Consider the following 49,860-nt stretch of genomic DNA (forward strand, 5'->3'; position numbering starts at 1 on the left):
GAGCTCGAAAAAGTCCGACGATACCAAACCCGGCGCGGTGACCGTGGCCTCCAACCTGCCTTCGGGTGATGCGGCCAATGGCGGCAAATCGCAAAGCCAGGCGGCCGATTCGCGCGAACGCACCAATTACGAAGTGTCGGAAACCACCCGTGAAGTGGTGCGTGCGCCCGGAGACATCAAGCGCCTGACAGTTGCCGTGCTGGTCGATGGAGTGGAGGGGACCGATGCCAATGGCGTGGCCACCACCGTGCCGCGCTCCGACGAGGAACTGGCCGCGCTGAAGGAACTTGTCGCCTCCGCCGTGGGCTTCGACGAGCAACGCGGCGACGTGATCACGATCCGGTCGATGGCCTTCGAGCCGATCTCCGATATGGGCACGAGCGCCGATGCGAGCCTCTTTGCGTCTTCGCCGCTTGATGCGATGCAGCTGATCAAGCTGGCGGTCTTCGCCCTCGTGGTGCTGGTGCTTGGCCTTTTCGTGATGCGTCCGCTGCTGGCGCAACGGGCCGCCGCACGGGAAGCCGAACTGGGCGATCTGCCCGGCGGTCTGATCGGCGCGGAAGGGATCCCCTCTTCCGACGGCTCGCCTGCGCTCACTGGCGAGATCTCCGATGGCGATCTGCCGATCGGCCAGATGGCCGTGGTCTCCGACTTCGATCTGGGCGACATGCCGATGGCGATGGGAATGGGCTCCTTCGGCATGGAGGACGACAGCAACGAGGATCCGGTGAAACGCCTCAAGCGTCTGATCGAGGAACGTCAGGCCGAATCGGTCGAGATCCTGCGCTCCTGGATGGATGAGACGGAGGAAAGCGTATGAGCCTGCGCAGCATTCAGCTCGAATCCTTCGAACCGGAGCCAGCGCCCCCGCAGCCCCAGATCGAGATCGACCCGCATGCCTTCGAAGAAGAACGGCTCGCCGCTTTCGAGAAGGGCTATACCGCGGGGTGGGATGATGCGGTCGCGGCACAAGAGCGCGAAGGCACGAAGCTGCGCGCCGAGCTTGCGCAGAACCTGCAGGAGCTCTCCTTCACTTATCACGAGGCCCATCAGCAGGTTCTGGGCGCGCTGCGTCCACTCCTCGTCGATGTCGCGGCGAAGCTCCTGCCGGCAATGGCGCGCGAGACGCTCGCGCATATGGTGGCCGAGCAGCTCGAGCCCATGGCAAAACGCGCCACTTCGGTGCCGATCGCCGTGGTCGCTCATCCTGCCAGCATGCCCTATATCGAAGCGGTGATGACCGATCGCGCCAGCCTGCCGCTGGTGTTCCAGGCCGAACCCTCGCTGGGCGAAGGGCAGGTCTATCTCAAATTCGCCGATACCGAGACGCGGATCGACCTCGACGGGGTGATCGCGGCGATCGCAGCGGCCATCAACACCTATTTCAGCGCCAACCAGGACCAGGAGGAGGCAGCTCATGGATGACATGCCCCAGACCGCGAACCCGTTTTCGCAAGTGCCGATCGAGATCACCATTTCCGTCGGCAAGGCGCGCCCGCTCGTGCGCGACCTGCTGCGGATGAAGCGCGATTCGATCCTGCCGCTTGATCGCCGAGTGGAAGACCCGGTGGAGCTTTATGTCGGCGACAAGCTGATCGCGCGCGGCGAGTTGACCGAGATGGAAGGCGATTCGAACGGCCAGCTTGCGGTACGGTTGACCGAAGTGGTCGATCTGCAGAACGGGCTGTGAGAATGGCCCGTCACTACGGATTATTAACGTTAATCATCGGTATCTTTCTGGCCGGTGCTCTCCCCGCCAGCGCACAGGCGATCAATATCGATCTGGGCGGCAACGGCTCGCTCACCAATTCCTCGGTCCTTCTGATCGCGGGGATCACGCTGCTGAGCCTCGCGCCCGGGATCGCGATCATGGTGACCTGTTTTCCCTTCATCGTCACCGTGCTCTCGATCCTGCGGCAGGCGATGGGTTTGCAGCAATCGCCGCCGAACATGCTGATCGTCTCGCTCGCGCTGTTCCTGACCTGGTTCATCATGGAACCCACTTTCACCGCGAGCTATCAGGCGGGGATCGAGCCGCTGGTGGCGGGCTCGATCGACATCATGACGGCGTTTGAGCGCGGGGTGGAGCCGTTTCGCACCTTCATGGCAGGGCGTACCGATCCCGAAACCTTCAGCCAGCTTTCGGCCCTGCGCGACGGCACCGCGTTCGCGGGCGAGATCCGCAGCGCGCCGCTTTCAATGCTGGTGCCCTCCTTCATGCTTTCCGAGATCACCCGCGCGTTTGAAATCGGCTTTCTGGTGTTCCTGCCGTTCCTGATCATCGACCTCGTCGTCTCTGCGATCCTGATGTCGATGGGCATGATGATGGTGCCGCCCGCGGTGGTGGCTTTGCCCTTCAAACTCGCCTTCTTCGTGGTGGCGAATGGCTGGGTGCTTCTGTCGGGCGCGCTGGTGCGGTCCTATTCCTGACGCTTGGGCAAAACCCAGTCGGGGCGAATGCGGTGGCAGGTGTAGCCGTTGGGGATTCGCTCCAGATAATCCTGATGCTCGGGCTCGGCCTCCCAGAACGGCCCGGCCGGGGCCAGCTCCGTCACCACCTTGCCGGGCCAAAGCCCCGAAGCATCGACATCGGCAATCGTGTCCTCCGCGCAGTGGCGCTGCGCCGCGTCGAGATAAAAGATTGCCGAGCGATAGGAGGGGCCGCGGTCATTGCCCTGCCGGTTCGGCGTGGTCGGATCGTGGATCTGGAAGAAAAACTCCAGCAGCCGCCGATAGCTGATCACCGCGGGGTCGAACAGGATCTCGATCGCCTCGGCATGGTTGCCATGGTTGCGATAGGTGGCGTTTTCCACCTCGCCCCCGGTGTAGCCCACGCGGGTCTTCGCCACGCCGGGGAGCTTGCGGATCAGATCCTGCATGCCCCAGAAACAGCCGCCCGCGAGAATTGCCTTTTCCATTCAGTCCTCCAGCATCGCCAGATAGGCGCCGTAGCCCTCTTCTTCCATCCGGTCCTTCGGGATGAAGCGCAGGCTCGCGGAATTGATGCAGTAACGCAGCCCGCCCCGGTCGCGCGGGCCGTCCGGGAAAACATGCCCGAGGTGGCTGTCTCCATGCGTCGAGCGCACTTCGACGCGGTGCATGCCGTGCGAAAAATCCTGATGCTCGGTCACATGCGAGGGTTCGACGGGTTGCGTGAACGAGGGCCAGCCGCAGCCCGCATCGAACTTGTCGCGCGAGGAAAAGAGCGGCTCGCCCGAGACCACATCGACATAAAGCCCCGGCGCGGTCGTGTCCCAGAAGGCGCCGGTGAACGGCCGCTCGGTGCCGCTCGTTTGCGTCACGCGGAACTCTTCGGGGCTGAGGCGTGCGATCGCCTCTTCGGTCTTGCGATAGCGGTGGGTCATCGAGATTCCTTTCGAGACCCTTGAGATGGGGCGGCGCGGCGCAAAGTCCAGCCCGGCCGCCCCCGGCTCAGAGCGCCGCGATCGCCTCGAGAACAGCATCGGTGATGCGCCGCCGCTCGGCCCGGATCGCCCGGGTGTCGCCGCAGCGCGCCTGAAGCTGGCGGGCGGCGTCCAGCCAGGCCTCGGCGCAGAGGAGATCAGGCTCGAACGTGCGCACCCGTGCCGCCGCTTTCGGTGCACTCAACCCGAAGCTGTTGATCATGCAGGCTTCGGGGACCAGCCGATGGATTGAATGGCTGGGGCTCGCGTAATAGGTCGGCACCCCGCCGATGACGAAAGCGTCGAAAATCTTCTCGGAAATATAATGTTTCTGATGCGTATTCTCGTAGCTCGACATCACCCGCACACGCCCGTCGAGCCTCGCGAGCTTGTCGAGGTGCCAGTCCGGCAGATCTTGCCGTCGCGCAGCATTGACCCAGCCCTTGCCCTCGATATGCACGCCGGGCAGATCGGCCAGATGTGCGGCCACTTCCGAGCGGAAGCTGCTCAACCCCCAGACTTCCTGTGCAGGAAAGGCGAGCGCGTATTTTTCGCCTTCGCGCTTTTCCGCAACGAAGGCGGCGGGGATCGGGGCGTTTTGCCAGCGGCTGAGCAGATCCCGTGCCGTAAACCTCAGGTTGCGCGCGATCAACGTGGTGAAGCGCGTCAGAAGATCGTCCGAAGTCAGCAGGAAATAGGGAATGCGTTCGAACTCGAAGATCCGCGAGTTGGAATGGTTGAGGAATGTATAGGCGAGTTCGGTTTCGCCGCAGACCGTCTTGCGCTTCGTGTCGGTGAACCCGCCCGACCAGCTCGAATCCCATAACGGCTCTTCAGAGATCACCATGATTTTTGCTGCGGGATTGCGCTTTGCAATCGCCTCGAACCGCGCCGCATCATTGCGCAGGTCGATGTTGAAGCCGGTCATGATCACATCGGCCCGCGCCGGATCCGCAACAACGCTCATCCGCTCCCGCGCTGCGGCCTGAAACGCCGGATAGCTCAGGGGCGTGCGGTGCGAGTGCTCGCCGATAAAGCAGATATTCGGCCCAGGGGCCGGTCCGGCGGCGGGCGCGAGGGCGGGGCTGGAGAGAGCGGGCAGGGTCGACGTGGCAGAAACCGCGCCGGGCGCCATCGCGGCGCATTGCACATGCGCGAGCACTTCGCGGAAATGCACCAGCACCGCATCGCCGGGCGGCAGCACCTGCCGGGCGCGGCCGAGCATCTGCCCGAGCGGCGAGGTTGCGTCGCTGAACCGCGCAAGCTGCGCAGTGCCGGCCACCAGCAATTCGCCGGAGCAGGCGCGCAGCAGTCCCTGTGCTTCCTCCCGGCTCATCGCGCTCTTGCGTTGCAGCCGCTCAACAAGAAGGTCGCACAACGCCCCGGACATTTGCCGCGGCGCGACCGGAGCGATGCGATCACCGGCGTCGGCCGGGAGCGGCGGCGCCCCGGACTCACGGCCCTGCCCCAGTTCCAGCATCAGCTTCTGAACGTCATAGACGAAGCTGTGCGGCCCGTAGAGCAGCCAGAGTTGCGCACCGGCGTGGCGCATCGCTCGCAACCGCTCGGGATCTGCGGCGATCTCTTCGAGCCGCGCCGGAAGCGCCGCGATCGCCTCGCGGGTCTCGGCGCAGAACACCGCCGCGGCTTTCCAAAGTGCCGGGTCTCCCGGGGGGGCATAGGTGTCGGCGAGGATCACAGGGATCGCCCCCGCACCAAGGCTCTCCCAGAGCCGGATCGAGTTCGGCCCCGACCCCGAGGGGCAGAGCGAAAACACGCTTTGTGCCAGCGAGATGCGGAACTGGTCGGAATGCGACTTGTTCACCAGATCCTCTGCCGCAGTGGTTGTCGCGCCGGGGCGGATCTGAAGCTCGTAGACCACCTTGTTATAGTGCCAGGTGTCGCGCCCGATGATCAATCCGCGCGGATGATTGTGCAACTGCTCAAGGATATGCGTGCGCGCTTGGGTCAGATAATACTGGTTCGAGCGCGCGCCGATGAATGAAAACAGGAACGGCCGCTGGGCAATTTCCATTTGTTCCGACAGATCGGGGATCTGCACCGGAAAGAGCGGGAACGGGTGGATGGAGAGCGTTGCGCGATCTGAAAGCATCTCACTCGATGCGAGGTCGTCATGCGTGGCGTGGCTCCAGAACACATGCGCGATCCCCGCCGTTTCGAACAGGTCCAAAAACTCCTTCATCTTGATATGCTGGCACACGGTGACGCGTGTGGTGTCTTTGGGCAGCATTTCGCAGAAATCGTGAAATTTCGCGAGATAGATATGCGCGTCGGAGGACTTGGTCTGAAGCTTGTCGATCAGGTTCGCCCAAGGGTAGGCGACATAGGTCACGCCCTCCGGCACGCAGTTGCACGCGCGCAGTTGATGGAAGGCCCGCTGTTCGGTGATCGCCGGGAATTGCCAGTCGCGGTCATGAGCAAAAATGTTGTCGCGCAGCGTGATATAATCCGACGGAGAAACTTCGGCCTCGGGGGCAACGCCCTGAAACACGATAGAGACCTTGCCGCCATTGCCCGGGATCGCCGCGCTCTTGTCCTTGCCGAAGATCTTCTCAGCATTCACTTTGAGCTGACCGTTGCAGCCCTCGTCCTGCACCGTGAGCCCCGCGTCGGCATAGGTGACCTTGAGCGTGCGGCGGGAAAGGTCGGCCTGTTTTGTCAGCCTCTCAAGGCCGGCGCGCCGCTTCGCCTCGGGAACGATGGCATCGATCTCGGCGATGTACTTTTCGCGCTGACGGCTCGAGAGCTGGTCATCCGTGATGCGGAAAGTCGCAAGCGCGACCTTGGTCTGCACCAGCGCGGCCTTGGCCGAGAACAGCCGCCACAGGTTCCAGTCTCCCGCGAGGCGCATCGGCGCGATGCTCTTTTCCGGGGTCACTGCGCTCCACAGCCATTTGCGGAAATAGGTGCCTTCCTGTTGCAGGAAGTTCCAGTGCTGGCCTTCGCACAGCCCCAGTCGCAAAGCATCCCGCGGGATCGGATTATCAAAAAGCACCATCGGGCGGTTGCCGCGGAAAACCGATGTCGCGCCGCCGACCCAGGACACCTGCTCCTTGTTGAACTGCGCCGCCAGATTGTCGATGAAAGCGCAAGAGCCTTGGGTCAGCAGATCGTCGCCGTTGATCCAGGTCATGAAGGCATCGGGCGGGATCTCCATATTCGCAAAGCCCTTGCAGAGCGCGTCATACATGCCGGTGTCGGGCTCCGACAGATACGAGAATTCGATCCCGAGACAGTGCTTGACGAACTCTGGGCTACCGATATGGCGCTGCCACCAGCCCAGCCGGTCGAGCGTGCCATCGTCAGAGCCGCCATCCTGGATGTGATAGCGGATGAAGAAATCCCCGGCCTGGCTGACGACGCTCTGGATCGTGCGGTCGATCGTTTTCGCCATGTTGAGGCATGGCGTTGTGATGAAAATAGTCTTCGACATCGTTCGATCCTGAAATTCCGGTCTTGGGTCGTGCGGCGGCAGGCTTCCCGGGGGGAGGGGGCTCGCGCAAGACCCTAGACATGCCACAGGCAAACAACAACTCTTGAGCGCCTTTCTGCGACCAAAAAACAGCCGCGCTGAAGCCGAAGCCAAATCGCGGATGCGGCGTGGTGCCGGGCGGGGCTCAAGACGCGCAGGAAGGCTCGCGTATCACCGGCCCCTCCCGCAAGAGCTGCTGGTGGAGCAAGGCATCTTCGGCGGCCTTGTCGCCCAGAAGGGCGCGCGCCTGTTCGAGAAGATAGGCATCATGGGCCGGGCCGGCAAAGACATGCGGCAACACCGCATCGGGGGCCACCAGTTCCCAGCGGCGCAGGGCCTCGAAGCCCTGCGCGAGCTGTTCCATCGTGCAGATCAAGCGGAAACGCCGCGCGATGACCCGCAAGGCGCCCTCGGCGGTCGGCGGCTCCTCGCCCCAAACGATGCCGCGGCACTGGCTCGATTGCGCATAGCTCGAGTTTTCTGCAATCAGCAGCGCCAGCCCCGCCTCAAGGCCAAGCGGCCTCAGGCGGTCGTGCACTGCTCCGAGCGCCGGGACGGCACGCGCGTAATGGAGGAACGAGACCAGCCGCTCGGCCGGGTCGCGCACCACGGTCATCCAGCACGGCAATTGCAGCAACGGTGCCGCCAGCGTGCCATGCAGAGCCTGAAAATTGCCGCTGAACACCCTCCAGGCATCGCGCTCCAGCATCTCGCGCACCGTCTCCGGCGCGCCGGGCTGATACAGTTCGAGCCGGCCCGGAGCCAGATGCGCGGCGATCGCCTGACGCAGCGACCGTCCGGCGGTGCGGGGCTGATGCAGATGGATCAACCGCGTTGCGCGGGCGCGCCCAGTCAGCGCGGGCAAGGGCGCGGCGGGCTGTGCCGGCGCGGAGACGGCGCCTGCCTTCCCGGCTTGCGGCGCCCCGACATCTGGAGGCCGGGCTTCAGGCTCGAACGTCAGGATCGCGCCGATATGCCCGGTGCGCGGTCCGTGATCCTTGTCGCCCTTGAAAAGCGCAATCTCGGGCACCTCGGGTTCCTGTCGGATCGTCAGTTCGGACACGGTTTGCGGCTCAAACAGAGTCACCCCCAGACGCTCGTAATAGCATCGGTTGTCATAGCCTGTGTTGCGGTCGGTGAACGTGCCGGCGGTAAGTGTCAGCGCGCCGGTGGTCGGGCCGCGCAGCATCGTATAGCCCACGACCTGTACCGGCCGCTCAAAGGCGAAGCGTTGTACAGCACCGCCCGGAATGCTGACCAGAGTCTGGCGGAACCCGCCCCGGCCATAGACTTTCGTCTCCGGCGCGCCGCTGGCGCAATCGGGGGCCGGAATGCATGCCCAGGGCGCGGGAGCATTGCGCAGCTTGTCGCGCTGGGCCGGCGGGATCTCGGGTTGGTCGAGCAACGTCATGAAGGCGTCAGTATAGATCTCTTTACCCGCCTCGGTCGGATGCACGTCATCGGTGAGCATCCCCTTGCCGAGCGGTACCGAGGCATATCCGAGCCCATGTTCGGCGGCAAAGCTGCGATGCATCTTCCAGAGCCAGTCCTCGGCTTCGACCACTTCGATCCGCGGCAGGTCGAGCAGCGAAATCCGCGTCACTCCGCGCGCCACGGCCTTCGCGCAAAGCGCTTCGAGCGTGGCGCGGTGATCTGTGCGCGGGCGGTTCGTGCCGCGCATCTGCGAGGTTGCGATTTCGAGGATGAGATGGTTCGCCCCTTGATGAAGATCGAGGATCTGGTCGATCACATGGCGCAGCTGAAAGGGCGTCCAGGCCCCGATGCCGACCTTGTCAAAGCGGATCCGGCTGCGGCCGGACCGCGCGCAGCGTTGCCGGGCGAATTCGACGAAAGAATGCTGGTCGGTGACGCTGAAGCCCACGGTGAGCACATGCTGGCGCTCGGCGGGTATTGCGGGAACGGCCGCGGGAAGGGCGTTGAGGGTGCTGGGCGGCGGCGCGGAGATCGGAGCGGCCGGAGCGGTGACGGTGGGCGCCGGTGCGCTGTCTCCGGCAATGAAGATGCTGCACAGATGACCGAGGCGCGGCCCGGTATCGGGCGTGCCCTTGAGCAGCTTGGCGCCGGGCAACGCCGGATCCTGACGGATGTCGAGCCTGCGGCAGGACTGCTCGCGAAAGAAGGTCGCGCCGATCCGCTCGTAATAACAAAACGGGTCGTATCCACCGGCGCGGTGCGCGAAGTCTCCAGTGCTCAGGTCGAGTGCACCACTTCTGGGCCCCATGATCATCGAATAGCCGAGCACGCGCACTGGCTCGCGGCCGAAGTCGAACCGCACCGTTTCGCCGGCGGGGATGGACACGGCTGTCACCCCGTAGCCGCCGCGCGCATAATCGCGCAGCCCCGCGCTGCCGCGGCCGTAATGATAAGCCGGAATACTGCTATAAGGGTTGCGCAACTCCGCCAGCCGGTCGCGCGCCGTGGTGGAAAGCGGGGGAGTGGTCTCGATCAGCGCCATCAGGGCGTCGGCGAAGACTCTCACGCCTTCGGCGGTGGGATGAACGACATCGCGCAGCATCCCCTCGGCAAGAGGCACCGCGCGGTAGCCAAGCGCGTATTCTTCGCAAAAGGCGCGGTGCATCGCCCATTGCCAGTCGGTCGCCTCCTCCACATCGCTGCGGGGCAGGTCAAGAAAAGAGATCCGGCCCACCCCGTGTTTGACAGCCGAGGCGACGAGGCAGCGGAGGCTCTCAAGATGGTCTTCCTGGCTGCGGTTCTGGCTGCGCAGGCTTGGCGTGGCGATCTCGAACACCACATGGTCGGGGCGGTTGTGCTCAAGAATCTCGTCGATCACATGGCGCAGCAGAAACGGAAACCAGCCGCCGATCCCGACTTTGGAGAGCCGGATCCCGGCCTGCGGGCTCAGCCGCTCCTGGCAGCGCTCGACAAAGGACTTTTCGGCGGTGACGCTGAAACCTACGACCAGAACGTGCATTTTTCCTCCCCCGGCCCCCCGCGGCCGCGGGCCTGCCTGTCATCTGCAGATGCTGCTTGTGGAGTCCCCGGACCCAGAGATCAGGTTTTGATCAACTCGAAGCTGCTGATATATTGGCCATGCACCAGCTTTTCGGGCTCGGGCCCAAGGTGATGCACCATCTTGCAATGAATGATATGGATATCGTCCCAAAGACCCTGTTTATGCAGTTCGAACAGAATCTTGCACTGGGCGTTCCACACGGTGTTGGAAAGAACTTTGCGTGGAATCTCCGTCAATCGGTTCATGGTCTTGTTCAGCGCGGTCTGGTCGCACAGTCGCGCCCAGTTGCTGGTTGCCGGGGCCTGCGACTGAGTCAGGAACTGTTCGACCCAGCCGGTGCCGGCACCATAGTCGCGGATCGTGTCGCGGAACGCGAAGACGCCCGAGTTGAAGTATTTCGGGTTCGAAAGCGCGATCAGCCCCTGCGCATTCGGGCGGTCGCCATCGGCGATGCCCTTTTCGTATTGCTCCTTCGGATAGTAGGCGATCGGCTCATTGGTGAGCACGATCTGCGTGTCGTCTTCCCGCAGCGCATCGAACATCGGCACCAGCGTCTTGCGCACGTAAGTGTCCGTGTCGAGAAACAGGGTGAAGCGATAGGGCGAAACATTGATCGTGTTGATCTTGACGCCGCGGCTGCGCTCCATGCCGTCGCTCATCTTTAGTCCCGAGGCCCGCACGGTCTCGGTCAGGTCGAGAAAGTCGATATGGGCGATCCCCGCCAGCAGTTCGCGCGCCAGCGCCCCTTCCCAGGAATAGGCGACGGTGATCGGCAGATCGGGATGCACCGCACGGATCGACCGGATCGACGTACGCATCTCCTTGAAATAGGGCTCTCCGGTTACGGCATAAATGACACCGCAATCCTGAAGCGTTCCCTGCGCACTGTTCGCCATCTAATGGTCTCTTTCTTTGAGCAAAGTTGGCGCATTCTAGCGCTTTCCGCTGGCGGAGAAAAGTTCGAGCTATTTCTGGCGCGCCAGTGTCAGTTCCGGATTTTCGTGGTGTCGCAAAACCAGCGGTAGGTTTCCGCGACGCCTTCCTCAAGCCCGATCCGCGCCGTCCAGCCCATCTGTGCCAGACGGCTGACATCCATCAGTTTCTTCATCGTGCCATCGGGCTTCGTGGGATCGTTCGTGATCCGGCCTTTATAGCCCGTCACCCGCGCCACGAGCTTTGCCAGATCCATGATGGAAATATCGGTGCCGCTGCCCACGTTGATATGGCTGAGCATGGGCTGGGTATTGGCCTCATAGATGGCCTTGTCGAGGTCGAGCACGAACAGCGAGGCCTCTGCCATGTCGTCGACATGCAGGAATTCACGCATCGGCGTGCCGGATCCCCAGATCACCACCTCCTCGGTGCCCGCTTGAGCCGCCTCGTGAAAGCGCCGGATCAGGGCTGGCAGCACATGCGAGTTCTCGGGGTGGAAGTTGTCGCCCGGGCCATAGAGGTTGGTGGGCATCACCGAGCGGTAATCGACGCCATATTGCCGGTTGTAGCTCTCGCACAGCTTGATCCCGGCGATCTTGGCCACGGCATAGGGTTCGTTCGTGGGTTCAAGCGTGCCGGTGAGAAGCGCGTCCTCGGCCATCGGCTGCGGCACGGCTTTGGGATAGATGCAGGACGAGCCGAGCTGGAGCAGCCGCTGCACCCCGGCGGCAAAGGCCTGATGGATCACGTTGCATTCGATCATCAGGTTTTCGTAGATGAATTCGGCGGGATAGGTGTTGTTGGCGTGGATACCGCCCACCTTGGCCGCAGCGAGGATCACCACATCGGGTTTTTCGGCCTGCATGAAATCGCGCACCGCCGACTGGTTTGTCAGATCCAGCTCGGCATGAGTGCGGGTCAGCAACTCAAGCGGCTCCCCGGCGGCAATACGTGTTTCGAGCTTGCGCAGGATTGCGCCTCCGACCATGCCGCGATGGCCTGCTACGTAGAACTTGGTCATATCGTTTGCTCCGATTGACCGAGCCAGCGCCCGGTGGTGTTGCTTCGTTGCTTTCCTTAAAGAGGGGGGGCCGGTATGCAAGGGCTATCTACCATTTGGGGTTCGGACGTCAAACCCGGGCCCGCCCCTGCGGCGGGTCATCACAGAGCAACCGGTGGAGCGGGCAGGGTCGATGACAAGTGAGACGATGATGGGGGTGAAGACCCTGCGCTGCTGGACCGGCGGTGGACCGCGCAACGAGGTCTGGAACTGGGGCGATGCGATCAGCCCCACTCTTTTTGCCAAGGTCTCCGGCTGCGCCCCGGAACTCGTCGACTACACGGACATGAGCCCGGACCCCCACTTGATGATCTGCGGCAGCACGATGAAATGGATTACCCCCGGCAGCATCCTCTGGGGGATCGGCGAGATCTCGCAAAGCATGGCGTTCCTGCAACCGGATGTCCGGCCCGCGCATGTGGCCGCGGTGCGCGGCCCCCTGACCCGGGCACGTCTTTTGGAACGCGGCATCGACTGCCCCGAGATCTATTGTGACCCGGCCCTTCTGTTTCCCCGGTTCTATGCCCCCGCGCCGGCGGCACGGCGCTACCGGCTTGGCATCATCCCCCACTACATTGATCGCGATCTTCCCGCGCTGGCGCGGTTCCGCGCCGAGGCAGATGTGCGCGTGATCGACATCACCCAGTCCGCACTGGACGGAGACGCCCGGATTTTCGGGTTCGTCGACGATGTCTGTTCGTGCGACGCGATCCTGTCGAGCTCGCTCCACGGCCTCATTCTGGCCGATGCCTACGGCATCCCGAGCCGCTGGATGCAACTTTCGGACCGGGTCTTCGGGGGCGATTTCAAGTTTCGCGACTATTTTGCCAGCATGGAGCAGGCGGCCCGCGCAGAGGCGCCTCTGCGCGCGCTCGAGCCCTCCGTCGAAACCCTGATCGCGCAGGCCCGGGCCGATTTCGACGGCCTGGGTCCGGTGCGACCCGACCTGCAGGCCTTCCTCGCGGCCTTCCCGGGCCCGAGCGCGCGGACGGACGTTGAACGCTGGGCACGCGTTGCCGCGTCACCGCCCCCTTGGGATGCCCGCAATCAACGGATCGCAAAACATATTCCGCCGGGATCCTCGGTCGTCGAATTCGGATCCGGCAATCAGTCGCTCCGACGTCATCTCGCTCTTGGCGCCTATCAGCCCGTGGATTGCGTCCCCGGCGAGGGGGATGTCTTCCTGTGCGATTACAACCGCGAGACGCGTTTTCCCCGGGTCTCGGCCGATGTCATCGTGATGAGCGGCTTTCTTGAATACATCATCGACACCGAGGCTTTTTTGCGGGCGCTCAAGGCGGCTTACCCCGGAACGCGCTGCCTGTTCAGCTGGGCCTTCGAGCCGCACGAGCCCGCGGCGCGCGCGGCGCATGGCTGGATTGCGGGCCTCAACCCCGCCAGCGAGGCCGAGGCGCCCTTCTCCCGTATCTTCAGCCGGCTTCGGCCGCTCGATGTGCACCAAACGCCGCTCACCCGGCAGGTGATCTACGAAGGGGTCTTGTGAGCCGTGTCGCGAAAATGCTGCGCGATTTTCTCGCGATAGCGCGCGGCCTCCTCGCCGCGGCCCTGGGCCTCCAGCCAGTCGGCGTGCCGATCCTTGGGGTGGATCAACGATTCCAGCGTTCCCACCGACCAGGATAGCTCCGAGGCGATCGGAGGAAATACCGTTCGCGCCGCGGTTTGCGAGATCGGGGCGAGCTGGTGCTGAAACACGTCCGCGGTATGCACGACCCGGTCGAAACAGGCCAGCAGGTCACGCGCATAGGCCGCCGTGAGCGCATGGCAGGGGTTTGACATCCTCAGCGTGTCGTCGACACGGAACGGCATTTCCGCGTCATGGTCCGGTCCGAGCGCCCAGCCCAGTCGGAAGAGCCGTGGTGCACTGCCGGAAAAACTCAGATCTCCGCGCGCGATCTCCACCTGCAACCGGTTCAGGACTTGCCCGGCCCAAGGGTGGAACAGCACATCATCCTCGCAGACGAGCACCCGCCCTCCGCCGGCCGAGACATGCCGCCAAAGCCTGAGATAAGTGACGAAAACGGCCACCTGCTGGGGGGTCAGCACATTGTTGCAATCCGGCCGACCGCATTCGAGCTTGCCGCAGCGGAAACAGGGTGGATAGCCGGCCACCTTGTCATCCTCGAACAATGCCGTCACTTCCGGGTCTTCCGGCCCCGAAGCATCAAAGAAGCGGTACGCGGTGATGCCGACTTCGGCAAAATGCGATCGGATATGATCCCTGCGGTCAGACGATTGGGGCAAACTAACAACAAGTATCTCGTTAAAAAGACCGGAAGGGATCATATGCCGGTCAACTTTCTACGCTCACCGGCAACTCAAGGCCATGCGCCTTGAGCAGCTTGAGCCGTTTCGCGGCCTTGAGATCCTCGACCACCATCTCGGCGCACATTTCCTGCGCGGTGATCTCGGGCACCCAGCCGAGCTTCTGCTTTGCTTTCGCCGGATCACCCAGAAGCGTCTCCACCTCGGCAGGGCGGAAATAGCGCGGGTCGATCCGCATCACCACATCCCCCACTTTCAGCGCCGGCGCCATGTCGCCCTCGATCGCCGTCACGGTGGCGATCTCGTCCACGCCGGTGCCGCTGAATGCGAGCGTTATCCCGAGTTCCGCCGCAGTCCAGCTGATGAATTCGCGCACCGAATATTGCACCCCGGTGGCGATCACGAAGTCTTCCGGTGCCTCCTGCTGCAGCATCATCCACTGCATGCGCACATAATCCTTCGCGTGGCCCCAGTCGCGCAAGCTGTCGATATTGCCCATGTAGAGGCAGGGTTCGAGGCCTTGGGCGATGTTGCACAGCCCGCGCGTGATCTTGCGCGTCACGAAGGTCTCGCCGCGCCGCGGGCTCTCGTGGTTGAAGAGGATGCCGTTGCAGGCATACATGTTGTAGCTTTCACGGTAGTTCACCGTGATCCAGTAGGCATACATCTTTGCCACCGCATAGGGGCTGCGCGGATAGAAGGGCGTGGTCTCGCGCTGCGGGATCTCCTGCACGAGGCCAAAAAGCTCCGAGGTCGAGGCCTGATAGAACCGGGTCTTTTGCTCCAGCCCGAGAAAGCGGATCGCCTCGAGGAGCCGCAGCGTGCCGATGCCATCGACATCCGCGGTATATTCGGGCGCCTCGAAGCTCACCGCCACATGGCTTTGCGCGCCGAGGTTATAAACCTCGTCGGGCTCGACTTCGCGCAGGATGCGGGTGAGGTTCGAGGTATCGGTCAGATCGCCGTAATGGAGCCGGAACCGGGAATTGTCGACATGGGGATCTTCGTAGATGTGGTCGACCCGACCGGTGTTGAACAGCGACGCCCGGCGCTTGATCCCGTGCACCTCATAGCCCTTGGCAAGCAGGAATTCCGCCAGATAGGAGCCGTCCTGCCCGGTGACACCGGTGATCAAAGCCTTTTTCGTCATGCCCATTATCCGTCCTTGCAATCGGTTGGCACCCCGGACTTGCGCAGCGCACACCCGGACCAAGCCGTGGCGAACGGGCACCGGCGTAATTGCCGGTTGGCCTAGCACAAGCCCGGAAACCGGACAAGGCGCGAAATCCCGTTGCCGCCGCCGCGCGGGGCAGGAGGCTCAGCGCGCCGGTGTCACCGCGCCGGCCGGATCGGGGTCATATCCAAGTCGGGCACAGAGCGCTTCATAGCTCGGCGCCGGTGTTGCCAGATCGGCTTGCACAACTTCGGGAAGCGGCCGGCGGGGGCGCAGCTCGATGCGCCGCCCCTTGCGGCCGCTGTCGCCGGACATCGAGATCAGCTGTAACAGATCCTGCCAGCGCGGATCGAAGGGCAGGGCAAGGATCTCGGTCAGGGCCCGGCATTCGGTCTCGGGGTCGCGCGCGAAATCCTCGAAATAACGGATTTGGACCTCCGGATAGGCGTCCAGAAAGGCGAGATAGCGCGCGGCATAGCCTTCCAGATGCGCCACCGGCCCTTTCGCGCTGTTCATGAGATGCAGTGAAACGAAGGAGTCGAGCGGGTGTCGTACGGTGATCACCTGCCGCAACTCGAAATGTCTGGCCAGCATCGCGCCCATCAGCGGGCGTTCGGAGGGCTCGGTAGCGGTGCAGAAATGCGAATGACTGTGATCGCGCAGCACGAGCCTGCGTCCGTCGCGGAACGTATCCTCCCAGAGGCTCCTGAGCGCGGCAACGAACATCCGTTCGATTGTGGCCTCCGTGGGAGGCAGACGGCATTGCCGTGCCAGAAAGATCAGATCGCTCGGCGCGAAGCTTCCGGGAGGCCGGAACCAGCGGCTGAACGGATCGACTTCGCTCAACACCATGGTATTGGGCTGACAGGCCAGCGCCCGGGTCATCAATGTGCCGCCGGTGCAGGCGAAATGATGGATCAGCCGCAGCGGTTCCGGGCCGGTTTCGGCGAGCCGTGCCGTTTGCGCGAGGCACTGGTCCAGAAGGCTTTCGAGCGGTTCGGTCGGAACCGGGCCGCGCACTGGCCGGTAGTTGTCCAGCAGCGCCAGCGCGTCATCAACGAAGCGTTGCAGGTCCGCGGCACTGTCGGGGTCGGTCATGGCCGGTCTTCCCCCTTGCCTTCCGCCGTCCGTGCCTCCGTCGGCACCGCGTCAATCGCCGGTGCGGCGCTGTCGGACGGTGTCGGCTCCGTCGGCATCGCGGCGAGCATGTGCAGATGGTCCGAGGCGGCGCTCAACCGCGAGGTGACCCGGCGCAGCAAGGCGTCAAGCGTCTGCTTTTCGGTCTGCAACGCCTCGAACCGACCGCGCAGATCAAGCAGATCCGACTGTGCCGCGGCCTGACTGCGCATCGCGACGCCGAGGTCGAGATCTTTCTGTTCGAGCTTCTCCGCCATGCGCTTTTGTGCGGCCTCGGCGTCCTCCATCCGGGTCGCGCGCTGGCTCAGGATAGACTCAGCCGTTTTGGCCCGGGTCTCCATCGCGGTGAGCGCCTCGCGCAATGTCGCGGTTTCCGCCTTCGAGCCGTTCAGCGCCTGTTGCGCTGCCTCGCGCGCCTGCGCCTGAGCGCTCCTCTCGACCTCAAGCGTCTTGACGCGGATTTCACTTCGTTTGAGCGCAGTCTCGGCACTCTGCGCCCGAGCCTCCATCGCCGTGAGCCTGTCGGCAAGCGCGGCTTGCGCGGCCCCGGCCTCGGCTTCAATTGCAGCGCGTTGCGCTTCCAGCCTCTCGCACTGGCGTGCCTGCTCCGCACCTTGCGCCTCCAGCGCTTCGGCCCGGGCGACCTGCCGATCCAGCTCCTCGCGGGTCTTGCGCAGCTGTTGGGCAACCACGTCGATTTCGAATGTCAGTTCCGGCCAGTCGGGATCGTGCAGATCCTCGGCGATCATCCGCAGTCCCTCCGCCTCGGCCCAGTTGCGCAGGTTGGCCACAGAAGAGCCGCCCTCGAACATTTCTTCGGCCGGACAGCGCAGCCGGATCCGGTCGATCCGCTCCAGCGCCCCGGCCTCAAGCAGCCCCTGCAGGATCGCCATCTCCGCGCCCGGTGCATCAATCCACAAGTGCTGCGGGCGCGGCAGCGGGCCGATCCGGGCGATCAGCTCCGCGGGCGTGATCACCTCGACATGCAGGCTGGAGCGCAATTGCAGCCCGGGCAAAAGCGCGCGCAGCGCCGGCGTCGGGCGGCGCAGGCTGCGCAGGCCGGGGAAATTGAAGCTTGAGAGATCCGCATGACCGGGCGCGGCATCAATGCCGAAAGGAAGCACCTTCACGCTCTCGCGCGACGCGAATTGCCGCTCCATCCGCACGGCCAGATCAGGGTTGGGTTCCACAAGCACCACGGCGCCCGGGGCCGCCGCGATGAGCGGAGCGAGCGCCTCCAAGGGCGGCGGGCCGATCAGCACGAGGCTTGCCGGTGGCGCGTCGCGAAAAGCTTGGGGCATGAGAACTTCTCTGAATGGAGCTGGGCGTTACGCAACTTAGGCCACATTCATGCGTCAATTGCAACGCACCCACCCGCGCCGTGCGGTGCCATCGCCTCAGTGCGCGGGCAGCGATGCCTCGCAGACCGCGACGAGTTCGTCCCAAAGCGCCGTGGCGAGGCGGCGTTGTTCGCGAGAGAGCGCCGCGGCTGTGCCGAAAAGCCGCGCCATCTGCGCCTGCGTCGCGATATAGCCTTCCCGGAACGCCGCGTCGGGGTGAAACGCGTCGAGCGCTGCGGCCCCCTCGTCGGGCGTGAGGCCCCAGAGGTTGATGATCCCGCCCGATACCAGCCCGTGCACAAGGTGCGCGGGATCGGCCACATAGATCGGCACCGCTCCAAGCGCGAAACTGTCGAAGATCTTTTCCGAGACGTAATTGCGCTGATGGGTGTTCTCGATCGCCGAAAGCACGCGGCAGCGCCCGTCGAGGTCGAGAAATTTCTCCAGGTGCCAGTCGGGCAGGCTCTGGCGCCGGGGCAGATCATTCCAGCCTGCGCCCATCCGGAGCACTCTGCCCCGGTTGCAGGCGAGCGCAAGGCGGGTGCGCCAGCTGCCGAGCCCGAGGATCTCGCCACCGCCGCGGCAGATGTCGAACTTCGCCTCGTTGCGATATTCGGCAACGAAGGCAATGTCGCGCTCGGCGGCATCCCAGCGCGCCGCCCAATCCGCCGCGCTCAGGGCCGCATTGCGGTGAAACCAGGTGGCATAGCGGGTGAAAAAACGCCGGTCGGTGAGCAGAAAATAGGGGATCTCGGCGAAATCATAGAGGCGCGAAGTGGCGTGGTTGAGGAAGGTGAAGGGCAGAGGGCCCGTCTCGGTGCGGTGGATCTGCACGCGGGTGAGCGGGTCTGCCGCCCAGACACTGTCCCAGAACGGCTCTTCGGAAAGCAGGACGAGGCGCTGGCCGCGCCCGAGCCGGGCCCTCAGCGCCGCACCATGCCGGTCCAGATCCTTGCTGTGGGCGAGCACCACAAGATCAGCCGCCTCGAGCTTGTCGGTCAGAGTGATCCTGTCTGAGCAGAGTGTGCGGATCGGCGCATAGGCGAGCGGCTGGCGGTGGCTGTAGTCGCCGAACGGGTAGACCTTCAACATCGCCTCGCCTTCCGTGCTGCTCCGGCGCCCTTATAGGCGGCGGGGCAGGGCGGCGGAAGGGGCTGGAATGGCGCGCGCGTTCGGGGCTAAGTGGCAGACGGGGCCCCGCGGCAGGCGAAGCAAGGGGCCGCGGAGGGCAGATGGCGCAACAACCGGCAGAAATGGATCCGGCGGCAGAGGTGGAAATCCTGATGGCGCATCTGCGCGATGTTCAGGGCCAACTCGAACAGGAATACCGCGCGCGGCGCGCGCTCGAGGCGCGTATCGCGCCGCTGGTGCAGGAGCGCGACGCGCTCACGGCACGGCTGAACGCCGCGGAGATAGCGCTCGCGGCGATGGTGCGTTCGCGCATCTGGCGCGCGACGGCGCCACTGCGCTGGCTGCTTGAGCGTCGCCCCCGTTAGCCCGCCGCGGGCACTGCGCCGGGGCGCAACACCGCGCGGCCGCCCGCGTCCACCTCGGGCAGGTAGCGATGCGGTTCGTCGATGCGCTGGCCGGGCAGGCGCTGGAAGGTCTCGCAGCGTACCCGCTCGCCAAAGCACAGCACCCTGAGCCGCTCCCCGTCGATGCGCGCGCGCAGGAGCGGATGGAGCGAGAGCGCGCCCGCGGCAGTGGCGTAAAGCGGCACGAGAGCCGCGCTGCGGCCTGCCTGCCGGTCCTCTTCCAGCCAGTCGAGAAGCTGGGCAACTCCGGCATCGAGCTGAGACATGAGCCCGGCATAGACCCGGGTCACCTGCGTCGTTGCACCGGGGGAATTCTGCGGATCGAGCGGGGCTGGCGCGGGAAAGGGGCGCGCGGTGCCCTCTGGGGGATAGCGGAGGCAGCGCGCCTGCCGGTGATGCCAGAGCTGCGCCTCGTAATACTCGCGCCGGGCGCCGTAATAGAACCAGCCCATCCCGGTGGCGCTGTCGGCGGTGGCGTTGCGGCCATCGTCGCGTTGCAGCGCGAGCGGGCCGTCGGGGAGGGTGGCAACCGCCCCGGGCCCGAACAGATGGCGCAGTCGGCGCAGAAGCTCGCTGTCGGCCGAAACCTTGACCCTGTCCCAGCCGCCGAGCACCTGACGCAGCAGCGCCGTTGGGAGTAGCAGCGAGGGCAGGTTTTCAAACAGCATCTCGCCGGTGCCGGTCCAGCGGCTCAGGCCCAGATCCGGGCGCAGCCGGGCTTGCAGGCTCATCACGCCCGCGTGCCCCGCGGTGGCGCACAAAAACCGCATCTGCCGGGAGATCCGCTCCGGATGGGCCCAGTCGTCCGCGTCATGGAGGGTGATGAAGGCGCCTTGCGCTACGGCGAGCCCGGCATTGCGCGCCCCGTAGGCGCCGAGGTTTTGCGGCAGCGACAAGAGCCGGATCCGCGGATCCGCGGCCGCAGCACGCGCGGCGACTGCCGCGGTCCCGTCGGTGCTTGCATCGTCGATGACGAGGATCTCGAGCGCCTGCCAGCTTTGCCGACAAAGCGAACGCAGCGCCGCGGGGAGCGTGGCTTCGGCATTGCGGGCCGCGAGTAGCACAGAGACGCAGGGCCCCCCGGTCTCTGCAACAGGCGCCGTCGCATCGAGCCGGTCGAAAGCGGGCATCGGGCCTTCCGCGAGCCGGGCGGGGGCGAGACCCGCCTGCATGAAGGCGCGGTTGAGGCAGGCGAGCCGTGCGGTATCGGTCTCGGCAAGGCGGGTTTCTGCCAGAGCCCGGGCAGCGTTTTCGGGGGCGGCCTCCGCGAGGGCCCTGGCCTGTGCGCGCTCGCCCGCCTCCTGCGCGGCGATGATCCGCAGCGGATCGAGGCGCAGACGCTGCGCGGCCCCGGGGGCCAGCGCGAGTGCACGCGAAAACCAGTGCAGCGCCTGATCCGGGGCGCCGCTGTGCAGATGCCAGAATCCGAGTGCTTCGGCCGCGGCAACCGCCGGCGCGCCGGTCTGTCCGGCGTGATGCGTCAGGGCCGCACAGGGGCCTGCGGTCAGCCCGCCGGTTTCCATAAGCTGGCGCAGCCGTGAAACCTGCGTCAGCGCATCCTCCCGCACCATGCCGCAGGCCGGGGGCGTCGTCAGGCGCCCCTCGCGCCAGCCCGAGGCGAGATAATGGCGCAGCGGATCCATCTCTGCCGCCATCACATCGGCATGGACGCTCTGGTAGAACCGCACTGAAAAGCCCGGGCCCGGGTCGCGCCCCAAGGCCCAGCCGATACGGCGGAAATGCTCCTCCGCCGAAAGCCCGCTACGCAGCACATCGGCATGGCGCGCGCCATACCAGGTGGCGTCAAAAAGCCCGCGGGCGCGCAGCGCGGCCATCTCCTGCGCGCTGGCGGGGTTCATCGCGGTGTCCGGGCGGCGGCATCCTGTGCGGCGATCAGCAACCGCTCGAGCCGCACCGCTTCGTTGCGGCAGTCCGCAAGCTGGCGGCGCAACGCTTCGATCTCTTCGATCAGGAAGCGGTTTTGCGCCCGCAGCGCCGCGATCTCGGCCTCGGCCGCACCGGTCATTCCGTGCCCTCCGCGATTGGGGGAAGCTTCGCGCGGATCCGCGCCAGATTGGGTTCGAGCGGTTCGCTGCCGGTGATGTTGTTGAGCACCGTACGGCAGAGCACGTTATGTGCCGTGATCACCGGCAAAGCGCCCGGCGCGGCCTCGGCACTGTAACGCAGCACGAGGTCCCAGTCGACGAGCCGGGTCAGTCCGGTGTCGAAACCGCCGCACCGTTCAAACAATCCATGCCGATGCACGAAGCCGTTGAGGTCGATGAAATTCTCGCGCTCAAGTCGTGCCCGGTCGAAGGGCGCAAACAGGATGTCACTCCAGCCATCATCGATATTGTGGCGGCACACGGCGGTATAGAGGCTCTCCGCGCCGCTCTGCAAAAGCCCCGCGCAGGCGTAAAGCAGGTGATCACTGTGCCAGCTGTTGTCGCTGTCCAGATAGGCGACGATCTCGCCCGTGGCCCGGGTGAGCCCGGCATTGCGCGCCGCAGAGACGCCCGCATGGGGCGTTTCGATCACGATCAACCGGCCATCGGCGATCGGTTCGGCGAAATTGGCCGCAAGCAGAGCGAGCGTCGCATCGTGGCTGCCGTCATCGACAAGGATCACCTCGGAGGGCGCATAGGATTGCAACAGCGCGGAGGCAATCGCGCTGGCCACGGTCTGCGCCCGGTTCCAGCTCGGCACGATGACGCTGACGCGCGGCATCTCGCGGCCAAGGAGAGCAAGCGCGGCGCCGCGGAGGCCCTCGCTCAGACCTTCGGGAAAGACGGGTTTAGAGGCCCGGAACAGCGCCTCTAGCGTGAGCGGGCGCTCGGCGAAGCCTTCCGGGCAGGGTGCGACCAGATCCGCGGGCATCCGCCCTTCGGTCGCGCCGCTCGAGAGGTAATGCGCCGTGGCATTCACGCCCGCAGCCGCGACATCGGGATTGGTGGCGAGATAAAAGGCCTCGTCGAGAAGGCCCGGGCGATTTTCCGGGGGCAGCGCCTCAAGCGCGCGCGCGAACAGCACGCCCAGCGCCCGACCCGGCCCGGTCAGACGCTCCGTCACCCCCGCGGCCCGCTCGGCGCGCAGGAGCGCCCGCAACTGTTGCTCCTCGAAAACGGTTTTCTGAAGCCGGATCTGCTGGAGCGCCCAGTCTTCGCGCAGGCGGCGTTCGAGCGCGCGCAGAAGTGGCGTCAGTGCTGCGCCCAATGGTCCCGCCTGCGGGGCATCGGCCAGCGCCAGCGCCCGTGCGACCTGTCGGGCGAGATCAAAGGACACCCCGCCCTCGGGGAGTGAGTGCGGGGTCTCCAGGCTGGCAAGGATCTCCCGAAGGAGCGGCTCAGCCGCGGTCTCGATCTGCATTTCCGTCCGGTCCATAGAATGCAAAGCACGGGGTACAGGCGGGTGCGGCCTCAGCCCTCGTTCGAGCCGCCGCGCAGCGCCCGCAGCGGTCTGGTGATCTTCCACGAGGTCGATTCGCGCAGCGCGGTAATCTCGTAATGGGCGCCTTCCAGCAGTCCGGAAAGATGGGCCTTCTCTTCTGCCAGCCGCGCGCGCTCGGCGGCCACCTGAACGAGTTCACGGCTTTTCATGTGCAGAAGCGATTCCATCGCGGTGGTCTTTTCCTGCATCTGCCGGGTCTTTTCCTGCAGCTGTTTGGCGGTGGCCCGGGACTCGTCCTGCGCGGTCGAAAGATCCTTTTCCAGCCCCGTCACTGTCGAAAGTAATTGCGCGAGGCTGTCGCGCATCAGACGTTGCTCATTGCTTTCGAAGCGCAGAGCGGTCGTGATCGCCTCAAGCGTCGCGCGCGCGGGCAGCCGCGAACTGACCGGGCCGAGCGTCATCGCCTCGATCTCGTCGGCGAGGGCCGTAGCCATCGGATCTCCCGCCACGAGGCAGGCGGCCAGCGCCGCATAGGCGGAGGCGCTGGGCGCGGGGGCGAGGTTCGGCGTCTCCGTGCGCAAGTCGAGCTTCTCGCCGAGGCGCGCGCCAAGATCGGCCGCGAGCTCATGCGGCTGAGCCTGCATCATCGCGGCATCCAGCAGCACGATGCGGCGGCGCGCCTGCCGACAGGTCTGCAAAAAGTCGGTTGTGCGGTCGCACCAGTCCGAGAGCGCGGTGGCCGGGGCCGCCCCCGCCTCAAGCGCCTCCCGGATCTGGTCAACGGCGGGGATGACGGGCACCAGAACGGGCATCGTTCCGGCATCGTCAAGCGCGTCGTTCAGGCTTTCGCAGCGGGTGATCTCGGGCGGGGTCTGGGCGTAACCGAGCAACCAGGCAAGACGGCTGGCTGCTTCGTCCTCGGTCGCGAAGACCCGGAGACGAAAGCCGCCCAACCCGTTCGCCGGGAGCGGAATGCTCGTGTTCATGCCTGTCCACCCAATGCTCAAGCCAATCCTGATGACACTGCACCAGATCATATTTCACCGGGGCTATCCAGCCCGTAATCTCCCCCGGGTCATCGCGGCAAATCCTGTGATCCTTCCACACAAGCGCCTCCGGCCACACCGGAAGCCCTCGACCGAGTTTCGCTCCATCTGCTGGACAGGATCTTGCGTAGTTTAAGCTATTCTTTGCCCTGCCGGACGCCGGCGATCTCGCGTGCCGCTTTCGCGGCACAGCGGTTCCGAGCCGTCGACAGAAGACGGGCCGGGACGTGCGCGCCCCAGCCCGGCGCTTCAAAACAGGCGCGGCCAGGTGTCTGAAATGCGATAGCCCTCGGGCCAGGGATCGGCGGGGTCGAGCATGTGCTGATGCGTGCCGGTGATCCAGGCGCGTCCGCTGATCTCGGGCCGAATCGCCGCCAAACCGCCCACCTGCGCAGTGCCCAGAATGCGCCCCTCGAATTGCGAGCCGATGATCGAGATCCCGGTGAAGCAGTCTTCGGGTCCCATCTCGCCGCGCGCGTGCAGGATCGCCATGCGCGCCGAGACCGCGGTGCCGGTGGGCGAGCGGTCGAGCTTGCCGGGCTGGATCGCCACCACCGATTGCGCGCTCAGCCGGTTGCCCTCGCGGGTGATCGGCCCGGCGAAAAGACAGAAGGAATGATGCGCCCAGTCGGGTTTTTCGGGGTGCTCGAAGCGATAATGGGCATTGGCGGCATTGGTGATACGGATGCCCAGCTCGGCGATCTCGCGCGCCCGGTCGGCGCGCAGCGTGACGCCAAGCGCCACCGGGTCGACCACCACGAAACTGTCGCCGCCAAAGGCGGTGTCGACGGTGATCGTGCCAAGCCCGGGCACTTCGAGCGGCACGCCGAGCCGGGTGGCAAAGGAGGGCAGGTTCTCGACATGTATGCGTTCGGCCTTGCCATGCGCGCAATCGGCCCGCACCCGCACCAGCCCGCCTGGCGCCTCGAGCACCATCTCGGTCACCGGCTCCTGCATCGGGATGATGCCGCTGTCGAGCAGCACCGTCGAGACGCAGATCGAGTTCGAGCCCGACATCGGTGGCGTGTCCTCGGGCTCCATGATGATCCAGCCGGCCTGTGCCTCGGGGGCGCGCGGCGGCACCAGCAGGTTGACGTGCCGGAAGACGCCGCCGCGCGGCTCGTTCAGCACGAAATTGCGCAGCCCCTGATCCTTTGCGATCCAGGCCCGCTGTTCCCACACCGTATCGCCCGGGGGAGGGGCGACCCCGCCGACGATGACATCGCCGACTTCGCCCTCGGCATGGCAAGAGACAACGTGAATGACCTTTGTGCTGCGCATCTTCCCTCCGTTGGCCCGTCGCGGCCTTCATGGCGGGCGATACCGGGTCTTGTTGGTGCCAATATTGGCTATTGGATCCAATTTGTATCGTGATGGATTTCTGATAACAAGAAGGCGAACGAGGCTGGATTGTCATGGCATTGAAATTTGAGAGCAGCGATCTGTCGAAGACAAAATCCGCAACGGATATCGTGTTCGATGCGTTGCGGCGCGCCATCGTGCTGGGGGATCTGGAGCAGGGCGCCGCTCTTCGTCAGGAAGAGATCGCCGGTGCCTTCAACGTTAGCCGGATCCCGGTGCGCGAGGCGATCAGCCGACTCGAGCAGATCGGACTGGTAGAGACACGGCGGCATCGTGGCGCTTTCGTGACCGATCTTTCGGTGTCGGAGATCGAGGAGATCTTCCGGCTGCGCGCCCTCGTCGAAAGCGACGCCATCCGGCATGCGGTCCCGCATATGACGTCGGCCGTGCTGGCGGCGGCGGAGGCCGCGCATCAGGCCTTTGCGCGGGCGACCGCGCCTGCCGACTGGATCGGGGAAAACCGACGCTTCCATTGCACATTGTACAGTGCCGGCGGGCAGCGGCTTTACGTGGGGGTCATCGACACGCTGCTGAACCTGAGCGACCGCCATCTGCGGGCGCAGCTGTCGCTCGGCGAGGCGCATTCGAAGGCCGTGGCGGAACATGCCGAGCTTCTGCTCGCCTGCCGGGCGGGGGACGCCGAACTTGCCGCGACGCTCACCCTTCGGCATGTCGAGGGCGCAAAACGCTCCCTGCTCGGGGGGTGATTTTCGACGCGTAGCTTTGCCGGAAGGGATGTGCCGCGCCGGTTGCCGCAACCGCGGTCGCCGTCTTCGGTGGGCCATCCAGGCTCCGCGGCCGGGCCCAGGCTGGTCGTCGTGAAGGCCGATGGGTTATAGTGGAATCTGGCCGCGTCGTCGCTGAGAACGGCGGTGTAAAAGTCGGCCACTCTGCTTTTCTTGCGTCAGGCTGGGAGGGCGTGAAGATCTATACATTAGAATTGTATCGAAAGGTCCGCTGGCCTGTGCCAAGGGAATGAGCCGATGCGCGGCAACGTCATATGTCAACATCTCGCGCGACACGGCGGGCAAAGAGATGGCCGTTCAGGTCGCCGCCCGGGTACCCGCACACGGCACCGATCAAAAGCCCGAAGTGGATGGGTTCATCGCGATCATGGATGCTTGGCTCTCGGCCAGCCAGACCATGCATCGCAAGCAGCGCCATACCGCCAAGTGCATTTCCGACCGGCTGCGCGCGGAACACGGGTTCACCGCAGGCGACGCGTCGCAAGCTGAGGCGCGAGTCAGGGCAGTCAGTTTTGCCCTCATTCAATGCCGTGCCTGCGTCACTCCCGCCGCAGGATGTTGCCTGCCCGCCAATCAAGGGGAGAAGTGCCGGGCTGATCGCTCAGCCCAGCAGTCAAGTCAGGCGGCCCGGTCCGGGATCTTGAGGCCCAACCATTCCGAGTAGAAAGCGTCGATATCCGGTTCGAAATCATGGATCACCGGATACCAGGGCGTCGGCGCTTCGACGTCGAGCAAATCGCCGGAAAGGGGGCAATAATACTCCCGGATCACCTGCCACCCCGTCGTCGGCGCCATCAGGCGCGGATAGATCTCTTCCATCTCCTCGGGGGTCTCGCGCACCCGCATCACCGCATGCAGCTTCCAGTTCTCGCGCCAGTCGCAAAACTCGTGGCCCGCATGGGATTTCACCACCCATTTGTTGTCGCTCTTGCGCTGAACGATGTAGAGCTTCGGCCCCAGCGGCAGGATGATCCTGTCCTCCCACGGCACCTGGTCTTGCAGAACCTCGAGATACATCACGAACCGTTCCGCATCCTTGGGGGTTGCCAGCATCGTGTGCAACGTGTCCCGGTCGATCTTGCCATCAACCAGATCCTTGATCTTCGCCTTGGTGTAAGCCATCGGTTTGTCTCCGTAAAAAGGGGGGGCCGCGCCGGACGCGGCACCCGGAAGGTCATTCTTCGACGAACTGGACGGTCTTGACGTCCGGCAGTTCACTCAGATCCATCGAATAGTCCCGGCCATAGGACGGAATCGGCAGATCGGCCTCCATCAGTTTCCAGTCGATCGGCAGGTTCCAGAACTTGCGGAACCCTTCCTCCCATTTCGGGCCGAGCTTGAAGCTCGCGGCGAACATCTGCTGCACATGCACGCCCGCGTCTTTCTTCAGGATCCGGTCGCGTTCGCCCTTCATCCATTCTGCGGTCGGCACCGCCTTGGCGAGACGGTCCTTGCGGATCGCAGCGCGGTGCGCCTCGGTCCCCGCGGCATCCGCTGCAAGAAGCCCGTCTGCGCCCCTGGTCAACACGACGCCATAGACGCTCGCGGCAAAGCGCTCGACCAGATAGCCCCCGTTCACATCGGCGGCCACCGCTTCGGGGTCGCGGTCGAGCGGATCGCCGAAGCCCGGCCCCCCGCGCATGTAGTTGAGATAGAGGTCATAATCCTTGAACATCGCCTCGGTGGTGATCGCCTGCTTGTCGCGCTTGATCCGCGCCCCTTTGAGCAGGCTGTCCCAGACCGGGTTGCCGGGATCGGTGTCGCCACCATGGGGGATGTCGCCGCCCTTCGCGATGATCTCCTTCAGCCCGGTTTCATGCGCTTCAAAACGATAGCCGGAGGCGGCCGGATAGCCCCCCATCAGCCCCCAGTCGGAACTGATATGGCCGTTGCCCATGAAGAACATCGTCCAGTCCTTGGCATTCCAGACCATGCGCAGGCTCTCGAAGCCGCAGCCGCCGCGATACTTGCCTGCGCCGCCCGAGGACGCCTTGATCTGGCGGCCGAGATAGACGAGCGGTTCGGCGAGTTCCCAGATCTCCATGTCGCCCATGTCGCCTTCGGGGTTCCAGATCGCCGCAGCATGGCTGAGGCCGTCGCCGATGGCGCTGGCGCCGACCCCGTTGGCCGCGCATTCGAAGGAATTGACGGCGTGGATCTCGTCATACTGGTTGAAGCCCCCCCCCTGCAGCCAGTTCGAGGTATTGGCATTGCCGGCGTTGACCTCCTCAAGATAACCGCGCCCGAAATAGCTGCGCGACAGGCCCCGCCACAGCGCCGTCCAGGAGGATACCAGAAAGTGCCAGCTGTAGGCGAAGGCCACGCGCCGGTCGTCGGGGTTCATCCAGGTGCCCTTGGGCAGGCGGAATTCGGTGCCATAGGCGGCGCCGTCGTTGATCATCTCGGTCGGGATCAAGGTCTGGGTCATCATCACCCAGATGCCGGAGGTGAAGCTGACCGAATGTGCGTTATAGGTGTGCCACCCCCAGCGCGACGAGCCTTCGAAATCGAGCCGCCATGTGCCATCCGGGCGGATCGTCATCTCCGAGGGCGTGTGCATGATCGTGTCGACCTTGGCGAAATCCGAGGGCACCCGCACATCTTCATGCGCATAGGGCACGTCGACGAAGCCCACCTGGCGATACTTGCCGGGAATCGTCATCGCCCTGATGCGGTTTTGCAGCCCGAGCCGGCCATGTTCGACCGCCTCATAGGCGAATTTCCAGTAGGCCTCGATCCCTTCTTCGGCAATCACCTCCGTAACCAGCTTGCGGATCATGTGGCAGCCGGCGATCCGGGTGCGTTCATCGAGCATCCAGTAACGGGTGGTCCGGACCGAGCGTTGGCTTTCGTGCAGCCAGTCGCGGAACAGCGTGTCATTTTCGCCGACCTTGCGGCAGGTGACCGAATAGCCGTCGCCGAAACGCTGCACCTGACCCGTGGTCATCGAGCCCGGGCCGACGGCGCCGGTGTCGATCACATGGGTCACGCCCCCGACCCAGCCGATCAGCTCGCCCTCGTGGAAGATCGGCACGATGGTGTGGATGTCGCAAGGATGGACATTGCCGATCAGGCTGTCGTTGTTGCAAAAGATGTCCCGATCCTTGACGCCGGGATTGCTCTCCCAGTCGTTCTCGATCATGTATTTGATCGCGGCGCCCATGGTGCCGACATGGATGATGATACCGGTCGAGGTCAGGATGCTGTCGCCGGCCGCATTGTAAAGGGTGAAGCACAGCTCCCCTTCCTGCTCCACGATCGGCGAGGCGGCGATCTTTTTGGCGGTCTCGCGGGCATCGACGACTCCCGCCCGAAGCCGCGAGAACAGCTTGTTGTACATGATGGGGTCGCTGTCACGCAGCTCCATCTTCTTCAACCCGGCATAGTGCCCCGTGCGTTTGGTGGCCTCCATGATGCCGTCGCGGTGCTGTTTCAGCGTGTCGCCGCCACGGACGATGCCCCGGAATGTCGTTGGTGCGTTCATCTGCGTGTCCTCCCTTACACTTCCTTCAGGTGGAACAGGCGGTGCCCGTCCAGCCAGGTTTCGAACCCGTCCGGCACGACAAAGGTCGTCGCGTCGGATTCGATGATCGCGGGGCCCGTGATGCGGTTGCCGGGCGAAAGCTGTTCCATCCGGTAAAGCTGGGCATCGACCCATTTCTTCTTGCGGTAGAACTTGCGCGTGCCGAGTTTCGCGGCCTCGGGCGGGGTCGCCCCGGTCTCGGGTTCCTTCGGGATTTTCGGTTTCGGGATCGGCACCATGCCGCGCATGATCGCGCCGGTGACCGAATATCCCAGCTCCGGCGAGCGTGCCGAGGCAGCATAGACGCGACCATAGGTGTCGTTGAAGGCGGCCACGAGCTTGTCCCAGTCTTCGGCCGTCTTCGCGGCCGGGATCGGGCTTTCGATCTCGAGGTCGTTGAGCTGGCCGCGGTATTGCATGCGGAAACCGGGCTGCAGTTTGACCTGATCGCGCGCATAGCCGTTGAGTTCGAATTCCTCGAGCACGCGCTCGGTCAATTCGTGCCAGGCGTCGTTGAGCGTGCGCGCCTCATGGGCCTTGAGATCGTCCGACCCGTCGCGCGCGATATTGAGGTCGAGCGACTTGTCATAACGATATTCGAAATCCGCGGCCGCACAGCCGAAGGCGGAGAACCCCGCGGCCCAGGCTGGCACGATCACATCCTCGAAGCCCAGTCCCTCGGTGTAGCCATAGGTATGCACCGGCCCGGCGCCACCATAGCTGAAGCAGGTGAAGGAAGAGGGCGAATAGCCCTTGCCCGAAATCATCGAGCGCAGATAGTCGCGCAGATCGCTGTCGAGCAGCTCGATCACGCCCGCCGCCGCATCCTCGACCGAGAGGCCGAGCGGATCGGCGATCTGTGTTTTCATCGCGTCCCAGGCGCGCTGGCGGTCGAGCTTGACCTGCCCGCCAAGGAAATTGTCGGGGTTCAGATAGCCAAGGATCACATGGCAGTCCGAAATCGTCACCGTTTCGATGCCGCTTTCGGCCCAGCACACGCCGACGCGATAGCCCGCACTGTCCGGGCCAAGCTTGATCGCCTTGGTATAGGGGTCAAGGCGGATGAAACTGCCCGCGCCGGCACCGACCGAATCCATTGCCACCAGCGGCAACGACAGCACGAGCCGCGCCATGTCCGGGTCGTTGCGGATCGTCAGCTCGTTTTGCGTGATCAGCGCCACATCAAAGGAGGTGCCGCCGATATCGGAACAGGCGATGTTCTTGTAGCCCAGAACCTCGCCCAGATATTTCGCCCCGATCACGCCGCCGATCGGCCCCGAGACGATGGTGCGCGCCAGTTCCTTGGCCTTCCACGAGATCGTGCCGCCATGCGTCGCCATCACCCGGAAATCGAACCGCGAGCCATTTTCCTTGAACGCGCCGGTGATCTTCTTGAGGGTCTGACGCGAGGGCTCGGCGGCATAGGCCTCAAGAATGGTAGTATTGGTGCGATGGGTCTCCTTGCGCACCGGATAGTAATCCGTCGAGGCGAAGACCGGGGTCGTCTTGCCCGCTTTCTCCAGCTCCTCGGCGACGATGTCGCGAACCCGGCGCTCATGGGCGGGGTTCTTGTAGCTGTGCAGAAGCGAGATCACGATGCCCTCGACATCCTTGGCGATCAACTCGGCCGCAGCCTGACGCGCCGTCTCCTCGCGCAGCGGGATCACCACGTCCCCGAACATGTCGATCCGTTCCATCACGCCGCGCGTCAGGTGCCGCGGCACCAGCGGCTCGTCGTAGTAATGGGTGTTGAGATGGATCCGGTCCTCATAGGCAAAGCCCAGATAGGCCTGGATCGCGCGGCCCATGCGATGAAAGTCTTCCATTCCCGCATTGACGATCAGCCCGCAGCGCAGCCCCTTGCGCTGCACCACGCGGTTGAGCATCGCCGTGCCCGAATAGACCCCGGTCTGGATCGAGGACAACGCCTCCTCAAGGCTCAGCCCCCAATGTTGCAACCCCTCCCGGCTCGATTCAAGCAGCCCCAGCGCTTCGTTTTGCGGTGTCGATTGCGCCTTTCCGACGACGAAATCTCCGTTCGCGTCGACAAAGAACGTGTCCGTCATGGTGCCGCCCGCGTCGATGCCAAGCACCTGAACGGAGCGGGTTTTTTCCCGGTCCAATGGCATGGATAATCCTCCCTCCTGGTTCGTTGCCCCCAGACAGGGGGCAACGCCAGAAGAGCCTATGCGGGAAGATGTGAGCGAAGCTGTCCGATTGTCGTCCGGTTCGACGGACACGCTGCGGACGCTCGCTCAGCTCTTTCGCATCCGCGGCAGACCGTAGCTTTCGAGCTTGAGATACAGCGTCGAGCGGGCAATCCCGAGGCGGCGCGCCGTGCGTGTCAGATTGCCGTTCTCGACTTCGATCGCGCCGAGGATTTCGTGCCGTTCCTTGTCGCGCAATGTTTCCTCGCCGGAGCCACGCAGGGTTTGAACGAATTCGGGCGGCAGCGCGCGCACATCGATCAGCCCGGTGGGCGAGAGGGCATCGAGGGTTGCGATCAGATTGCTCATCTCCAGCAGGTTGCCCGGCCAGGTGTGGGCGGTCAGCGCCGCCATCGCGCCAGAGGTGAATTTCAGCTCGCGCCCCCCGCGTTCCGCCATGTGGCGCCCCACCAACGCGCGCAAAAGCGGCGCGATCTCGTCGGGGCGTTCGCGCAGGGGCTGGATCTCGAGCTTCGCGCCGGCGAGCCGGTAATAGAGATCGCTGCGGAATGCACCTTTCTGCATCTCTTTGTAGAGCGGCCGGGTGGCGAGTGCGATGATCCGCATTCCTGCACCGGACATGTCTTCGATCAGGGTGAGCAAGAGCTTCTGGACCTCTGGCGAAGCCTCGGCGGGACCATTGAGACAGAGGACACCGTCATCCGCGCCGATCCGCCTCTTCTGAATATCCTCGCGCAGGCGCTCTGCCGTCAGCCGGGCGCAGTCGATCAGCTCGAACGGCCCGCCTGATTGCGGGCTGGCACGGTGGATTGCGCATGCGAGATAGGTTTTGCCGGTGCCCGTCTCGCCCTCGATCAAGAGCGGGATCGTGGTCTGGGCGAGCCGTTGCGCCTGTGCGCTCAGCGTCGAGCTGGCGGCTCCGGCGGCGCCGAGCCTGACCAGATCGGGGCAGGATTCCCCGGTATGTAACCGGGGGCGCCGCAGCGAGATCAGCACGCCGATTGCATCGCGGCCGGTCTCGATCACCTCCATGTCGGTGCCCGGCAGGCATCCGGCCAGGGCCTCGGAAATGGTATCGGGGGCCTGATCGATCAGGTTCGGGATCCGCTCCCTAAGGCGCCGTAACGCGTTGTCATCCTCACAGAAACGGACAAAATTCTCTGTTGCGAAGACATCGGCACCGCTGCGGTCCATGATCAGCATCGGCTCGTTGCCGCGGCGCAAGCGGCGCAGGTGCAATTGCTCCATCAACAATTCGCGCTCGCGCGCCAACAGACGCGTCAACTCGGATTCGACCTGAAGCGCCAGCGCCGCCGAGAGAGCCATGGCACTGGTCTGCGTCAGCTCGCTCGGCCAGGAAATATCCATGACGCCAAGCAGATGTCCCGTGCCCGGGTCGGTGATCGGCGTGGCGGCGCAGTTCCAACGGTGAATCTCCTCGCAGAAATGCTCTGCATCGCGTAGCTCCACCGGGCGCGCCAGCGCGATCGCAGTGCCTATGGCATTGGTGCCGATCGCATCTTCTGTCCAGTGGCCGCCCAGATGCAGATGGTTCTCGCGCCCGCGCGCCAGTGTCGTCTCATCCCCGACGGCGTCCAGAACCACGCCCGAGCGGTCGCACAGCAGCAAAATATTGTCGCTTTCTCCCAGAAGGCTGCCTGCCCGCGCCAGCGCCGCGCGCGCGCCAAAACGCAAGCGTCGCGCCTGTGCTCTCTGGGTCAGCAACTCCTCCTCGCTCAGGAGCGGCGCGTGCTTCAGCTTCTCGATCCGCCGCCCCGCGGAACGCTGCCAACTCTGTAAAACTTCGCTGCGGACATCCGGAGACGCGCGGCCAACCGCCATGAACTCCTCCCAGCCGCGCTTTCTGATGCGGTGTGCCATCTGCTCCTCCCCGAACGAATGGCCGATCTCTGTCGATAGCGGTCTTCCAGTCTATGGACCTCCCTTTCCATAGGCCAGCACGGGGTGCAGGCTGCTGGCAGACCGCAACAGGATAGCGGAGTTTCAGCAATCAGAGCGTCCGATTTTCGGACATGTCGCAGCGGATCGCAGGTGCGCTCGATCGACACTCCAAGATAGCGTTGCGCGGGGCCAAGGATCAACGATAACTCTCCTTGGAGAACAACAACAAATGAAAGACGGCCTTCCCGCCGGTCGTTGACTGTAACCAGCTGCAACGCGGGGAATGGCGGCTTTCGCGTGATGCCACAGCAGCCGCGCCGCGCCGCCGAAATCCAGATCGCTATCGCGCTCGTAAATAGTTTCAACGCGCCCGGCACCGCCGAGCTGCTCCGCATGGCGTAAAGCCGAAGGGGAAAGGGGCCGCCACGCCTCAACCTGCATTCGTGCGAAACGACTGCGCGGGATGTGGTCCTTCAGCTTTTCCGCGGAGCCACGATCTACGGTTGAAAGCCTTGACCAGGCTGCGGAGGTTGACAACTTATCGCCCAGAGCGCAATTCTGGCGCCCTCACCCGGGGGGTCTCGACAAGAGGCTGAGATACTGCTGGCCGGACCCAAAACCGCGCAGCGCAGTGACCCGATGAACCTGATCCAGTTCACACTGGCGTAGGGATGGTGCACTGGCCGCGCGGGCCCCGACCACGTCTTCGTGGGGGGAAGCATCCGATCCCGGCCCTCCCATTCGACGCGGAACTGGGTCTCCAACGCCTTGAGCTCTGGAGGCTCCGACCGATGAAAGACCTGACCCCAACCGTCACCACGGGCCCGTTGCCCGCTTCCCGCCGCGTCTGGCACGCGGGCGAGCACCACCCCGAGATCCGCGTGCCGATGCGCGAGATCGACCTGCACCCCACGGCAGGGGAGCCCCCCGTCACCGTCTACGACAGCTCCGGCCCCTACACGGACCCAGACGCCGAGATCGCCATTGACCGTGGCTTGCCCCGTTTGCGCGCGGCCTGGATTGCCGCAAGGGGCGATACCGAGACCTATGAGGGCCGCGATGTCGAGCCCGCGGATAACGGTTTTGCCGAAGGCGCGCGGCGGACGCCCGAATTCCCGCACCGCCCGGCGCCGCGCCGGGCCATGGAGGGGCGTGCGGTGACGCAGATGGCCTATGCCCGGGCCGGGATCATCACGCCCGAAATGGAATTCGTCGCCATCCGCGAAAACCTTGGGCGCAAAGCCGCAAAAGCGGCGCTCGCCCGCGATGGCGAGAGCTTTGGCGCCGAGATCCCGGATTTCATCACGCCCGCATTCGTGCGAGACGAGATCGCGCGGGGGCGGGCGATCATCCCCGCCAATATCAACCACCCCGAGGCCGAGCCGATGGTCATCGGGCGCAACTTCCTCGTCAAGATCAACGCCAATATCGGCAATTCTGCCGTCACCTCGTCGATGGCCGAGGAAGTCGAGAAGATGGTCTGGGCAATCCGTTGGGGCGCGGACACGGTGATGGACCTGTCCACGGGCCATAACATCCACAACATTCGTGAATGGATCTTGCGCAATTCCCCGGTGCCCCTCGGCACGGTGCCGCTCTATCAGGCGCTGGAGAAAGTGGGCGGCATCGCCGAAGACCTGACCTGGGAGGTGTTTCGCGACACGCTGATCGAGCAGGCCGAGCAGGGAGTGGATTACTTCACCATTCACGCGGGTGTGCGGTTGCACATGATCCCGATGACGGTAGGCCGGGTGACGGGCATCGTCTCGCGCGGCGGGGCGATCATGGCGAAGTGGTGCCTGCACCATCACCGCGAGAGCTTTCTCTACGAGCATTTCGACGAGATCTGCGATATTGCCCGCGCTTACGACGTGGCGTTCAGCCTTGGCGACGGGCTGCGCCCGGGCTCGATCGCCGATGCCAACGATGCGGCGCAATTCGCCGAGCTGGAAACCCTGGGCAGGCTGACGCAGATCGCCTGGGCCAAGGATTGCCAGGTGATGATCGAGGGGCCGGGCCATGTGCCCCTGCACAAGATCAAGGAGAACATGGACAGGCAGCTCCGCACCTGCGGCGAGGCGCCCTTTTATACGCTCGGGCCGCTGACCACCGACATTGCACCGGGCTACGACCACATCACCAGCGGCATCGGCGCCGCGATGATCGGATGGTTCGGCACGGCGATGCTCTGCTACGTGACCCCCAAGGAGCACCTTGGGTTGCCCGACCGGGACGACGTGAAAGTCGGGGTGATCACCTACAAGATCGCTGCCCATGCCGCCGATCTGGCCAAGGGGCATCCGGCCGCACGACTGCGCGACGACGCCCTGAGCCGTGCCCGGTTCGAGTTCCGTTGGGAGGATCAGTTCAATCTGTCGCTCGACCCGGACACGGCGCGGTCGATGCATGACGAAACCCTGCCCAAGGAGGCCCACAAGGTGGCGCATTTCTGCTCCATGTGCGGGCCGAAATTCTGCTCGATGCGCATCAGCCACGACCTCCGTGCCGAGGCGCAGCAGGAGGGCATGCAGAAGATGGCGGAAAAGTTCCGTGAGGGCGGAGATCTCTACATGCCGCTTGAGGACGGGAAATGAGCGCAGGAGAAAAGCGCGGCGCGCCCGAACACTTGCTGCGCGCGCTCAGAGCCGAACCGCCGCTGGTGCAATGCATCACCAACTATGTCGCCATGAACATTGCCGCCAATGTTCTGCTCGCCGCCGGGGCCAGCCCGGCGATGGTGTCGGATGCCGCGGAGGCCGGAGAGTTCGCCGGGATCGCCGGTGCGGTGACAATCAACATCGGCACCCTGTCTGCCGCGTTCCTCGACGGCATGAACGCCGCGATCTTGGGCGCGCAGGCCGCTGGTCGCCCCTGGGTGCTGGACCCGGTGGCTTGTCAGGCGACACGCTATCGCCGTGAGGTAGTGCAGATGCTGGTGGCGCAGCGCCCGGCAATCATCCGCGGCAATGCCTCGGAAATCCTGTCGCTGGCAGGTGAGGCCAGCCACGGGCGGGGCGTTGACGGGCGCGACACAGTCGCGGCGGCGGAAGAAGGTGCGCGACGGCTCGCGCAGTCGAGCGGTGCGGTGGTCGCGGTGACCGGCGCGGTGGATTATGTGACCGACGGCCAGCGCGCGGTCTGGATCGAGGGCGGATCGCCCTTCATGCCCATGAACACCGCGCTTGGCTGCTCGCTGACCTGCCTGTGCGGGGCCTATGCTGCCGTGACTGACGATGCGTTTGACGCCGCCGTGGGCGCGCTGGCGCATTTCGCCGTGGCGGGTGCGCGGGCGCATGAGGGGGCGATGGGGCCGGGCAGTTTTGCGCCCCGGTTTCTTGATGCGCTGGCCGTGGTCACGCCCGCTGCGCTGGCGGGGGCGGCGATCCGCGACGCCTCGGTGCCCGCATGCGGCCCGGCATGAGGCGCAATCTCGATCTCGCGCTCTACCTTGTGCTCGACCCCGGCCTTTGCGCCGGGCTCGGCATGGTCGCCACGGCCCGCGCCGCCGTGGCGGGGGGCGCGCGTGTGGTGCAGCTGCGCAACAAGACGGCCGATACCGCGCGCATGATCGAGACGGGGCGCGCCTTGAAGGCCGCGCTGGCAGGGACCGGCGCAGCCCTGATCGTGAATGACGATGTGGAGGCGGCGATCGCGATCGGGGCGGAAGGGCTGCACATCGGGCAGGGCGATATGGCGGTGGTGCAAGCTCGGGCCCGGATCGGCGCGGCGATGGTGCTCGGCCTTTCTGTCGAGACGCCCGCGCTCGCCGCGCAGGTCGATCCGGCGCTCGTCGACTATATCGGCGCGGGGCCGGTCTTTGCCACGCCGACGAAGCGCGATCACAAGCCCCCCGTGGGCTTTGACGGGCTGGCGGCGCAGGTCGCGGCGAGCCGGGTGCCGGCCGTGGCCATTGGCGGGCTGAAGGCAGATCATGTGGCGCGGGCCTTCAAGGCGGGCGCGCGGGGTGTCGCCGTGGTCTCGGCGATCTGCGGCCAGCCAGACCCCGAGGCCGCCGCGCGCACCCTCCGGGAGAGGATCGACGGCTTATCCCTCTGAGCCCCAGAGCGCGTGGAAATGATGCACCGGCCCATGGCCCCGCCCAACCTCGAGCCGGTGGCCCTGGGCGAGTGCCGCCTGCAGGTAGGCCTTCGCGCGGGCCACCGCCTCGGGCATCGGGTGATGCGGCAAAAGCGCCGCAATGGCCGAAGAGAGCGTGCAGCCAGTGCCATGATCGCAGGTTGTGCGGATGCGCGGAGCGGTAAAGGCCCGCGTGCCCTCGGGCCCGGCCAGCAGATCGGTGCTGTCTTCGCCCGCCAGATGCCCGCCCTTGAGCAGCACGTAATCCGACCCGAGGGCAAGGAGAGCGGGCAGCGCGGCCTTCATCGCGTCCAGGCTCCAGTCGTCGGGGCGGTTCAACAAAACGGCGGCTTCGGGCAGGTTCGGCGTGATGACTGCGGCCAGCGGCACAAGCCGTTCGCGTAACGCGAAGACCGCCTCCGGGTCCAGCAAGGCATGGCCGCTTTTGGCAACCATGACCGGGTCGAGCACAATGTTGCGCGCGCCGTGATGGCGCAGACGGTCGGCCACGGCCTCGGCGATGCCCGCATTGGCGATCATGCCGATCTTCACGGCGTCGATGCGCACGTCTTCCAGCACCGCGTCGATCTGGTCGGCGACGAGTTCGGGCGCGAGCGCCTGGAAGGACCGGACACCGCAGGTGTTCTGGGCGACCACGGCGCTGACGACGGAACAGGCATAGACGCCAAGCGCGGAGATGGCCTTGATATCGGCCTGAATCCCCGCGCCCCCCGAGGGGTCGGTGCCGGCGATCGTCAGGACATTGGCGATCATGGCGCAACCTCCGCCATCAGGGCCGCCGCCTGCTCTGCGAGCTCGGCCACATCGCGGCTCAGCGCGAGGCCGCTCTCGTGCAGGGCGGCGAGATCGAACCACCGCGCCTCGAGCGCGTCGTCCCTCGCAATCGGTTCTCCCGCCGTCCATCGAAACAGCACCGCGATCAGGATGAAATGTCGGCGCAGCGCGCCGGTGGCGTCATGGTCAAACGCATCGACGGCGGTGAACACGCGCAACGGCGCCGCGGAAACGCCGGTTTCTTCCACCAGCTCTCGGGTTGCGGCCTCGAACAGGGTCTCGCCATGGTTTATTTTTCCGCCCGGAAAGCCCCACCATCCTGCGTCGGGCGCATGGGCGCGGCGCACGAGAAGCACCTGCTGTTCGCGCAGGACGGCGGCGATCGTCGCCGAAATCGGGCGGGGGTCTGTCGATGGAGATAGCAATTTGGCCTCGCATAGCTGAGGCCGGCAAGGGCAAGAGAGCCAGCCGTGCGATCCTGTCCCTTCGCCGGCATGATCCGGATCAGGTTCAAAGGGTCACCGCGCTGCATCTGCCAGCGATATCTCAGCCCCTTGTCGGGACACCCCTCGGTGTCATGCACCTTATCAGAATGAGTGTGCGGTTCAATGGATCGGTCGCGCATCGGTGCCCCCCCGAAAGGAGCAGACGACATGATCCACGCAGCCGCTCGGTCGGTGGAGTGACCTGCTCGGACAGTTGCGGCCGCACCGGGCAGAACGAAACTCTCGGCCCAGCTGCCGGCGGTGCGGTGCGCGGCGCAAGGCCTGGCGCTATAGCTAAGGGCCGTTTCCGGACCTTGGCACTGCATCCTCAGAAAGCGTGAAATGCAGCCATTTGTTTCACCTTCGGCAAACACGTCAACGAGCGGGAGCAACGCGGTCAAGATGATCGGGTGACGCCGACATGTTGTTGCACGACCCACAACGCGCTCAAGGCGTCGATGTCGAGGCGGCGGGATTTCTGACCGGCCACGGCGGTGCTGGGCGAGCGGCTGAGCGCGTGGCAATGGCTGGGCACGGGGATCGCGGTGGCGGGGGTGCTTCTGGTCTCGGTCGACAGTCTGACCTTTGGCGCCGCGCCCCTTTGGGCCTATGGCGTCACGCTCGGCGCGATGCCGGTGCATCAAAGCCTGTGCATCCACAGCCTGACGGGGGCAGCGCTGTTTGGCCTGAGCGCGCTCTGGATCGGTGACGGGCTGGCCCTGCCGATGACGCGCAGCTTTGTCCCCGGCATGGTCTGGCTCGTGTTCATCGCCACGTTTCTCGCCTATTCGGTCTATTACACCGCCCTGCGCCTTTACCCCGCCGCCAAGGTCAGCGCCGCGATCTATCTCAGCCCACGGGTGACGATGCTCTGGGCCCGGGCGCTGTTCGACGACCCCTTGAGCATGGTCATGGCTCTGGGGCTTGGGGTGACACGGATTGGCGTCTTCCTGACGGCGCGGAGGGAGCGGCCCTAAGCCGTTCAGCCCCGATAGCGCATCCGGTCCACCAGCAGGCGCAGCGCGGAGGTCATCTGGCGGCGGCTCGAATAGCAGAGCTTGTAGCCCTCGAAGGGCGGGCACCACTCGGTCAGAACGCGGCGCAACCGCCCGCTGTCAAGATCGGCCTGCACCTCGCTCAACAGCAGATAGGCGATACCATACCCCTCGCGCGCGGCAGCCATGCACAGATCGCCGTCGTTGAAGATCAAGGGCCCCTTTACCTTGCGCACGCTCTCTTGGCCGTCGCGCTCGAATTCCCAGTCATAGGGCGCGGTATCGGCGCCAAAGCGCATGGTGATACAGTCATGCCCGGCGAGATCTGCGGGACAAAGCGGCTCGCCGCGCGCGGCCAGATAGGCGGGGGAGGCCACCGCCGCCATCCGCAGCATCGGCCCCACCGGCACCGCGATCAGATCGGGGCCGACCGTCTCGGCCAGCCGGATCGCCGCGTCAAAGCCGCTCTCGGCCAGATCGACGACGCGGGAATTGGTGTTCACCTCGACGCGGATCTCGGGGTAATCGCGGATCAGTCCGGTGATCACCGGCCAAAGCAGGCGCCGCGCCACATCGGGCGCCGTGGTGATGCGGATCAGCCCGCGCGGGCGGTCCTTCACTAGACGCAATTCCTCGATCCTTGCGTCGATCTGGCCGATGCCGGGGCGCAGGATCGCCAGCAGCTTTTCGCCGCTTTCGGTGGTCGAGACATTGCGGGTGCTGCGGTTGAGCAGCCGAAAGCCGAGCGAGGCCTCGAGCCGCCGGATCGTGTGGCTGACCGCCGATTGCGACACGCCAAGGCGGATCGCGGCGCGAGTGAAGGTGCCTTCCTCGGCCACCGCCAGAAACACCGCGAGGTCGGAGAAATCTTCCCGCTTCATGCGCCCGCTCCTTTCGGCTCTTGTCAGGGTCAAGGCAGTACCATGAATTTTATTCATGAAAGCCATGACAAATGCCGCTCTGGAGCGCCGTTTGGCAAAGCCCTAGATCACATTCATGAGTGAGGCAGGGCAAACGGGCCTGCCTCCAGATGAAAGGGCCCAGATGATGACAACGACCCCCTCCCCGCCGGGCCCGCGCCGCCGCGACCTGCTCAAGCTTGCGTCCGCATCGCTGGCAGCCCTTGGCGCCTCAATCCTTTTCCCCCTCTCGAGAGCAAAGGCTCAGACTATGACCGACATTTGGGACAAGACCTTCCCGCAAAGCGACCTTGTGGAACATGCCAAGGTCAGCTTCGCCAACCGCTACGGCATCACGCTGACGGGCGATCTTTATCTGCCCAAAGACCGCCCCGAAACGGGGCTCGCCGCGATCGCGCTTTGCGGCCCGTTCGGCGCGGTGAAAGAGCAGGCCTCGGGGCTTTATGCGCAGATGCTGGCCGAGCGCGGCTTTGCGACGCTGGCCTTCGATCCTTCCTTTACCGGCGAAAGCGGCGGGACGCCGCGCAACCTCGCCTCGCCCGACATCAACACCGAGGATTTCAGCGCCGCGGTCGATTATCTGGGCCTGCATCCGGGCGTTGATCGCGACCGGATCGGCATTCTGGGGATCTGCGGCTGGGGCGGCATGGCGCTGAGCGCGGCGGCGATCGACACGCGCATCAAGGCTGTCGCCACCAGCACGATGTATGACATGACACGGCTGATGTCGAAAGGCTACAACGACACGATGACGCCCGAGGCCAGGCGCGCGACGCTCGACCAACTGGCCGCGCAGCGGTGGCGCGATGCCGAAGCGGGCGCGCCCGGTTACGGCCCGGTGTCGCTCGAGCTGAAAGGCGGCGAGCCGCAATTCGTTCAGGACTATGCCGCCTATTACAAATCGAAGGCGCGGGGCTTTCATCCGCGCGCGATCAACTCGAACGGATCTTTCACGCTGACGACGGCGCTGCCGTTCATGAACCTGCCGATCCTGACCCATATCGCCGAGATCGCGCCGCGTCCGACCCTGCTGATCCACGGCGAGGCTGCCCATTCGCGCTATTTCAGCGATACGGCCTTTGCGGCGGCGGCCGAGCCGAAGGAACTGCTGATCATCTCCGGCGCGACCCACACCGATCTTTACGACCAGATCGACAAGATCCCCTTCGACAAGCTCGAGGCCTTCTTCGCCAAGCATCTGGTGGCGTAAGACCCTTTGCGAAAGGCCAGGCCATGCCGATTTCCGCAGCAAAATCCTCAAAGCAACGGGGCGATGCAGTGCTGATCTGCGTCGCCGCCGCCACCTGCCTTGCGCTGGTGATCTTCTGCGCGCCGCTGACCACCGTGACGGCGACGGTTACCGGTTTTGCGGGCGGCGGGGCGCTGCAAGCCTGGGTGCTCAGCGCGATGCCGCTTGGGGCGGCGGCGGGGCTCCTTGCGGCGGGCGCGATGGGCGATGCGCTGGGGCGGCGCGAGGTGTTCATCGGCGGGCTCTGGCTTACGGCGGCGGCCTCGGCGCTGGCCACGCTGGCACCGACCGGGGCGGTGATGGTTGCGGGGCGGATCCTGCAAGGGCTTGGTTGCGCAGGGATTCTCGCCTGCGGACTTGGGCTTTTGGCCGAGCGTCACGCAGGCCCGGCGCGGGCGCGCGCCGCCCGGATCTGGGCGGCCTCCCTTGGCGCGGGCGTCGCCATTGGCCCGCTGCTCTGCGCCGCCCTGCTGCATCTGGCGGGTTGGCGGGCGGCTTATGGCGTCATCCTGATCCTTGCGTTGGTGCTGGCCCTTCTTGCGCCCCGCGTGCTCAGTGCCGCACCGAAGCAAAGGCAAGCCGTCGATGTGCCGGGCGCCGTGCTCCTGATGCTGGGTCTCGTGCCGATGCTGGCCGCGCTGATCCAGTTGCGCGCCGGTTTCTCGATGTCGGTGCTGGCCCTCGCCCTGACCGGAGCGGTCTTCCTGATCTGTTTTCTGGTCCGCGAACACCGCGCCCCGAACCCGATCCTTGCGCCGGGGCTGTTTCGCAACCGGGACTTCGTCGCGGCAACCACGGGGGCCTTCGCCTCGGGGGCGGGGGTGCTGGCGATCATGGGCTCGGTGCCGGTGATCTTGCAGCAGGGTTACGCGATGAGCGGCATTGCGGCGAGCCTCGTTCTGCTCGTCTGGTCAGGTCCGACAGCGGCGACGGCGCTTGTTTGCGGCCCTCTGACGGGTCGGTTTTCGCCGCGCGTCGTGCTGATTGCGGCGCTGCTTGGCTGCGCCCTCGGGCAGATGCTGCTTTTGGGTCTGCGCGCCGACGCGGGATGGCACGGCGCTTTGGCGGGGCTGCTGGTGGCGGGCCTGTCGAACGGCGTGCTGAACGCCGCGCTCGGCCATCAAGCGGTGGAGAGCGTTCCTGCCGCACGCGCCGCGATGGGCTCGGGCGCCAACAACACCGCGCGTTACCTTGGCTCGGCGATCGGTTTTGCCGTGATCGCGCTTTTGATGGCGCGGGGGGTAGCGGCGGGCGATATCTTCCGCGGCTGGCACGAGGCGGTTCTGGCAAGCACCGCCTTTTCGCTCGCGGGGCTTATCGTTGTTTCGCTTCCAGGGCGGCGCTGCACCTCCTGAAGGGCTACCTCGCCGCCGCAGGCGGAAAAGACATCGATGCTTTGACGAAAAGGGCGCCACGGGTTTCCGTGGCGCCTTCTCTTCTGGTCGCGCGTGGGTCTCAGACCTTGCCGCTATAGACCGGGAAGAAGCTCACATCGCCGTAATCCTTGGCGGTGATCGCTTTCAGTGCCGCCATATCGGCCTCGGAAATCTCGAAATCCACCGCGGCATTCTCCTGCATCCGCGCGGGTTTCGAGGTCTTCGGCAGCACGAGGCAATCGAGTTGCAGCACATAGCGGATGCACAGCTGCGCCACGCTCACCCCGTATTTCGTCGCCATCGCGCCGATTTCCGGGTTGTCGAGGATCTTGCCATGCGCGATCGGCGAATAGGCCTCGACCAGCATCCCTTTCGACTGGCAATAGCCGATCAGATCGAAGGGCGTGTTGCCGATATGGGCCAGAACCTGATTGATCATCGGCGTGACGGTGGCGTTTTCAAGCAGGTTGTCGAGGTCTTGCTTCTGGAAGTTCGACACGCCGATGGCGCGCAGCTTGCCCGCCGCCAGCGCCTCTTCGAGCGCCTTCCAGGCGGCCAGATTGCCGGCAAAGAACCGATCCTCGGCGGCCCATTCGCCCCAGGGCTGCGGGCTGTGGATGATCATCAGGTCGATATAATCAAGCCCGAGCCGCTCGAGCGAGCCCTCGATCGCGGCCTTGGCGCTCTCGTAATCCTTGATCTCGGCGGCGAGCTTGGTCTGCACGAAAATCTGCTCGCGCGGCACGCCGCAGGTGCGCACGCCTTCGCCCACGCCGCGCTCGTTCTCGTAGGCCTGCGCGGTGTCGATATGGCGATATCCCAGCGCAATCGCCGCCTTCACGGCCTCGGCCACTTCGGCGTCCGGGATCATCCAGGTGCCAAGCGCCAGTTTCGGAATCGCAACGCCGTTGGGCAGGGTCATGGTCTCTTGCAGCATCTCTTTGCTCCGTCGCTGTGGCCCCGCAGGGCCGTGAGGGGAGGCGCCGATAGTCCGGCGCCCTTCTGGAGCGGATATAGTCCGGCGCCGCTTTCAGGATAATCGCGCCGTAATGGCTAGTTCCCATGAACGGGATTCATCAATGCCGCCCCGCTTTCAGCAACACCGCCCCCTTGCCCTCGGCGGCCAAAGCGTCGGAGGGGTTGCGCAGCGGGCAGATTTCTTTCGACAGACACCCGCAACCGATGCAGCCGTCGAGCCTGTCGCGCAACTCGGTCAACCCCGTGATGCGCGCCTCGATCGCCGCCTTCCAGCCCGCCACCATGTCGCGCACCTCGCGCACATCGGGGGTCTGGTCGGGCGGGAAGGGGCGCAACAGCGCCGCGATCTCGGCGAGCGAAAAGCCCAGATCCTGCGCCACGCGGATGATCGCGATGCGGCGCAGCACGTCACGCGCATAACGGCGCTGGTTGCCCGCACTGCGCAAGGCCGCGATCAGCCCCTTTTGTTCGTAGAAATGCAGCGTCGAGACTGCCACCCCGGCGCGCTCGGCCACCTGCCCGACGCTCAATATCTTCGGCAAGGGGCCGGGCCTGGGCGCGCGCGAATTTGTCGCTTGGGGCATCGGCGATCTCCTGTTGACCTCAACCTTACCTGAGGTTTTATACGAGGGGTCGGCTTGGATCAGCAAGCCCCCTCATCGCAGCGGCGGCGGGGGAGGATGCGGCGCCGACGGGGGGGTTGGCCCCTTGGCGTCGCCACAATGGAAAGACGCTGAATGTCTGAGACGACACAAAAAATCGTGCTGGTGAGCGGCGCGAACCGGGGCATCGGGGCGGCCGTTGCGGCGGCGCTGGCGCGCGCGGGGGTACATGTGCTTTTGGGCGCGCGCACGCTGGAAGCGGGCGAGGCGGCGGCTGCGCCGATCCGGGCCGAGGGGGGCAAGGTCACCGTGGTGCAGCTCGACGTGACCGATGCGGCCAGTGTGGCCGCGCTGGCCGGGAACCTGGCCGCCGATTTCGGTTACATCGACATTCTGGTGAACAACGCGGGCGTCGGGCTTGATTATGTGCCGGGGCTGAGCGCGGTCGAGAAGATGGAGCAGATGCTGGCGATCAACGTGGTCGGCGGGTTGCGCCTGACCGAGGCGATGCTGCCCTTGCTCGAAAAAAGCACCGCGCCGCGGATCGTCAATGTGTCCTCGGAACTGGCCTCCTTCGGGCTGCGCCACGATCCGAGCTGGGGCCACCACGACAAGGTGATGCCGCTTTATGCCGCCTCGAAAGCGGCGGTGAACGCGCTGACGCTCGGCTATGCGTTCGCGCTGGCCGACAAGGGGATCAAGGTCAATGCGATCTGCCCCGGCTATACCGCGACCGAGGCGACCAATTTCATGCCCGACCGCACGGTCGATGAGGCGGCGGTGGTGATCTTGCAGATGGCGCTGCTGGGCGACGATGGCCCGACTGGCGGCTTCTTCAACGATCAGGGCCCGCTGCCTTGGTAAGTGCTTGATCTTCGGGCGCGTCTACTCGGCGCGCTCGAACCTTGCCGTGACCGGGCCGGAGCGGTCGAGCGCCGTGACCGGCCCGTCGAACCGCCCCAAAGGCACCAGCCCCGGCGCGCTGGAAAACGGCTTGAGGAAGATCGCCAGATTGCCCCAGGGCGCGTAAAGGGTGATGTCGCCGGTCGCAGGCTTGTAGCTGCGCGGCGCGCCCGTGGTATCGAGCCGGCGCGGCAGATCGGCGATGCGCTCGATGCCGTGGTAATCGGTCAGCACCAGATCGCGCGGCAAAATCGCTGCGAAATCGCGCGCGGTTGCGCTATCGTTCAGGGTAGCGGTGAGCGTGGCATCGGGCAGGATCACGCGGATCTGGATCATCGTCGGGGGCTCCATGGAGGCGGGGGTTTGGGCGGGCAGCAGGCCGGGCGCCGCAAGGGCGAGACAGGCCATAAGGCAGGTGCGGCGCAGCATCGCTTTTCCTCTCGGGCAACGGGCGGACCGCCAGTTCTGCCAAGCATTGCCGCGAAACCCGCGCAGGGCAATCGCGCCTTGGGGCAATCCACCCATGAGCAGCACTCATCAATGTCTGCGGCCTTGGCCCCATTAAGCCCGATTGCCCCCGGCGCTAGTCTCGCCAAGGCCCGGCGAGCAAATCAATCTTTGGACTTAATGAGCCGGGCGCATATATTGCGAGGAAGATCCGATGCCCCAAGGCCAACCGCGCCCCCACCCCCATCTGCAATCCGTTGATCTCCCCGCCATGCTGCGTGAAAACCTCAACGACCTGATCGCGCTTGCCACCGTTGCCGAAGAGCGCAGCTTCACCCGCGCCGCGGCCCGGCTCAATGTGTCGCAATCAGCACTCAGCCACACGATCAAGGCACTCGAGGCGCGGCTCGGGCTAAGGCTTCTGACCCGCACCACCCGCTCGGTTGCGCCGACTCTCGAAGGCGAGGATCTGCTGGCGACAATCAACCCCTGTTTCGAAACCATCGAGGCGCGTCTGCGCGCGCTCAACGATGCCCGCGACGAGCCCACCGGCACGGTACGGATCGTGGCGACCGACTATGCCATCGACACGGTGCTTTGGCCCAAGCTCTCGCCAGTCTTGAAGAAATTCCCCTCGATCAATCTGGAACTGGTGATGGATTACGGCTTCACCGACCTCGCCTCGGCGCAATGCGACGCCGGGGTGCGCTATGGCGAGGCGGTGAGCGAGGGCATGATCGCCACCCGCATCGGCCCCGACGAGCGCATGCTTTGCGTCGGCGCGCCCGAGTATTTCGCCCGCGCAGGCATCCCGCACCAGCCGCAGGATTTGACCGCGCATGCCTGCATCAACCTGCGTCTGTCGACCCATGGCGCGCTTTACGCCTGGGAATTCGAGGACAAGGACGGCAACGAGATCCGGGTGAAGGTGCGCGGGCAATGCTGTTTCAATACGGTGATGCCGGTGATGCGCGCCGCGCTCGAGGGACATGGGCTCGCCTGCCTGCCAGACCGGATGGTGGCGCCCCATCTGCAAAGCGGAGTGCTGCAAGCCTGCCTCGAAGACTATTCCCCCGCCTTTCCGGGCTTTTACCTTTACTACCCCAGCCGCCAGCGCCCCTCTTCGGCCTTTACCGCCGTGCTCGAAGCCCTGCGCGAGAGGGGCTGAGGGCCCAGAGACGGGGGTTCCATGAATCCCCGTCATGAGTGGGGTGTTCATTTCCGCCATTAAGTTTGCCCGCCACAGGGGCCAAATGACCCTGGGTAAGATAACCCGATGGAGGCCCCGATGAACACCACACTTGCCGCATCCGCCCTGGCGCTTTTCGCCACCGGCGCCTCGGCCGAGGCGCTCTCGCGCAGCCAACCCGAAAGCCTGGACCGCGTTGCCCCCGCGCTCGCCGCCTATGCGACCGACGATCTGCTGGGCAAGGTCTGGACCGGGGCGGAGCTGTCGTTGCGCGACCGGGCGCTGGTCACCTTTGCCGCGCTGATGACCCGGCACGAGACCGACACGCTGGCGCGGCATGCGGACCTCGCGCTCGAGGCCGGGGTGAGCCCGGCCGAACTGTCGGAGACCATCACCCATCTCGCCTTCTACACCGGCTGGGGCAATGCGATCGCCGCCACGGAGGCGCTGGCGCCGATCTATGACGCGCGCGGCATCACCATGGCCGACCTGCCCGCCGTTTCGCCCGAGCTTTTGCCCCTGAACGCCGAGGCCGAGGCCGCGCGCGATGCGATGGTGACGGCCAATTTCGGCACTGTCTCGCCGGGCGTGGTGGAAACGACGCGCGATATCCTGTTTCGCGACCTCTGGCTGCGCCCCGATCTCGCGCCGCGCGACCGCTCGATGGTCACCGTCGCGGCGCTGATCGCCGCCGGCCAGCCCGAACAGATGACCTTTCACCTCAACCGCGCGATGGACAACGGCCTGACCCAGACCGAGGCGGGCGCGATGCTCTCGCATCTGGCCTTCTACGCGGGCTGGCCGAAAGTGTTCTCGGCGCTGCCGGTGGCCAAGGCGGTGTTCGAGGCTCGCGCCCAGTAAGGGGCGCCAAGCAAGGAGGCGGTGATGCGGATCGGCATTCTCGGATCGGGGCGGATGGGCGGCACGCTTGGGCGGCTCTGGGCGCGCGCGGGGCATGAGATCGCCTTCGCCTATGCCCGCAGCCCCGCCAAACTTGCGGCGCTGGCGCGCGAGACGGGCGGGTTCAGCGGCTCGGTGGCCGAGGTCACCGCCTGCTCCGAGGTGCTGCTGCTTGCCGTGCATTGGAGCCGCGTGCCCGAAGTGCTGACGCAGGCGGGCGCGCTGACGGGCAAGGTGGTGCTCAATTGCTGCGTGCCGCTTGACGACACCGACAGCGCGCTGGTGCTTGGCCCCACCACCTCGGGCGCCGAGGAACTGGCGCGGCTGCGCCCCGGCGCGCGTTGGGTGGGGTGTTTCAACACCACGCCCTCGGAAAGCCTGGCGCCGGTGTTTGCCCGCAAGGGCCAGGCCGACCCGCCGCAACTGCTGGTCTATGGCGAAGATGCGGGCGCGCTGAGCCTCGCCGATGCGCTGATCCGCGACATCGGCTTTGCGCCCTGCCCGGCGGGCGGGCTGCGCTCGGCGCGCTTCGTCGAGCCCTTCGCCATGGTCACGGCCGAACTGGCCTATGACCAACCGGGCGGCCCGGCGCTGATCTATCGTTTCGAGAAACTGCGCCCTTGAAGCCGCGCCCATACGGCGTGCAACCAACTGGAGACACACATGAAAATCATCCGTTCCGGCGAAACCCCTTCGATGAAGGGCCCCGAGGACTGGTTCACCGGCACCGTCCGCGTCGACATGCTGTTTGCGGCCGAGGCGCCCGGCCGTGCCAGCGGCAGCCATGTCACCTTCGAGCCCGGCGCGCGCACCGCCTGGCACACCCATCCGGCGGGCCAGACGATCCTGATCACCTTCGGGCGCGGCCGGGTGCAGCGCGCGGGCGGCCCGGTCGAAGAGGTGCGCGCGGGCGATGTGGTCTGGTTCCCGGCGGGCGAGAAACACTGGCACGGCGCCTCGGCCGAGACCGCGATGAGCCATATCGCGGTGCAGGAAAGCATCGACGGATCGCCCGTGACCTGGCTCGAGAAAGTCGCCGACGCCGATTACAACGGGTGAGGCGGGGCGAGAGACCGAAGCTCCCACCACCGCGGCCATGGTGCGGCGGCGGCGGGAGCCGGTGATCCGATCCATGAGAAACGCATCGCCAAGGTACCCTGTGACGGAGCCCGGCCCAGTTCGGCACACGACATCTGCTGATGTTCTTCCTGCCGATCGCGCTGGCGATCGGGCTTCACCTTGCCACCGCCCCTTGCGGCGGGAGCTTTATCAGCAATCGAGCGTGTTTCTGCGCGATCTGTTCTCCAATGACCCGGAACGTGTTCGAACCACGCTGGAGAACGCAGGTCAGGGCGGCATCCGCCTGTCGGAGGGTCTTGACTGGGGCCTGCGCGCCGCTGTCGTGATCGGGTTTCTGGCCTTTTCACTGCTGATCCCGAAATCGGCCTCGTCACAA

The 49,860-nt window shown here is 65.3% G+C and carries 44 protein-coding genes, 1 pseudogene and 2 riboswitches (1 of these 47 only partly in view); of the genes and pseudogenes, 19 read left to right on the top strand and 26 right to left on the bottom strand.

Annotated features, from left to right (window positions below; translation table 11 throughout):
• The 4 genes in view from fliF to fliP are tightly spaced (at most 2 nt apart) and all read left to right on the top strand, a layout consistent with a single transcriptional unit that may run on beyond the window.
• Positions 1–820, top strand: partial view of a flagellar basal-body MS-ring/collar protein FliF gene (gene fliF, locus CRO22_RS09595; RefSeq protein ID WP_097069923.1) — the final stretch only. 830 nt of this gene lie to the left of the window's left edge; only the last 820 of its 1,650 coding nucleotides appear in the window; the start codon falls outside the window, past its left edge; the stop codon is at positions 818–820.
• Positions 817–1,425, top strand: coding sequence for a FliH/SctL family protein (locus tag CRO22_RS09600; protein ID WP_097069924.1), 609 nt, complete (start codon positions 817–819; stop codon positions 1,423–1,425). Before fliF ends, CRO22_RS09600 begins: the two co-directional genes overlap by 4 nt.
• Entirely contained in the window at positions 1,418–1,690 is a 273-nt protein-coding gene (locus CRO22_RS09605; RefSeq protein ID WP_076484429.1) for a FliM/FliN family flagellar motor switch protein, read from the top strand. Before CRO22_RS09600 ends, CRO22_RS09605 begins: the two co-directional genes overlap by 8 nt.
• 2 nt (positions 1,691–1,692) lie before the next feature.
• Positions 1,693–2,430, top strand: a complete 738-nt coding sequence (fliP, locus tag CRO22_RS09610; RefSeq protein ID WP_097069925.1) for a flagellar type III secretion system pore protein FliP — start codon at positions 1,693–1,695, stop codon at positions 2,428–2,430.
• Here fliP and msrA read toward each other — a convergent pair.
• The 6 genes from msrA to fcl form a co-directional block, all read right to left on the bottom strand.
• On the bottom strand, positions 2,421–2,918 hold the full coding sequence (msrA, locus tag CRO22_RS09615) for a peptide-methionine (S)-S-oxide reductase MsrA (RefSeq protein ID WP_097069926.1): 498 nt from the start codon (positions 2,916–2,918) through the stop codon (positions 2,421–2,423). The two genes, fliP and msrA, sit on opposite strands and share 10 nt — an antisense overlap.
• On the bottom strand, positions 2,919–3,365 hold the full coding sequence (gene msrB / locus CRO22_RS09620) for a peptide-methionine (R)-S-oxide reductase MsrB (protein WP_097069927.1): 447 nt from the start codon (positions 3,363–3,365) through the stop codon (positions 2,919–2,921).
• Positions 3,366–3,432: 67 nt separating this feature from the next.
• Positions 3,433–6,858 carry an exostosin domain-containing protein gene (locus tag CRO22_RS09625; RefSeq protein WP_097069928.1) on the bottom strand — a complete coding sequence of 1,142 codons (3,426 nt, stop codon included), beginning with the start codon at positions 6,856–6,858 and terminating at the stop codon, positions 3,433–3,435.
• A gap of 184 nt (positions 6,859–7,042) precedes the next feature.
• Entirely contained in the window at positions 7,043–9,850 is a 2,808-nt protein-coding gene (locus tag CRO22_RS09630) for an SGNH/GDSL hydrolase family protein (RefSeq protein WP_097069929.1), read from the bottom strand.
• Between the two features lie 80 nt (positions 9,851–9,930).
• Entirely contained in the window at positions 9,931–10,788 is an 858-nt protein-coding gene (locus CRO22_RS09635; RefSeq protein ID WP_097069930.1) for a hypothetical protein, read from the bottom strand.
• Positions 10,789–10,877: 89 nt separating this feature from the next.
• Positions 10,878–11,846, bottom strand: coding sequence for a GDP-L-fucose synthase (gene fcl / locus CRO22_RS09640; protein WP_097069931.1), 969 nt, complete (start codon positions 11,844–11,846; stop codon positions 10,878–10,880).
• A 172-nt stretch (positions 11,847–12,018) separates the two neighbouring features.
• Between fcl and CRO22_RS09645 the strand changes: the two genes are divergently transcribed.
• Positions 12,019–13,389, top strand: coding sequence for a polysaccharide pyruvyl transferase family protein (locus CRO22_RS09645; protein ID WP_097069932.1), 1,371 nt, complete (start codon positions 12,019–12,021; stop codon positions 13,387–13,389).
• Here the strand turns inward: CRO22_RS09645 and CRO22_RS09650 are convergent.
• The 5 genes from CRO22_RS09650 to CRO22_RS09670 all read right to left on the bottom strand — a co-directional run bounded on the left by CRO22_RS09650 (position 13,371) and on the right by CRO22_RS09670 (position 18,911).
• Complete coding sequence (locus CRO22_RS09650) at positions 13,371–14,189, bottom strand: glycosyltransferase family 25 protein (RefSeq protein ID WP_097069933.1); 819 nt, start codon at positions 14,187–14,189, stop codon at positions 13,371–13,373. The genes CRO22_RS09645 and CRO22_RS09650 overlap by 19 nt on opposite strands.
• 7 nt (positions 14,190–14,196) lie before the next feature.
• Complete coding sequence (gene gmd, locus CRO22_RS09655; RefSeq protein ID WP_097069971.1) at positions 14,197–15,318, bottom strand: GDP-mannose 4,6-dehydratase; 1,122 nt, start codon at positions 15,316–15,318, stop codon at positions 14,197–14,199.
• Between the two features lie 168 nt (positions 15,319–15,486).
• Positions 15,487–16,440 carry a sulfotransferase family protein gene (locus CRO22_RS09660; RefSeq protein WP_097069934.1) on the bottom strand — a complete coding sequence of 318 codons (954 nt, stop codon included), beginning with the start codon at positions 16,438–16,440 and terminating at the stop codon, positions 15,487–15,489.
• The gene (locus CRO22_RS09665; RefSeq protein ID WP_097069935.1) at positions 16,437–17,780 is read right to left on the bottom strand and encodes an FkbM family methyltransferase; all 1,344 of its coding nucleotides are present in this window, start codon (positions 17,778–17,780) and stop codon (positions 16,437–16,439) included. Before CRO22_RS09665 ends, CRO22_RS09660 begins: the two co-directional genes overlap by 4 nt.
• 96 nt (positions 17,781–17,876) lie before the next feature.
• Positions 17,877–18,911, bottom strand: a complete 1,035-nt coding sequence (locus CRO22_RS09670; protein ID WP_097069936.1) for a hypothetical protein — start codon at positions 18,909–18,911, stop codon at positions 17,877–17,879.
• A 140-nt stretch (positions 18,912–19,051) separates the two neighbouring features.
• Between CRO22_RS09670 and CRO22_RS09675 the strand changes: the two genes are divergently transcribed.
• Positions 19,052–19,315, top strand: coding sequence for a hypothetical protein (locus tag CRO22_RS09675; RefSeq protein WP_097069937.1), 264 nt, complete (start codon positions 19,052–19,054; stop codon positions 19,313–19,315).
• On the opposite strand, the gene CRO22_RS09680 is transcribed toward CRO22_RS09675, so the two are convergent.
• From CRO22_RS09680 to CRO22_RS09695, 5 genes are all read right to left on the bottom strand, one after another.
• The gene (locus tag CRO22_RS09680; protein ID WP_097069938.1) at positions 19,312–21,213 is read right to left on the bottom strand and encodes a glycosyltransferase family 2 protein; all 1,902 of its coding nucleotides are present in this window, start codon (positions 21,211–21,213) and stop codon (positions 19,312–19,314) included. The genes CRO22_RS09675 and CRO22_RS09680 overlap by 4 nt on opposite strands.
• On the bottom strand, positions 21,210–21,380 hold the full coding sequence (locus CRO22_RS18850; RefSeq protein WP_176518606.1) for a DUF5320 domain-containing protein: 171 nt from the start codon (positions 21,378–21,380) through the stop codon (positions 21,210–21,212). The genes CRO22_RS09680 and CRO22_RS18850 overlap by 4 nt, the downstream gene beginning before the upstream one ends.
• The gene (locus CRO22_RS09685; protein ID WP_097069939.1) at positions 21,377–22,720 is read right to left on the bottom strand and encodes a glycosyltransferase family 2 protein; all 1,344 of its coding nucleotides are present in this window, start codon (positions 22,718–22,720) and stop codon (positions 21,377–21,379) included. Before CRO22_RS09685 ends, CRO22_RS18850 begins: the two co-directional genes overlap by 4 nt.
• Before the next feature lie 50 nt (positions 22,721–22,770).
• The gene (locus CRO22_RS09690) at positions 22,771–23,727 is read right to left on the bottom strand and encodes a hypothetical protein (protein ID WP_097069940.1); all 957 of its coding nucleotides are present in this window, start codon (positions 23,725–23,727) and stop codon (positions 22,771–22,773) included.
• 309 nt (positions 23,728–24,036) lie between these two features.
• On the bottom strand, positions 24,037–25,068 hold the full coding sequence (locus CRO22_RS09695; RefSeq protein WP_097069941.1) for a trans-3-hydroxy-L-proline dehydratase: 1,032 nt from the start codon (positions 25,066–25,068) through the stop codon (positions 24,037–24,039).
• Positions 25,069–25,202: 134 nt separating this feature from the next.
• Here CRO22_RS09695 and CRO22_RS09700 point away from each other — a divergent pair, with 134 nt between their 5' ends.
• Positions 25,203–25,856, top strand: coding sequence for a GntR family transcriptional regulator (locus CRO22_RS09700; protein ID WP_245860931.1), 654 nt, complete (start codon positions 25,203–25,205; stop codon positions 25,854–25,856).
• 218 nt (positions 25,857–26,074) lie between these two features.
• Positions 26,075–26,367: pseudogene (locus CRO22_RS19485) on the top strand (IS21 family transposase); the annotation flags it as partial.
• Between the two features lie 146 nt (positions 26,368–26,513).
• On the opposite strand, the gene CRO22_RS09710 reads toward CRO22_RS19485, so the two are convergent.
• The 4 genes from CRO22_RS09710 to CRO22_RS09725 all read right to left on the bottom strand — a co-directional run bounded on the left by CRO22_RS09710 (position 26,514) and on the right by CRO22_RS09725 (position 33,467).
• Positions 26,514–27,017 (bottom strand): acetone carboxylase subunit gamma, encoded by a 504-nt coding sequence (locus tag CRO22_RS09710; RefSeq protein WP_097069943.1) that lies wholly within the window; start codon positions 27,015–27,017, stop codon positions 26,514–26,516.
• A 52-nt stretch (positions 27,018–27,069) separates the two neighbouring features.
• The gene (locus tag CRO22_RS09715; RefSeq protein ID WP_097069944.1) at positions 27,070–29,379 is read right to left on the bottom strand and encodes a hydantoinase B/oxoprolinase family protein; all 2,310 of its coding nucleotides are present in this window, start codon (positions 29,377–29,379) and stop codon (positions 27,070–27,072) included.
• A gap of 14 nt (positions 29,380–29,393) precedes the next feature.
• On the bottom strand, positions 29,394–31,547 hold the full coding sequence (locus tag CRO22_RS09720; protein WP_097069945.1) for a hydantoinase/oxoprolinase family protein: 2,154 nt from the start codon (positions 31,545–31,547) through the stop codon (positions 29,394–29,396).
• Between the two features lie 126 nt (positions 31,548–31,673).
• Positions 31,674–33,467 carry a sigma-54-dependent Fis family transcriptional regulator gene (locus CRO22_RS09725; RefSeq protein ID WP_097069946.1) on the bottom strand — a complete coding sequence of 598 codons (1,794 nt, stop codon included), beginning with the start codon at positions 33,465–33,467 and terminating at the stop codon, positions 31,674–31,676.
• A gap of 583 nt (positions 33,468–34,050) precedes the next feature.
• Positions 34,051–34,178: riboswitch (TPP riboswitch) on the top strand.
• A 101-nt stretch (positions 34,179–34,279) separates the two neighbouring features.
• Here CRO22_RS09725 and thiC point away from each other — a divergent pair.
• The 3 genes from thiC to thiE are packed head-to-tail and all read left to right on the top strand — an operon-like array spanning position 34,280 to position 37,544.
• Positions 34,280–36,082 (top strand): phosphomethylpyrimidine synthase ThiC, encoded by a 1,803-nt coding sequence (gene thiC / locus CRO22_RS09730; protein WP_097069947.1) that lies wholly within the window; start codon positions 34,280–34,282, stop codon positions 36,080–36,082.
• On the top strand, positions 36,079–36,909 hold the full coding sequence (gene thiM / locus CRO22_RS09735; protein WP_097069948.1) for a hydroxyethylthiazole kinase: 831 nt from the start codon (positions 36,079–36,081) through the stop codon (positions 36,907–36,909). The genes thiC and thiM overlap by 4 nt, the downstream gene beginning before the upstream one ends.
• The gene (gene thiE, locus CRO22_RS09740; protein WP_097069973.1) at positions 36,906–37,544 is read left to right on the top strand and encodes a thiamine phosphate synthase; all 639 of its coding nucleotides are present in this window, start codon (positions 36,906–36,908) and stop codon (positions 37,542–37,544) included. The genes thiM and thiE overlap by 4 nt, the downstream gene beginning before the upstream one ends.
• On the opposite strand, the gene thiD is transcribed toward thiE, so the two are convergent.
• The gene (thiD, locus tag CRO22_RS09745) at positions 37,533–38,339 is read right to left on the bottom strand and encodes a bifunctional hydroxymethylpyrimidine kinase/phosphomethylpyrimidine kinase (protein WP_097069949.1); all 807 of its coding nucleotides are present in this window, start codon (positions 38,337–38,339) and stop codon (positions 37,533–37,535) included. The genes thiE and thiD overlap by 12 nt on opposite strands.
• Positions 38,336–38,785, bottom strand: coding sequence for an NUDIX hydrolase (locus CRO22_RS09750; RefSeq protein WP_097069950.1), 450 nt, complete (start codon positions 38,783–38,785; stop codon positions 38,336–38,338). The genes thiD and CRO22_RS09750 overlap by 4 nt, the downstream gene beginning before the upstream one ends.
• Positions 38,786–38,824: 39 nt before the next feature.
• Positions 38,825–38,940: riboswitch (TPP riboswitch) on the bottom strand.
• Between the two features lie 399 nt (positions 38,941–39,339).
• On the opposite strand from CRO22_RS09750, the gene CRO22_RS09755 reads away from it, so the two are divergent.
• Complete coding sequence (locus CRO22_RS09755; protein ID WP_097069951.1) at positions 39,340–39,822, top strand: DMT family transporter; 483 nt, start codon at positions 39,340–39,342, stop codon at positions 39,820–39,822.
• A 5-nt stretch (positions 39,823–39,827) separates the two neighbouring features.
• Here the strand turns inward: CRO22_RS09755 and CRO22_RS09760 are convergent, their stop codons facing one another.
• On the bottom strand, positions 39,828–40,721 hold the full coding sequence (locus tag CRO22_RS09760; protein ID WP_097069952.1) for a LysR family transcriptional regulator: 894 nt from the start codon (positions 40,719–40,721) through the stop codon (positions 39,828–39,830).
• Between the two features lie 289 nt (positions 40,722–41,010).
• Here CRO22_RS09760 and CRO22_RS09765 point away from each other — a divergent pair, with 289 nt between their 5' ends.
• Positions 41,011–41,970 carry an alpha/beta hydrolase gene (locus CRO22_RS09765; RefSeq protein ID WP_245860932.1) on the top strand — a complete coding sequence of 320 codons (960 nt, stop codon included), beginning with the start codon at positions 41,011–41,013 and terminating at the stop codon, positions 41,968–41,970.
• Positions 41,971–41,993: 23 nt separating this feature from the next.
• Positions 41,994–43,364, top strand: a complete 1,371-nt coding sequence (locus CRO22_RS09770; protein WP_097069953.1) for an MFS transporter — start codon at positions 41,994–41,996, stop codon at positions 43,362–43,364.
• 100 nt (positions 43,365–43,464) lie between these two features.
• Here the strand turns inward: CRO22_RS09770 and CRO22_RS09775 are convergent, their stop codons facing one another.
• Both CRO22_RS09775 and soxR read right to left on the bottom strand, forming a co-directional pair.
• On the bottom strand, positions 43,465–44,322 hold the full coding sequence (locus CRO22_RS09775; protein ID WP_097069954.1) for an aldo/keto reductase: 858 nt from the start codon (positions 44,320–44,322) through the stop codon (positions 43,465–43,467).
• Between the two features lie 139 nt (positions 44,323–44,461).
• On the bottom strand, positions 44,462–44,947 hold the full coding sequence (soxR, locus tag CRO22_RS09780) for a redox-sensitive transcriptional activator SoxR (RefSeq protein ID WP_097069955.1): 486 nt from the start codon (positions 44,945–44,947) through the stop codon (positions 44,462–44,464).
• A gap of 153 nt (positions 44,948–45,100) precedes the next feature.
• Here soxR and CRO22_RS09785 point away from each other — a divergent pair, with 153 nt between their 5' ends.
• Positions 45,101–45,829, top strand: coding sequence for an SDR family NAD(P)-dependent oxidoreductase (locus CRO22_RS09785; protein ID WP_097069956.1), 729 nt, complete (start codon positions 45,101–45,103; stop codon positions 45,827–45,829).
• Between the two features lie 21 nt (positions 45,830–45,850).
• On the opposite strand, the gene CRO22_RS09790 is transcribed toward CRO22_RS09785, so the two are convergent.
• The gene (locus CRO22_RS09790; protein WP_245860933.1) at positions 45,851–46,297 is read right to left on the bottom strand and encodes a cyclophilin-like fold protein; all 447 of its coding nucleotides are present in this window, start codon (positions 46,295–46,297) and stop codon (positions 45,851–45,853) included.
• A gap of 232 nt (positions 46,298–46,529) precedes the next feature.
• Between CRO22_RS09790 and CRO22_RS09795 the strand changes: the two genes are divergently transcribed.
• The 4 genes from CRO22_RS09795 to CRO22_RS09810 all read left to right on the top strand — a co-directional run bounded on the left by CRO22_RS09795 (position 46,530) and on the right by CRO22_RS09810 (position 49,463).
• A complete protein-coding gene (locus CRO22_RS09795) occupies positions 46,530–47,483 on the top strand; it encodes a LysR family transcriptional regulator (RefSeq protein ID WP_245860934.1) in 954 nt (317 codons plus the stop codon).
• Between the two features lie 120 nt (positions 47,484–47,603).
• Complete coding sequence (locus tag CRO22_RS09800) at positions 47,604–48,365, top strand: carboxymuconolactone decarboxylase family protein (RefSeq protein ID WP_097069977.1); 762 nt, start codon at positions 47,604–47,606, stop codon at positions 48,363–48,365.
• A gap of 24 nt (positions 48,366–48,389) precedes the next feature.
• Positions 48,390–49,028 carry an NADPH-dependent F420 reductase gene (locus CRO22_RS09805; RefSeq protein ID WP_097069957.1) on the top strand — a complete coding sequence of 213 codons (639 nt, stop codon included), beginning with the start codon at positions 48,390–48,392 and terminating at the stop codon, positions 49,026–49,028.
• A 39-nt stretch (positions 49,029–49,067) separates the two neighbouring features.
• Entirely contained in the window at positions 49,068–49,463 is a 396-nt protein-coding gene (locus CRO22_RS09810) for a (R)-mandelonitrile lyase (RefSeq protein ID WP_097069958.1), read from the top strand.
• The last annotated feature ends 397 nt before the right edge of the window (positions 49,464–49,860 follow it).

The sequence above is a fragment of the Rhodobacter maris genome, assembly GCF_900217815.1.
Taxonomy (GTDB): Bacteria; Pseudomonadota; Alphaproteobacteria; order Rhodobacterales; family Rhodobacteraceae; genus Rhodobacter; species Rhodobacter maris.

Excerpts from the sequence above, each read along its gene's own strand:
- CRO22_RS09600 (WP_097069924.1), top strand. The coding sequence starts at position 817 with ATGAGCCTGCGCAGCATTCAGCTCGAATCCTTCGAACCGGAGCCAGCG.
- CRO22_RS09605 (WP_076484429.1), top strand. The coding sequence starts at position 1,418 with ATGGATGACATGCCCCAGACCGCGAACCCGTTTTCGCAAGTGCCGATC.
- fliP (WP_097069925.1), top strand. The coding sequence starts at position 1,693 with ATGGCCCGTCACTACGGATTATTAACGTTAATCATCGGTATCTTTCTG.
- msrA (WP_097069926.1), bottom strand. The coding sequence starts at position 2,918 with ATGGAAAAGGCAATTCTCGCGGGCGGCTGTTTCTGGGGCATGCAGGAT.
- msrB (WP_097069927.1), bottom strand. The coding sequence starts at position 3,365 with ATGACCCACCGCTATCGCAAGACCGAAGAGGCGATCGCACGCCTCAGC.
- CRO22_RS09625 (WP_097069928.1), bottom strand. The coding sequence starts at position 6,858 with ATGTCGAAGACTATTTTCATCACAACGCCATGCCTCAACATGGCGAAA.
- CRO22_RS09630 (WP_097069929.1), bottom strand. The coding sequence starts at position 9,850 with ATGCACGTTCTGGTCGTAGGTTTCAGCGTCACCGCCGAAAAGTCCTTT.
- CRO22_RS09635 (WP_097069930.1), bottom strand. The coding sequence starts at position 10,788 with ATGGCGAACAGTGCGCAGGGAACGCTTCAGGATTGCGGTGTCATTTAT.
- fcl (WP_097069931.1), bottom strand. The coding sequence starts at position 11,846 with ATGACCAAGTTCTACGTAGCAGGCCATCGCGGCATGGTCGGAGGCGCA.
- CRO22_RS09645 (WP_097069932.1), top strand. The coding sequence starts at position 12,019 with ATGACAAGTGAGACGATGATGGGGGTGAAGACCCTGCGCTGCTGGACC.
- CRO22_RS09650 (WP_097069933.1), bottom strand. The coding sequence starts at position 14,189 with ATGATCCCTTCCGGTCTTTTTAACGAGATACTTGTTGTTAGTTTGCCC.
- gmd (WP_097069971.1), bottom strand. The coding sequence starts at position 15,318 with ATGACGAAAAAGGCTTTGATCACCGGTGTCACCGGGCAGGACGGCTCC.
- CRO22_RS09660 (WP_097069934.1), bottom strand. The coding sequence starts at position 16,440 with ATGACCGACCCCGACAGTGCCGCGGACCTGCAACGCTTCGTTGATGAC.
- CRO22_RS09665 (WP_097069935.1), bottom strand. The coding sequence starts at position 17,780 with ATGCCCCAAGCTTTTCGCGACGCGCCACCGGCAAGCCTCGTGCTGATC.
- CRO22_RS09670 (WP_097069936.1), bottom strand. The coding sequence starts at position 18,911 with ATGTTGAAGGTCTACCCGTTCGGCGACTACAGCCACCGCCAGCCGCTC.
- CRO22_RS09675 (WP_097069937.1), top strand. The coding sequence starts at position 19,052 with ATGGCGCAACAACCGGCAGAAATGGATCCGGCGGCAGAGGTGGAAATC.
- CRO22_RS09680 (WP_097069938.1), bottom strand. The coding sequence starts at position 21,213 with ATGAACCCCGCCAGCGCGCAGGAGATGGCCGCGCTGCGCGCCCGCGGG.
- CRO22_RS18850 (WP_176518606.1), bottom strand. The coding sequence starts at position 21,380 with ATGACCGGTGCGGCCGAGGCCGAGATCGCGGCGCTGCGGGCGCAAAAC.
- CRO22_RS09685 (WP_097069939.1), bottom strand. The coding sequence starts at position 22,720 with ATGCAGATCGAGACCGCGGCTGAGCCGCTCCTTCGGGAGATCCTTGCC.
- CRO22_RS09690 (WP_097069940.1), bottom strand. The coding sequence starts at position 23,727 with ATGAACACGAGCATTCCGCTCCCGGCGAACGGGTTGGGCGGCTTTCGT.
- CRO22_RS09695 (WP_097069941.1), bottom strand. The coding sequence starts at position 25,068 with ATGCGCAGCACAAAGGTCATTCACGTTGTCTCTTGCCATGCCGAGGGC.
- CRO22_RS09700 (WP_245860931.1), top strand. The coding sequence starts at position 25,203 with ATGGCATTGAAATTTGAGAGCAGCGATCTGTCGAAGACAAAATCCGCA.
- CRO22_RS09710 (WP_097069943.1), bottom strand. The coding sequence starts at position 27,017 with ATGGCTTACACCAAGGCGAAGATCAAGGATCTGGTTGATGGCAAGATC.
- CRO22_RS09715 (WP_097069944.1), bottom strand. The coding sequence starts at position 29,379 with ATGAACGCACCAACGACATTCCGGGGCATCGTCCGTGGCGGCGACACG.
- CRO22_RS09720 (WP_097069945.1), bottom strand. The coding sequence starts at position 31,547 with ATGCCATTGGACCGGGAAAAAACCCGCTCCGTTCAGGTGCTTGGCATC.
- CRO22_RS09725 (WP_097069946.1), bottom strand. The coding sequence starts at position 33,467 with ATGGCACACCGCATCAGAAAGCGCGGCTGGGAGGAGTTCATGGCGGTT.
- thiC (WP_097069947.1), top strand. The coding sequence starts at position 34,280 with ATGAAAGACCTGACCCCAACCGTCACCACGGGCCCGTTGCCCGCTTCC.
- thiM (WP_097069948.1), top strand. The coding sequence starts at position 36,079 with ATGAGCGCAGGAGAAAAGCGCGGCGCGCCCGAACACTTGCTGCGCGCG.
- thiE (WP_097069973.1), top strand. The coding sequence starts at position 36,906 with ATGAGGCGCAATCTCGATCTCGCGCTCTACCTTGTGCTCGACCCCGGC.
- thiD (WP_097069949.1), bottom strand. The coding sequence starts at position 38,339 with ATGATCGCCAATGTCCTGACGATCGCCGGCACCGACCCCTCGGGGGGC.
- CRO22_RS09760 (WP_097069952.1), bottom strand. The coding sequence starts at position 40,721 with ATGAAGCGGGAAGATTTCTCCGACCTCGCGGTGTTTCTGGCGGTGGCC.
- CRO22_RS09765 (WP_245860932.1), top strand. The coding sequence starts at position 41,011 with ATGACCGACATTTGGGACAAGACCTTCCCGCAAAGCGACCTTGTGGAA.
- CRO22_RS09770 (WP_097069953.1), top strand. The coding sequence starts at position 41,994 with ATGCCGATTTCCGCAGCAAAATCCTCAAAGCAACGGGGCGATGCAGTG.
- CRO22_RS09775 (WP_097069954.1), bottom strand. The coding sequence starts at position 44,322 with ATGCTGCAAGAGACCATGACCCTGCCCAACGGCGTTGCGATTCCGAAA.
- soxR (WP_097069955.1), bottom strand. The coding sequence starts at position 44,947 with ATGCCCCAAGCGACAAATTCGCGCGCGCCCAGGCCCGGCCCCTTGCCG.
- CRO22_RS09785 (WP_097069956.1), top strand. The coding sequence starts at position 45,101 with ATGTCTGAGACGACACAAAAAATCGTGCTGGTGAGCGGCGCGAACCGG.
- CRO22_RS09790 (WP_245860933.1), bottom strand. The coding sequence starts at position 46,297 with ATGCTGCGCCGCACCTGCCTTATGGCCTGTCTCGCCCTTGCGGCGCCC.
- CRO22_RS09795 (WP_245860934.1), top strand. The coding sequence starts at position 46,530 with ATGCCCCAAGGCCAACCGCGCCCCCACCCCCATCTGCAATCCGTTGAT.
- CRO22_RS09800 (WP_097069977.1), top strand. The coding sequence starts at position 47,604 with ATGAACACCACACTTGCCGCATCCGCCCTGGCGCTTTTCGCCACCGGC.
- CRO22_RS09805 (WP_097069957.1), top strand. The coding sequence starts at position 48,390 with ATGCGGATCGGCATTCTCGGATCGGGGCGGATGGGCGGCACGCTTGGG.
- CRO22_RS09810 (WP_097069958.1), top strand. The coding sequence starts at position 49,068 with ATGAAAATCATCCGTTCCGGCGAAACCCCTTCGATGAAGGGCCCCGAG.